Source organism: Zeaxanthinibacter enoshimensis (assembly GCF_004362865.1).
In the GTDB taxonomy this organism is placed as follows: Bacteria; Bacteroidota; Bacteroidia; order Flavobacteriales; family Flavobacteriaceae; genus Zeaxanthinibacter; species Zeaxanthinibacter enoshimensis.
This window is the reverse complement of sequence record NZ_SNYI01000002.1, coordinates 1,113,585-1,171,255: the sequence shown is the minus strand read 5'-3', so window position 1 is coordinate 1,171,255 and position 57,671 is coordinate 1,113,585. Positions and strand designations below refer to the sequence as shown.

At 46.3% G+C, this 57,671-nt stretch carries 53 protein-coding genes and 1 other RNA gene (1 of these 54 only partly in view); 29 read left to right on the top strand and 25 right to left on the bottom strand.

Features of this window, described 5'->3' with window-relative positions; all coding sequences use genetic code 11:
* Both CLV82_RS11345 and fahA read right to left on the bottom strand, forming a co-directional pair.
* Window positions 1-304, bottom strand: partial view of a hypothetical protein gene (locus CLV82_RS11345; protein WP_133644413.1) — the 5' end (the start) only. The gene continues 884 nt to the left of window position 1, outside the view; 304 of the gene's 1,188 nt are visible here — the first part of the coding sequence; it begins with the start codon at window positions 302-304; its stop codon lies off the left edge, out of view.
* A gap of 105 nt (window positions 305-409) precedes the next feature.
* On the bottom strand, window positions 410-1,711 hold the full coding sequence (fahA, locus tag CLV82_RS11340) for a fumarylacetoacetase (protein ID WP_133644412.1): 1,302 nt from the start codon (window positions 1,709-1,711) through the stop codon (window positions 410-412).
* Between the two features lie 112 nt (window positions 1,712-1,823).
* Here fahA and glyA point away from each other — a divergent pair, with 112 nt between their 5' ends.
* Entirely contained in the window at window positions 1,824-3,098 is a 1,275-nt protein-coding gene (gene glyA, locus CLV82_RS11335) for a serine hydroxymethyltransferase (protein WP_133644530.1), read from the top strand.
* Window positions 3,099-3,150: 52 nt separating this feature from the next.
* Here glyA and CLV82_RS11330 read toward each other — a convergent pair whose 3' ends face one another.
* From CLV82_RS11330 to CLV82_RS11300, 7 genes are all read right to left on the bottom strand, one after another.
* On the bottom strand, window positions 3,151-3,834 hold the full coding sequence (locus CLV82_RS11330) for a hypothetical protein (protein ID WP_133644411.1): 684 nt from the start codon (window positions 3,832-3,834) through the stop codon (window positions 3,151-3,153).
* 129 nt (window positions 3,835-3,963) lie between these two features.
* The gene (locus CLV82_RS11325) at window positions 3,964-4,638 is read right to left on the bottom strand and encodes a helix-turn-helix domain-containing protein (RefSeq protein ID WP_133644410.1); all 675 of its coding nucleotides are present in this window, start codon (window positions 4,636-4,638) and stop codon (window positions 3,964-3,966) included.
* Window positions 4,639-4,665: 27 nt separating this feature from the next.
* Window positions 4,666-6,735, bottom strand: coding sequence for a tetratricopeptide repeat-containing sensor histidine kinase (locus tag CLV82_RS11320; RefSeq protein WP_133644409.1), 2,070 nt, complete (start codon window positions 6,733-6,735; stop codon window positions 4,666-4,668).
* Window positions 6,736-6,856: 121 nt separating this feature from the next.
* Complete coding sequence (locus CLV82_RS11315; protein ID WP_133644408.1) at window positions 6,857-7,096, bottom strand: hypothetical protein; 240 nt, start codon at window positions 7,094-7,096, stop codon at window positions 6,857-6,859.
* Between the two features lie 137 nt (window positions 7,097-7,233).
* Window positions 7,234-7,965, bottom strand: coding sequence for a LytR/AlgR family response regulator transcription factor (locus tag CLV82_RS11310; RefSeq protein ID WP_133644407.1), 732 nt, complete (start codon window positions 7,963-7,965; stop codon window positions 7,234-7,236).
* A 160-nt stretch (window positions 7,966-8,125) separates the two neighbouring features.
* Complete coding sequence (locus CLV82_RS11305) at window positions 8,126-8,515, bottom strand: acyl-CoA thioesterase (protein ID WP_133644406.1); 390 nt, start codon at window positions 8,513-8,515, stop codon at window positions 8,126-8,128.
* Window positions 8,515-9,558: a glutaminyl-peptide cyclotransferase gene (locus CLV82_RS11300; RefSeq protein ID WP_133644405.1), complete on the bottom strand. Its 1,044-nt coding sequence runs from the start codon at window positions 9,556-9,558 to the stop codon at window positions 8,515-8,517. Before CLV82_RS11300 ends, CLV82_RS11305 begins: the two co-directional genes overlap by 1 nt.
* A 146-nt stretch (window positions 9,559-9,704) precedes the next feature.
* Here CLV82_RS11300 and ffs point away from each other — a divergent pair.
* From ffs to fsa, 3 genes are all read left to right on the top strand, one after another.
* An RNA gene (gene ffs, locus CLV82_RS11295) (signal recognition particle sRNA small type) lies at window positions 9,705-9,803 on the top strand.
* Between the two features lie 166 nt (window positions 9,804-9,969).
* Window positions 9,970-10,779 carry an SDR family oxidoreductase gene (locus tag CLV82_RS11290; RefSeq protein ID WP_133644404.1) on the top strand — a complete coding sequence of 270 codons (810 nt, stop codon included), beginning with the start codon at window positions 9,970-9,972 and terminating at the stop codon, window positions 10,777-10,779.
* A gap of 66 nt (window positions 10,780-10,845) precedes the next feature.
* On the top strand, window positions 10,846-11,499 hold the full coding sequence (gene fsa, locus CLV82_RS11285) for a fructose-6-phosphate aldolase (protein ID WP_133644403.1): 654 nt from the start codon (window positions 10,846-10,848) through the stop codon (window positions 11,497-11,499).
* A gap of 75 nt (window positions 11,500-11,574) precedes the next feature.
* Here fsa and CLV82_RS11280 read toward each other — a convergent pair whose 3' ends face one another.
* Window positions 11,575-12,957 (bottom strand): TlpA family protein disulfide reductase, encoded by a 1,383-nt coding sequence (locus CLV82_RS11280; protein ID WP_133644402.1) that lies wholly within the window; start codon window positions 12,955-12,957, stop codon window positions 11,575-11,577.
* A 172-nt stretch (window positions 12,958-13,129) separates the two neighbouring features.
* On the opposite strand from CLV82_RS11280, the gene CLV82_RS11275 reads away from it, so the two are divergent.
* On the top strand, window positions 13,130-14,761 hold the full coding sequence (locus tag CLV82_RS11275; protein WP_133644401.1) for an ABC-F family ATP-binding cassette domain-containing protein: 1,632 nt from the start codon (window positions 13,130-13,132) through the stop codon (window positions 14,759-14,761).
* A gap of 70 nt (window positions 14,762-14,831) precedes the next feature.
* Here the strand turns inward: CLV82_RS11275 and CLV82_RS11270 are convergent, their stop codons facing one another.
* The gene (locus tag CLV82_RS11270) at window positions 14,832-15,551 is read right to left on the bottom strand and encodes a hypothetical protein (protein ID WP_133644400.1); all 720 of its coding nucleotides are present in this window, start codon (window positions 15,549-15,551) and stop codon (window positions 14,832-14,834) included.
* A 192-nt stretch (window positions 15,552-15,743) separates the two neighbouring features.
* Between CLV82_RS11270 and CLV82_RS11265 the strand changes: the two genes are divergently transcribed.
* Window positions 15,744-16,289, top strand: coding sequence for a fasciclin domain-containing protein (locus CLV82_RS11265; protein ID WP_133644399.1), 546 nt, complete (start codon window positions 15,744-15,746; stop codon window positions 16,287-16,289).
* Here CLV82_RS11265 and pheT read toward each other — a convergent pair.
* Window positions 16,286-18,709 carry a phenylalanine--tRNA ligase subunit beta gene (gene pheT, locus CLV82_RS11260; protein WP_133644398.1) on the bottom strand — a complete coding sequence of 808 codons (2,424 nt, stop codon included), beginning with the start codon at window positions 18,707-18,709 and terminating at the stop codon, window positions 16,286-16,288. The genes CLV82_RS11265 and pheT overlap by 4 nt on opposite strands.
* A 134-nt stretch (window positions 18,710-18,843) precedes the next feature.
* Here pheT and CLV82_RS11255 point away from each other — a divergent pair, with 134 nt between their 5' ends.
* A complete protein-coding gene (locus CLV82_RS11255; RefSeq protein WP_133644397.1) occupies window positions 18,844-20,064 on the top strand; it encodes a peroxiredoxin family protein in 1,221 nt (406 codons plus the stop codon).
* Window positions 20,065-20,078: 14 nt separating this feature from the next.
* On the opposite strand, the gene leuB is transcribed toward CLV82_RS11255, so the two are convergent.
* Window positions 20,079-21,197, bottom strand: coding sequence for a 3-isopropylmalate dehydrogenase (gene leuB, locus CLV82_RS11250; RefSeq protein ID WP_133644396.1), 1,119 nt, complete (start codon window positions 21,195-21,197; stop codon window positions 20,079-20,081).
* Window positions 21,198-22,370: a 2-isopropylmalate synthase gene (locus CLV82_RS11245; protein WP_133644395.1), complete on the bottom strand. Its 1,173-nt coding sequence runs from the start codon at window positions 22,368-22,370 to the stop codon at window positions 21,198-21,200.
* A gap of 151 nt (window positions 22,371-22,521) precedes the next feature.
* On the opposite strand from CLV82_RS11245, the gene CLV82_RS11240 reads away from it, so the two are divergent.
* Window positions 22,522-24,066: a hypothetical protein gene (locus CLV82_RS11240; protein ID WP_133644394.1), complete on the top strand. Its 1,545-nt coding sequence runs from the start codon at window positions 22,522-22,524 to the stop codon at window positions 24,064-24,066.
* Here the strand turns inward: CLV82_RS11240 and CLV82_RS11235 are convergent.
* The 3 genes from CLV82_RS11235 to panB are packed head-to-tail and all read right to left on the bottom strand — an operon-like array spanning window position 24,056 to window position 26,126.
* Window positions 24,056-24,574 carry a DUF4252 domain-containing protein gene (locus CLV82_RS11235; RefSeq protein WP_133644393.1) on the bottom strand — a complete coding sequence of 173 codons (519 nt, stop codon included), beginning with the start codon at window positions 24,572-24,574 and terminating at the stop codon, window positions 24,056-24,058. The two genes, CLV82_RS11240 and CLV82_RS11235, sit on opposite strands and share 11 nt — an antisense overlap.
* Before the next feature lie 32 nt (window positions 24,575-24,606).
* Window positions 24,607-25,293: an RluA family pseudouridine synthase gene (locus CLV82_RS11230; RefSeq protein ID WP_133644392.1), complete on the bottom strand. Its 687-nt coding sequence runs from the start codon at window positions 25,291-25,293 to the stop codon at window positions 24,607-24,609.
* A 14-nt stretch (window positions 25,294-25,307) separates the two neighbouring features.
* Window positions 25,308-26,126: a 3-methyl-2-oxobutanoate hydroxymethyltransferase gene (panB, locus tag CLV82_RS11225; protein ID WP_133644391.1), complete on the bottom strand. Its 819-nt coding sequence runs from the start codon at window positions 26,124-26,126 to the stop codon at window positions 25,308-25,310.
* A gap of 121 nt (window positions 26,127-26,247) precedes the next feature.
* Between panB and CLV82_RS11220 the strand changes: the two genes are divergently transcribed.
* Complete coding sequence (locus tag CLV82_RS11220; protein ID WP_133644390.1) at window positions 26,248-26,703, top strand: nuclear transport factor 2 family protein; 456 nt, start codon at window positions 26,248-26,250, stop codon at window positions 26,701-26,703.
* 3 nt (window positions 26,704-26,706) lie between these two features.
* On the opposite strand, the gene CLV82_RS11215 is transcribed toward CLV82_RS11220, so the two are convergent.
* Entirely contained in the window at window positions 26,707-28,131 is a 1,425-nt protein-coding gene (locus tag CLV82_RS11215; RefSeq protein ID WP_133644389.1) for an L-serine ammonia-lyase, read from the bottom strand.
* 273 nt (window positions 28,132-28,404) lie between these two features.
* On the opposite strand from CLV82_RS11215, the gene dnaK reads away from it, so the two are divergent.
* Complete coding sequence (dnaK, locus tag CLV82_RS11210) at window positions 28,405-30,315, top strand: molecular chaperone DnaK (RefSeq protein WP_133644388.1); 1,911 nt, start codon at window positions 28,405-28,407, stop codon at window positions 30,313-30,315.
* A gap of 107 nt (window positions 30,316-30,422) precedes the next feature.
* On the top strand, window positions 30,423-31,364 hold the full coding sequence (locus CLV82_RS11205; RefSeq protein ID WP_133644387.1) for a hypothetical protein: 942 nt from the start codon (window positions 30,423-30,425) through the stop codon (window positions 31,362-31,364).
* 3 nt (window positions 31,365-31,367) lie between these two features.
* Here the strand turns inward: CLV82_RS11205 and CLV82_RS11200 are convergent, their stop codons facing one another.
* The 5 genes from CLV82_RS11200 to CLV82_RS11180 all read right to left on the bottom strand — a co-directional run bounded on the left by CLV82_RS11200 (window position 31,368) and on the right by CLV82_RS11180 (window position 35,577).
* The gene (locus CLV82_RS11200) at window positions 31,368-32,030 is read right to left on the bottom strand and encodes a hypothetical protein (RefSeq protein WP_133644386.1); all 663 of its coding nucleotides are present in this window, start codon (window positions 32,028-32,030) and stop codon (window positions 31,368-31,370) included.
* Between the two features lie 211 nt (window positions 32,031-32,241).
* A complete protein-coding gene (locus tag CLV82_RS11195; RefSeq protein ID WP_133644385.1) occupies window positions 32,242-32,778 on the bottom strand; it encodes a hypothetical protein in 537 nt (178 codons plus the stop codon).
* A gap of 286 nt (window positions 32,779-33,064) precedes the next feature.
* A complete protein-coding gene (locus CLV82_RS11190) occupies window positions 33,065-33,769 on the bottom strand; it encodes a Crp/Fnr family transcriptional regulator (RefSeq protein ID WP_133644384.1) in 705 nt (234 codons plus the stop codon).
* A 322-nt stretch (window positions 33,770-34,091) separates the two neighbouring features.
* Entirely contained in the window at window positions 34,092-34,628 is a 537-nt protein-coding gene (locus CLV82_RS11185; RefSeq protein WP_133644383.1) for a hypothetical protein, read from the bottom strand.
* A 235-nt stretch (window positions 34,629-34,863) separates the two neighbouring features.
* Entirely contained in the window at window positions 34,864-35,577 is a 714-nt protein-coding gene (locus CLV82_RS11180) for a Crp/Fnr family transcriptional regulator (RefSeq protein ID WP_133644382.1), read from the bottom strand.
* A 275-nt stretch (window positions 35,578-35,852) separates the two neighbouring features.
* Here CLV82_RS11180 and CLV82_RS11175 point away from each other — a divergent pair, with 275 nt between their 5' ends.
* The 14 genes from CLV82_RS11175 to CLV82_RS11110 all read left to right on the top strand — a co-directional run bounded on the left by CLV82_RS11175 (window position 35,853) and on the right by CLV82_RS11110 (window position 50,778).
* Window positions 35,853-36,275: a PaaI family thioesterase gene (locus tag CLV82_RS11175; protein WP_133644381.1), complete on the top strand. Its 423-nt coding sequence runs from the start codon at window positions 35,853-35,855 to the stop codon at window positions 36,273-36,275.
* Between the two features lie 4 nt (window positions 36,276-36,279).
* Window positions 36,280-37,347, top strand: a complete 1,068-nt coding sequence (locus CLV82_RS11170) for an isochorismate synthase (protein ID WP_133644380.1) — start codon at window positions 36,280-36,282, stop codon at window positions 37,345-37,347.
* Between the two features lie 40 nt (window positions 37,348-37,387).
* Window positions 37,388-39,142 (top strand): 2-succinyl-5-enolpyruvyl-6-hydroxy-3-cyclohexene-1-carboxylic-acid synthase, encoded by a 1,755-nt coding sequence (gene menD, locus CLV82_RS11165; protein ID WP_133644379.1) that lies wholly within the window; start codon window positions 37,388-37,390, stop codon window positions 39,140-39,142.
* A gap of 38 nt (window positions 39,143-39,180) precedes the next feature.
* The gene (locus CLV82_RS11160; protein ID WP_133644378.1) at window positions 39,181-39,525 is read left to right on the top strand and encodes a DUF2853 family protein; all 345 of its coding nucleotides are present in this window, start codon (window positions 39,181-39,183) and stop codon (window positions 39,523-39,525) included.
* 82 nt (window positions 39,526-39,607) lie between these two features.
* Window positions 39,608-40,438: a CvfB family protein gene (locus CLV82_RS11155; protein WP_133644377.1), complete on the top strand. Its 831-nt coding sequence runs from the start codon at window positions 39,608-39,610 to the stop codon at window positions 40,436-40,438.
* Between the two features lie 129 nt (window positions 40,439-40,567).
* Window positions 40,568-41,173, top strand: a complete 606-nt coding sequence (locus CLV82_RS11150) for an SPOR domain-containing protein (protein WP_133644376.1) — start codon at window positions 40,568-40,570, stop codon at window positions 41,171-41,173.
* The gene (gene menA, locus CLV82_RS11145) at window positions 41,170-42,084 is read left to right on the top strand and encodes a 1,4-dihydroxy-2-naphthoate octaprenyltransferase (RefSeq protein ID WP_243744194.1); all 915 of its coding nucleotides are present in this window, start codon (window positions 41,170-41,172) and stop codon (window positions 42,082-42,084) included. The genes CLV82_RS11150 and menA overlap by 4 nt, the downstream gene beginning before the upstream one ends.
* A gap of 36 nt (window positions 42,085-42,120) precedes the next feature.
* On the top strand, window positions 42,121-42,873 hold the full coding sequence (locus tag CLV82_RS11140; RefSeq protein ID WP_133644375.1) for a LytR/AlgR family response regulator transcription factor: 753 nt from the start codon (window positions 42,121-42,123) through the stop codon (window positions 42,871-42,873).
* 652 nt (window positions 42,874-43,525) lie between these two features.
* Window positions 43,526-45,481, top strand: a complete 1,956-nt coding sequence (locus CLV82_RS11135) for a sensor histidine kinase (RefSeq protein ID WP_133644374.1) — start codon at window positions 43,526-43,528, stop codon at window positions 45,479-45,481.
* Between the two features lie 27 nt (window positions 45,482-45,508).
* On the top strand, window positions 45,509-46,189 hold the full coding sequence (locus CLV82_RS11130; protein WP_133644373.1) for a metal-dependent hydrolase: 681 nt from the start codon (window positions 45,509-45,511) through the stop codon (window positions 46,187-46,189).
* Window positions 46,190-46,361: 172 nt separating this feature from the next.
* A complete protein-coding gene (locus CLV82_RS11125; RefSeq protein WP_133644372.1) occupies window positions 46,362-47,414 on the top strand; it encodes an o-succinylbenzoate synthase in 1,053 nt (350 codons plus the stop codon).
* Entirely contained in the window at window positions 47,405-48,337 is a 933-nt protein-coding gene (locus CLV82_RS11120; RefSeq protein ID WP_133644371.1) for a CPBP family intramembrane glutamic endopeptidase, read from the top strand. Before CLV82_RS11125 ends, CLV82_RS11120 begins: the two co-directional genes overlap by 10 nt.
* Window positions 48,327-49,406, top strand: a complete 1,080-nt coding sequence (locus CLV82_RS11115; RefSeq protein WP_133644370.1) for an AMP-binding protein — start codon at window positions 48,327-48,329, stop codon at window positions 49,404-49,406. The genes CLV82_RS11120 and CLV82_RS11115 overlap by 11 nt, the downstream gene beginning before the upstream one ends.
* Before the next feature lie 25 nt (window positions 49,407-49,431).
* A complete protein-coding gene (locus CLV82_RS11110; protein ID WP_133644369.1) occupies window positions 49,432-50,778 on the top strand; it encodes a M24 family metallopeptidase in 1,347 nt (448 codons plus the stop codon).
* A gap of 35 nt (window positions 50,779-50,813) precedes the next feature.
* Here the strand turns inward: CLV82_RS11110 and CLV82_RS11105 are convergent, their stop codons facing one another.
* Window positions 50,814-52,442 (bottom strand): acyl-CoA carboxylase subunit beta, encoded by a 1,629-nt coding sequence (locus CLV82_RS11105; RefSeq protein WP_133644368.1) that lies wholly within the window; start codon window positions 52,440-52,442, stop codon window positions 50,814-50,816.
* 77 nt (window positions 52,443-52,519) lie between these two features.
* On the opposite strand from CLV82_RS11105, the gene CLV82_RS11100 reads away from it, so the two are divergent.
* From CLV82_RS11100 to ettA, 3 genes are all read left to right on the top strand, one after another.
* Window positions 52,520-53,503, top strand: coding sequence for a Gfo/Idh/MocA family protein (locus CLV82_RS11100; protein ID WP_133644367.1), 984 nt, complete (start codon window positions 52,520-52,522; stop codon window positions 53,501-53,503).
* Window positions 53,504-53,571: 68 nt separating this feature from the next.
* Complete coding sequence (locus CLV82_RS14760) at window positions 53,572-53,754, top strand: CAL67264 family membrane protein (protein WP_166636677.1); 183 nt, start codon at window positions 53,572-53,574, stop codon at window positions 53,752-53,754.
* A 76-nt stretch (window positions 53,755-53,830) separates the two neighbouring features.
* Window positions 53,831-55,522 carry an energy-dependent translational throttle protein EttA gene (gene ettA, locus CLV82_RS11095; RefSeq protein ID WP_133644366.1) on the top strand — a complete coding sequence of 564 codons (1,692 nt, stop codon included), beginning with the start codon at window positions 53,831-53,833 and terminating at the stop codon, window positions 55,520-55,522.
* 71 nt (window positions 55,523-55,593) lie between these two features.
* Here the strand turns inward: ettA and CLV82_RS11090 are convergent, their stop codons facing one another.
* Window positions 55,594-56,385: an MBL fold metallo-hydrolase gene (locus CLV82_RS11090; RefSeq protein WP_133644365.1), complete on the bottom strand. Its 792-nt coding sequence runs from the start codon at window positions 56,383-56,385 to the stop codon at window positions 55,594-55,596.
* A gap of 338 nt (window positions 56,386-56,723) precedes the next feature.
* On the opposite strand from CLV82_RS11090, the gene CLV82_RS11085 reads away from it, so the two are divergent.
* Window positions 56,724-57,611, top strand: coding sequence for a hypothetical protein (locus CLV82_RS11085; protein ID WP_133644364.1), 888 nt, complete (start codon window positions 56,724-56,726; stop codon window positions 57,609-57,611).
* The last annotated feature ends 60 nt before the right edge of the window (window positions 57,612-57,671 follow it).

The window sequence follows — 57,671 nt, the reverse complement described above, 5'->3', positions numbered from 1 at the left end:
TCTCCTGGACCTGATTTAATCCCAAGAGTCTTTTGTAGATCGTTTCGTAATTAGCAGGGTTACCATCTTTCTGCAACAGGTTGATCTGCCGCAGTTCACGATCTGCATTCTTACGGAAAGCTTCCTCCAGGAGCAGGATATAATCCTGGTGCCCCTTCTTGGTCTTATTCTCTGCAAGGTTCTGTATCGCACGGTTCATGGCATGGTGGTAGTTACCACTATTCAGAGCCTCCTGGGTCTTTTTGACCCCTCCGCAGGCTACTAAGGCCATGATGGCGATTCCGAAAAGTACTGATTTCTTCATGTCGTTTGGGTATTGGTTGATTTAGCGATTTTCAAAGGCCGTGCCAAAACGACCTATACCCATAACGAATTCCGATAACAGTTCGTATAATTCGGATTAAATGTACTATTTATTCTTTTTTGGAGGGTTCGACTCTATGGCCGGGAGTAATTTGGAAGCCACTTCTCCAAAACCGATCCTCAGACCATTCTTGCTGCAGTAACCCCGCATGGTTATAGTGTCGTTATCGGCTACAGATTTCCGTTCTTCTCCGCCGTTCAACTTCACCGGCTTTGTACCCTGCCAGGCCAGTTCCAGCATAGACCCGAAAGAGTCCGGGGTCGTTCCCGAGATGGTTCCGCTACCCATCATATCCCCGCTGTTCACTTTACAGCCATTTACAGTATGATGTGCCAGTTGCTGGGCCATGGACCAGTACATGTATTTGAAGTTCGACTTACATACCGTGGTGCTTTCCCCGTTTTCCGGCGTAACATCGACCTCCAGGTGGATATCAAAGCTATTGTTCCCTTTATGCCTGAGGTAAGGAAGGGGTTCCGGGTCTTGTTTCGGACTCTGAACCCTGAAAGGTTCCAGGGCATCGAGGGTTACGATCCATGGGGAAATGGACGACGCAAAGTTTTTCCCTAAGAATGGCCCCAGCGGAACGTATTCCCATTTCTGAATATCACGGGCACTCCAGTCGTTGAACAGCACCAGCCCGAAAATATAATCCTCGGCCTCCTGAACATCTATGGGTTCTCCCAAAGCATTGGCATCCGTGGTGATAAAAGCCATCTCCAATTCAAAATCCACTAGTTTTGAAGGGCCGAATACCGGTTTATCTTCTCCTTTGGGAATGGTTTGCCCGTAAGGTCTCCTGATAGGTGTGCCACTGGGAACAATGGTAGAGCTCCTGCCGTGGTAACCCACCGGGATATGAAGCCAGTTGGGCAATAAAGCATTGTCGGGATCACGGAACATTTTACCAATGTTAGTCGCGTGCTCTTTACTGGAGTAGAAATCTGTGTAATCCCCGATCTGCACCGGTAATTGCATTTCTATTTCGTCCATGGTGAAGAGGATAACCTGTTTGTGGTCTTCATTGTGCTGAAGTTCGTCGTTTCGCACATCAAAGAGTTCGGCTATCCTGTTCCTGACCAATCTCCAGGTCTTCTTGCCGTCAGAAATAAAGTCGTTCAGGGTGTCCTGCAGGAAAATATCATCCGTAAGGGGAATATCCTTAAAATAGCCCAATTGATGCAATGAACCCAGGTCGATGGCGTGATCACCTATCCTGGTACCGATGGTAATCACGTCGTCCCGGGTCAGGAACACCCCGAAAGGGATATTCTGAATTGGGAAGTCCGAATTTTCAGGTACTGGAATCCAGGATTTTCTGTTTGGGTCATTAGCTTTAATAGGCATAGTATAATTGTTAATTTTTATTTAATAATTTCCTGATCAAATATATTATTTTCTTCCAATAAGAGATTGTCAATTTGTACTTTTGCAATTCATTTAACAGTAGATTATGGCGATGCAACGTGACCAGCAGGTATTTGACCTGATAGCCGAGGAAAAGGAACGGCAGATCAACGGAATCGAATTAATAGCTAGCGAAAATTTCACCAGTGAGGCTGTAATGGAGGCAGCCGGCTCTGTTCTGACGAACAAATACGCGGAAGGATACCCCGGGAAACGCTATTACGGAGGCTGTGAGGTGGTAGACAAGGTAGAACAACTGGCCATTGATCGGGCGAAAGAGCTTTTTGGAGCAGAATATGCCAACGTACAACCCCATTCGGGTTCACAGGCCAATACGGCGGTTTTTGCGGCATGCCTGAAACCCGGGGATACCATACTTGGGTTCGATCTTTCTCACGGGGGGCACCTGACCCATGGTTCGCCGGTAAATTTCTCAGGGAAATTATATAACCCTGTATTTTACGGGGTAGATAAGGAAACCGGTCTTATCGATTACGACCAGGTCAGGGCACAGGCAGAGAAACATAAGCCAAAAATGATCATTGCAGGAGCCTCGGCGTATTCACGCGATATGAACTTTAAACTCTTCCGTGAGATCGCAGACAGCGTGGATGCCCTGTTACTGGCAGATATAGCTCACCCGGCTGGACTTATAGCCAAAGGTATCCTGAACGACCCGCTTCCACACTGCCACATTGTAACCACCACTACCCATAAAACGCTGAGGGGCCCAAGGGGAGGCCTGATCATGATGGGGAAAGATTTTGAAAACCCCTTCGGGATAAAATTAAAGAACGGAAATCTCAGGAAGATGTCCGCACTCTTAGACCTGGCCGTTTTCCCGGGTAACCAGGGAGGGCCGCTGGAGCACATCATTGCTGCCAAAGCTGTGGCCTTCGGGGAAGCCTTGACCGATGACTTCCTTCATTACATGATACAAGTGAAAAAGAATGCCGCCGCAATGGCCAAGGCCTTTGTGGAGAGGGATTATAAGATTATTTCCGGGGGCACCGACAACCATATGATGCTGATCGACCTCAGGAATAAGAACATCACGGGGAAAGATGCCGAGCAGGTACTGGTAAAGGCGGATATCACCGCGAATAAGAACATGGTTCCTTTTGATGACCAGTCACCTTTTGTCACCTCTGGTATCCGGTTTGGAACTGCTGCCATCACCACTAGAGGTCTTGTTGAAAAGGATATGGAAGTTATTGTCAAACTGATTGACAGGGTTCTGAAGGATCCTGAAGATGAAGATCAGATCGCAGCGGTGAAACAAGAAGTAAACCAGATGATGCGGGGATTACCATTGTTTAAAAGCTAAATAAGGCTGTACTGAATAGTAAGATGGGGCGGGAAGAAATTCTTGCCCTTTTTTATTGGTTCAGCATAAAGAGTTCCCCGGAGATCAGGGATCGACGTTTCAGGTCATAGATATAAGCATCCTCCTCCCTCTCGGAGTACATAGCCCAGAAACTTAAGAAATCCGGACTTTCACCGGCTGTTTTCGGAAGATAAAGGTCTTGTTCTATCTCCTCTTCGAATACGGGAATATAGATCTCGTATGGAACTTCACCTAATTGGGAAGTAATATCCAGGTAGTGGTTGCCGAGAGCTTCCAGGATCAGGTCTAAATTAGAGACTATGCTCTGGGGATAGATGCTTTTGATCACAATGGCGGTATCATTCAGGAAGATTGAAAATTCTTCCACATCTATTAACTCAGAGTTACAGGCATTCAAATCTTGCAGGGCCTGTCGGAATGGAGATTGTTTACTGTTCCTGTTTCCATCGGGAATCTTCGCCCCCCAGCATTCGAGGTCTAAATGATACAGTATATCTGATAGGTACATATTACACTGCATCCCGATCACCAGGTTAAAGTCATCGGCATCCTGTTGGTAATTGCGTACGGAAACCTTGGAAAAGTAATCCTTTTCCAGCTGTCTCTGGAACCCGAGTATCCCGTTAAGACGAGGTATCTCTTTGAACTGGAGCCCTGATTTATTTGAATTTTCGTTGGGGTACATGGGCAAGATTTCCTGATGGTTACGGATCATTCTTACTCAAAATTAATTCTATTAATTAAATAGGGATTATATAAAAACCATAGAATTATTATGGTTTTTGTATAATTCGATGAAGTGCACTCCAAAGAATAATCGCTTGATTTATAAGCGGATAGTGAATCAGATAAATCCCCTCCGACGCGATTCGGTGATCAAGGCCTGGTCATTCTGTTTATCGATTCCGAATATGGATTTAAGATGTCTTTTCCGGTTTTCGATGCTGGGCAGGGAAAGGGAAACGTATTGGGTGATATCCTTTGTCTTGGTTCCGATAGAAAGGTGGTAAAGGATTTTGCGGTCATTTTCATCCAGCGAGATATCATTTGCCATTTTTTTCCGGATGGCAGCCAGCGCTTTCTGGGTGTAATAGGGGGGCTGCTCAAGTACAGTACGCACCATGGCCTGTAAAGATTTCTGGTCGATCTCCGTTTTAACCATGTAGCCGTCCGGGTCAACGGACTGCAGTATACTGTTGATGCGGTAATTGTCACTGAATGATGACATAAATACGATCCTGGTCTTTGGGCATATCTCCCGGGCGTAAATACCGAGGTCTTCTCCCGTGCCAGAGGTTTCATCCATGGGACCGGATAATTGTATGTCTAGTAGCAGTATGTCGTAAGGGCCATATTTAACTGACTCGAGTATGCGCTGTTTGGCAGCATCAAAGTTCTTTTCGGTATCCATCCGAATTGTGTACTTCTCAAAATCGGTGTCTTCCAGGATGAATTTATATCCCAGGGTGGTCATTTCGTGATCATCTACAGCAAGTATCCTAATAGTCTTCTTCTCCATTTCTATCGGTTCTTAGTCCTATCTATCTCATGACAACTCCGAGGCAGCGGCCTTAATTTTCATTTCGTGGCTACTCAGGGGAACAAAGATATGTACTGTTGTGCCTTTCCCTGGATTGCTCTTGATCTTCCAGCTACCATTCAATTTCTTCACTCGTGATTCTATATTCCGGTGACCAATTCCTTTCTTACCCCGGCCAGTTCTGAAACCGATCCCGTTATCGGAATGTTCCAGGTGAAGTTGAGTAGCATTACCTTGCAGTTCCAGTTTAATTTCGGTAGCCTGTCCGTGTTTAATGGCGTTCTGTATGCATTCCTGCAGGCATCGGTATAAATTGATCTTAATCTCCCCGGAAAGGTCATCCCAATGTACATCTTCATCGTACTTGAGTTTATACCGGATTCCGGCGTCCTCTGAATTTTTCTTCAGCAATTCTTCCAGGGACAAAATAAAGTTATGAAATTTCTGGTAGGAAGCGTCGTTCAGCTCGTGAGAGATGGTCCTCACTTCTTCCTGCAGCTCCTGCAGCCGGGTTATTGCTTTGTCCCGCATCTCCATGGAAGCCTTATCAGTTTTGTTATTTAGAGCCAGCAACACCATCCGGATACCATTCATCTCGCCAAGGACAGCATCGTGTAATTCTTCGGATATTCTTTTTTGCTCCGATTGTTTACCTTCTTCCATTTTCTGGTTCTGGGCCAGCATCAGGTTAAAAATTTCAAGGTTAGCTTCCTGTTGCTGTCTTTCAAAGTTCAGTTTCTGGTTCCTGACTCTTTGGGAAATAATAATAAATATGGCCAGGGCAAGCAGGATGATCCCCGCGGCTATACCTATCCACAATTGTCGTTGCCTTTCGAGCAGCTGGTTCTGAGCTTTGAATTCATCCGTTTCGAACCGGATCCGGGCAAATTTGTTCCGGATAGCTCTCTCTTCCACCGCCAGGCTATCGCTCAGGTTTATATATCGCCCGGAATACACCGAGGCATTTTCGGGGTCCAGTACGGCAAGTAAACGGATACTTTCTAATAATCTCTTGTTATTATCGCTTTCCAGGGCAAACCCTTCTGCCTTCCGGATATGGTCCAGTGCCTGTTGATTGTCGTCGTTTTCGTAGAAATATGTCGCCAGGTTATAATGGCTACGGGATAATCCGCTCAGGTCAGCCAAACTGTCCTGCAAGGCGATGGCCCTGCCAAAGGTGTCCATGCCTTCGGTCGTAGCCCCTGTCCGAAGCAGGCTGTAGGCCCGGTTGGCCAGGAGCCTGGCATACTGGCTTGTATAGGGAGCTTCCATTCCTTGATCCGCCAGTACTTTATCAAAATATTCCAGCGCTTCCCTGTCTTTTCCCTGTTCCTGGTACAGCACCCCGATATTATTGAGGATACTTCTTTCCAATGCCTTATTTTCCGGAAGTTGCTGGTAATATTCCATCGCCTGGTTGTAGTAAGCGATGGCCTGGTTGTACTCTTCGAGCTCTTTGGTGATCGATCCCAGGTTATTATAGCAGTGGCCTAAATTTCGTATTTCATTAAGCGGTTTCAGGAGATCTATGGCCTGGAACGTAGAAAGCTCGCTCCCGGTATAATCTTTAACGCTGGCCTGTATTACCGCCATATTATACAATACCCTGGCCTCGTTCAGGGGTTTGTTCATGAGACTATACAATTCTTTAGCCTTATAAAAATGGTAGTAGGCCGAATCCGGTACAGATTTGATATTGAAGAAAACGGCCAGGTCCCAGTGCAAACCGGCCAGGGAGGCGGAATCTTTAATCTGCCGGGCCATCTTCATTGCATCGGCATTGGTCTTGCGGAACCAAAGTGAATCGTTCAGGTCAAGGAAGGCCAGGGATAAGCGAGACATCGATTGGTTAGCCAGGGAATCAACATCTAATAAGCTGTTAGCCTCGTAAGCTTTTAACAGGTATTCTTTCCTGGTTACAGGCGATAATTCATCGTTTCTGCCCTGGACAATCCAGGTAGTAATGCTGTCCTTAGCGGGAGGGGCTGTTACGTGTTTATTTGTGTTTTGGTTACATCCGGCCATTGTGCAGAGCATTCCCAGGAGTAACCAAAATAATTTATACCTGCAATTCATCAGGGGTTGTTTGTTCTGCTGTAAATATACTCCAAAAAAAAAGCCTTAAACAATCCGTCTAAGGCCATTCTGTATTACCTGGTATAGTACCAGTATTTTATACTAAGGTGCAGGTGTAGGCTTAATTCCCGCCCGTGATATCATCGTCTGTTCTTCTGTCAATGATCACGATATCTCCATCTGTTCCTTCCTCATCATCATCATCCGGATCATCTCTCCTGATTATCGGAACAATATCCCCGTCAGTAGCTTTCACGCTTTCATATAGTGCAGAGGTTTCGTCCATGTTACTGTCTGCAGTACAGGAAAAGAATTCCAGGGTTAATAATACCATTGCCAAAATGCTGAATACCTGTTTCATCGTATTTGTTTTTTAAATTGGTTACTTCTTGATTTTTCTAAACTACTGCCTCACCCGGAAAGACTGAAGTTTTCAGGCTTTCATTTAGTGTACGCACTGTTTTCGTGAGAATTACTCTCATTTCTGAGAGAATTCTGTCAATTGAGGGTGGTGATCGAATTTTTGGAGAGGACCTTCTTCAGGCTATCGATATTTTCCCGATAGGTTTTTGAAAAAGGCAATTGCATTTTACTTGTTTTCAGTGTGCAAAGACCTTTGCCATAGTTAATGCGCGAGACAAAATTCATGTTAAGGATATAGCTCTGGTGTACCCGGATAAAATTCTTCGGTAATTGGCTTTCAAAAGTTTTCAGGGTCTTAAAAGCGCTGATCGTACTACCGTCTTTCATGAAAAAGTCGGTCGAATTATTATCTGCTTTCAGGTATAATATTTCATCTGTATCCAGGTAGTGGAAATCCTTGTAGGATTTTAAGCAGAGGGTGGTACCGGTATGCTCTTTGGGTAACTGTTTTTTAAGCCGTAACAGGGTCTTGCGCATATCAAATTCATTGAACGGCAAAAGCCAGTAATCAAAGAAATCATTCTTGATAGCGTCATATGCGTGTTCTTTCCCACTGGAGATACCGATCAATACCGGGAACTCGGTGATGTACAGGTGCAGTTCTTTTACCATCTGGAAATACAGGGAAGCCCCGTGATCCAAATTCAGGAAAACTATATCCGGGTGATGTTTAAGGATAGTGTTCAAGCCGTCTTCGTGATCTGTGGCCTGGGCGACACATTGGAAATCGCCGTAATCCTCCAGGTAGTGCTGCAATTGCAGGCTGGAAGTCGCGTCCTGATCAATTATGGTATAGGTATAATCCATGCCCAAGATAACTAGGTTAAAATTAGTCATGTTATTTCATTGGGGGTTATATAAAAACCATAGAATTTCTATGGTTTATATACCTAAAGTACTGATAATGACCTTTATCTCGGAATTTACTCGATGAATGGTGCGTTAAATATTCTACAGGAAAGCGGGTTCAGAGGAATAAATTCTGCACATCAATGCCAATCCTCGCAGGTTTCAGGCTTGCCGGGTCGAGCATGCACCATTTGGTAAGCGATTCCACCAACAATTCGTTATCTTCTTCCAGGTACATTTCCACGACCCTTTCAGAGATGGCGCCCCGTGCAGATTTTATATAGGTTTCCATCCGGATACGGTCGCCCAGTTTTGCGGCGCTCTTATATGTAATATTGTGGTTAACCACCACCCAGATAATGCGGTCGAGCAGGGCAGGGGGGGCTACTGAAAGCCAGTGGTTCTTGGAAATATCCTGTATCCATTGTACATAACGTACATTATTTACGTGCTGCAAATCGTCAAGATCGTCCTCTGTTACGGTATGGCTCTGAGTGAATCGCTGCATTATTCCCTTGGTTTAATCCTGACTTCGAAGATCTTGTCCCAGTATTTACCGGTGACAAACAATGTCTTCCTCCCGGGATGGTAAGCTACCCCATTAAGAACATCCAGTTGCGGGTGTTTACCTACTTTTTCCTCGAGCCCTCCAAAATTGATGACTCCTTCTATAGCCCCGGATACCGGATCGATGATCATCATACTCTCTTTTTGCCATACGTTGGCGTAGATCTTACCCTCTGCATATTCCAACTCGTTGGCCTTATTAAAGACTGACTTATTGGTAACGATCTGTATATAATCCTCTTCAGCCAGGGTTGCCGGATCCAGGATCCAGATCTTTTCTGTCCCATCACTCTTGTAGATTTTTTCCCCATCATTGCAAAGACCCCAGCCCTCCTTGCTTTTGCCATATTTAAAACTCCCTGTTTTTTCAAATTTATTTAGGTCGTAGGTGAAACCTATCCCACTCTGCCAGGTCAGCTGGTAGATGGTATTATCCAGTATGGTGATACCTTCCCCGAAATAGGCGTTGTCCAGGTTGATCTGCTCCAGGATCTCCCCGGTGGTATAATTGACTTTCATTAAAGCGGATTTCCCCTTTTTTCCCGTCCCTTCATAAAGCGTATCGTTATGAAATTCCAGCCCCTGGGTAAATGAACTCTTCTTGTGGGGATAAGTATTCACTATTTCATAGGTGTAGATCTCCGGGGCATCTTTGGCCAGGACCAGGATATCTTTGTTTATTTCTGCTTCTCCACCTTCAAAGGTGATCTTGGCTTGCAGGGTCCTGTTTCCCAGTTTTTCAATATCCAGCCTTATCCTGTTATCTTCCAGGGGGAGCTTTCTGCCATCCATGGAATATTCTATGTCCCGGATCTCTTTATCTTTCTTATTCGCTACCCGTACCTGTATCTCATCCTGCAGATGATATACTCCTTTCTCCTCCTCGATTTCAATTTCGAAAAGGGAAGATGGCTTATCGTTTCCTCCGCAGGCGAGGAATAATAATAAAAAGCTGCTGCAGCTGATCAGTTTTAAAAAACTCATGAGTTTCTGGTTTATAGGCAATTGCGGTATTATGCAATGGCGGGCCCCGTGATCAAGGCAATATTAACATTTTAAGAACACCACGCAAAGATAAAATAAGAGGGGAATTTGATTGCCTCAAATATAAAAGATTGTATCTTTGCACGAGGCAAGTCCTACACGACCAGCTCCTGCAGAATCCCCCAGGGCGGGAACGCAGCAAGGGTATGTGGTCGTAGCGGTGCGATGTAGGTAGCTTGCCTTTTTTTTATGCCCAAAAGTCAGATCTGCAGGGCATTTCCTTTTATTTCCAGCGACCCGAAAAGGGCGTTCATTTCTTCCACAGCCGGTAACTTTCAGCCAAACCCCAATTTGTTTTTATTTAGACTGGCCACTTGTCACCCGGGGTATTAATTTGTTAATTTGCAGGCTATGAAAAACAAGGTTGTCTTGATTACAGGCGGGAGCTCGGGGATCGGCCTGGCCATTGGAACATTTCTTTCCCAGAAAGGCTATACCGTATACGGAACCAGCAGGAACCCTGAAAAGAACAAAGATTTTTCGGCTTTTAAACTACTGGAACTCGACGTTTGTGACCGGCAGTCTATAGTGTCGGCCACTGCGCAGCTGCAACAGTTGGAAGGGAGAATAGATATCCTGATCAACAACGCCGGGGTAGGAATTACAGGTCCCATAGAAGAAACTCCGGAGGAGGAGGTGCAGAAGGCGTTTGATACTAACCTGCACGGCCCGCTGGCAATGATACAGGCGGTGCTGCCCATTATGCGACAGCAGGGAAGCGGACTGATCATCAATATCACTTCTATAGCCGGTTATATGGGGTTACCGTACCGGGCTTATTACTCCGCAAGCAAAGGAGCTCTGGAATTGATGACGGAAGCCTTACGGATGGAATTAAAAGATTTCAATATTCAGTGCACCTCGGTGGCTCCGGGAGATTTTGCTACCAACATTGCTGCAGGTCGTTACCACGCACCTGTATCGGAACAGTCACCATACCGCGATGCCTATTCCAACACGCTCAGGCTCATGGACCAGCATGTGGATGCGGGGCAGGATCCGGTCCGGGTAGCGGAAAAGGTATACCGGGTCATACAGACCAAACGGCCAAAAGTACATTACAGGGTGGGCAGCCCCTTGCAGAAATTCTCCCTGGTATTAAAGAGTATCCTTCCGGATAAACTGTACGAGAGGTTATTGATCAATCATTATAAATTGTAGCTAAGTATCCCTATCTTAGGGGACTTATATTCCATAGAGGAACAGAATTGAACAAAATACACAATTATGAAATTTTTTATAGACACAGCTAATCTCGACCAGATCAGGGAAGCCCAGGAATTAGGGGTTCTTGACGGGGTCACCACCAATCCTTCACTGATGGCCAAAGAGGGCATCACGGGAAAAGACAATATTCTTAAGCACTACGTTACTATTTGTAATATCGTTGATGGGGATGTTTCTGCCGAAGTGATCTCGACCGAGTTTGACCAGATCGTTAAAGAAGGAGAAGAACTGGCAGAATTACACGAGCAGATCGTGGTGAAAGTTCCGATGATCAAAGACGGTGTCAAGGCGCTGAAATATTTTTCAGATAAAGGGATCAGGACCAACTGTACCCTGGTGTTTTCCGCAGGGCAGGCTTTACTTGCCGCTAAAGCAGGGGCTACTTATGTTTCTCCTTTCCTGGGCAGACTGGATGATATTTCTACAGACGGACTCAACCTGATCTCGGAAATCCGGCTGATCTACGATAATTACGGCTTTGAAACTGAGATCCTGGCGGCATCGATCCGCCATACCATGCATGTGATCGACTGTGCCAAGCTGGGAGCCGATGTTATGACTGGCCCGCTTTCTTCCATTACAGGTCTTCTCAACCATCCGCTGACGGATATTGGGTTGAAAAAATTCCTGGAAGATTACAAGAAGGGAAACTAAGAATCGGTATTAAGAAGTAACAGCCCGGGAATTTTCCCGGGCTTTTTTTGTTATGGCCCTGACGCTTTCCCGGTCTTAAAATGAAGTGTACAGGTTGGCGAAGGCATCTACGATCAGGCTGTCTTTTGCAATAATAACCTTGTTCATAGGATAGATCACCAGGGTGTTGGTCAGCTCTTCAAAATTCCGTGAACGGTACTGGTTTTCCGGATCCAGGCCTTTGCTGGCTACAAGGTTCTGCCAGGTGTCATCTTCCGTATTGAAATTAAGACCGATAAAATGATAGTCGGGATATTTCTTTTCTAGTTCCCTTATCCGGCTTACCATATTATCAAAGTGCCCCTTCTGGTTCGCAGACCAGAAATAGAATACCACGTCCTTACCTCGGGCAATATCCTTTAACTCGACCATATTACCGCTGTGGTCTGCAACCCGGATGGCAGGCAGCTCTTTATTTGGCTGAATGTTCCTTATGCCTTCGTAAAGGTTATTGATCTCCTTGATATGCTTATTATTCCCCGACAGCTGGTGGAACTTCTCTATGAACTGTTGATTGTTCTCTTCGTTGTCCTGTACTTTGAGCAGGTAATCAATGGCTACATAGCGAAATACGTTGTCTCTGAGGTCTTTCTGCGTAATGAGACTATCGATCAGGCCAAGTTTGTGAGCGTTAAAATGTAAATAACTCTTGATAGCCGGGTTCGCCATATCGCAGTTCTTGACACACTGCATATACGTACGGTTAGAAAGGTGGTAATTGATGTATTTGTAATAAGGCCGGAAATAGGTCAGCTCCTCGTTGTTCAGGTCAAGGTCATCCCTGTAATCATAAAAATCCTCAGGCAGATCGGGAACCTGGCTCATGCCCTGTCTTTTCTTGTGGAAGAAGGGGTAAAGCTCTTTGTAGATATAGTAATCGAAATCGATACTGGCCTGTGCGATCTCCCTGGTCTTATCTGTGAATTCATGCTCTTGCATTAAACGCTGCAGGTACTCTAATTTTACACTGCGAAGAGAATCTATCTCGCGGCTGAATTCATCCGGAGACAAGGAATACAGGGTATTGATATACTCTTCTTCATCCTCGTGCGCTAGGAACATTTCTATAAGAAAATTATTGATCTTTTCGCCCGTTCCGGAGAATACGAGCGACTCATCGAAGTCGGTGGTATTTAATCGCAGCGCCAGGCTGTCACCTTCCTGCAGGTATACATACTGGTATTCCGGGTTGTGTTTAAAATTGTGAAGTCCTTCGCTGATAGAATCCAACCTGAAGCTGAAACGGTTGTTCTCATCGAGCCTGGCAGAATCTATTTCAATATCGTTCTTAAAAAGATAAACGTAATCCCCTGTGGGATTTACGATCTCACCAGTGAATACGACTGAAGGGGATTGACGGTGGTCATCCCTGCACGAAAAACTCAATAAAATAAAGAGACAAAATAGAATTTTGTTCATATATACATTTCTGCCAAACTCAAACAAATCTAATAAAACCGCTAGGTCAAGGCTGTTAATACGCCGTTAAAATAAAGAACGGTCTCTTTCCCTGGAAATTAAATGCGCTCCCGGTTTCTTGCTGAAGCAGGTTTATTTTGACTATTTTTGCAAAAATTTTAAAAGCAGCAATATGTTATCGGTCTCTAATCTATCTGTTCAATTTGGCAAAAGGGTCCTTTTTGACGAGGTCTCTGTGACCTTCGCCCAGGGCAACTGCTATGGGGTTATAGGCGCCAATGGTGCGGGTAAATCTACCTTTCTCAAGATATTAAGTGGCAAGCAGGACCCCACTTCAGGACATGTACACCTGGAACCCGGAAAACGTATGTCTGTTCTTGAGCAGGACCACAATGCTTACGATGATAATACTGTTCTGGAAACCGTGGTCATGGGCAACAAGCCCCTGTACAAGATCAAGAACGAGATCGACAAGCTTTACGCTGATTACAGTGATGAGAATGCAGACAGGATTGGTGAACTGCAGGTGGCTTTCGAGGAGATGAACGGATGGAATGCAGACAGCGATGCGGCGGCTTTATTGTCTCACCTGGGGATTCCCGCAGGGATGCACGACACCAAGATGTCTGATATGGATTCCAAGTTAAAGGTACGTGTGCTGCTGGCACAGGCACTCTTTGGAAGCCCGGACGTACTGGTCATGGATGAGCCGACCAACGACCTGGATTATGAAACCATCAGCTGGTTAGAGAACTTCCTCGCGGATTACGAGAATACAGTGATCGTGGTATCGCATGACAGGCACTTCCTGGATGCTGTATGTACCCATATAGCAGATATCGATTTTGGGAAGATCAATCTCTATTCCGGAAATTACTCTTTCTGGTATGAGAGCAGTCAGCTGGCCTTGAGACAGCGGGCCCAGCAAAATAAGAAAGCTGAAGAGAAGGCAAAGGAACTCCAGATGTTCATCCAGCGTTTCAGCGCTAATGTCGCCAAGAGTAAACAGGCGACCTCGCGAAAAAAGATGCTGGAGAAGCTGAAAGTGGAGGATATAAAACCTTCGAGCAGGAGATACCCGGCCATTATTTTTGATCGTGAGCGGGAGGCCGGAGACCAGATCCTGAATGTTGAGAAATTACAGGCTACCAGTGAGGACGGAGACCTGCTGTTCCAGAACGTCAGTTTTAACCTGGCAAAAGGTGATAAGGTCGTGGTACTGTCCAGGGATTCAAGGGCTACTACTGCTTTTTACGAGATCGTGAATGGCAAACAAAAAGCTGATAAGGGAGAGTTTCAATGGGGGGTTACCACCAACCAGAGTTACCTGCCGGCAGACAACTCGGCTTACTTCGAGGAAAATATCAACCTGGTAGACTGGTTGAGACAATACGCAAAAACCGAGGAAGAAAGAGAAGAGGTGTATTTGAGAGGTTTCCTCGGGAAAATGTTGTTCAGTGGAGAGGAAGCCCTGAAGAAATGTACCGTGCTCTCCGGAGGTGAGAAAGTGCGTTGTATGCTGAGCCGGATGATGCTGATGCGGGCAAACGTACTTATGCTTGACGAACCGACAAACCACCTGGACCTGGAGAGTATTACCGCTTTCAATAATTCCCTGAAAACCTTTAAGGGAACGGTGCTGCTAACCACCCATGACCATGAATTTGCCCAGACCGTGGCAAACCGGGTGATCGAACTTACTCCTAAAGGAGTGATCGATCGTTACCTGAGTTTTGATGACTATATGTCTGATGCCTCGATCCGGGAACAACGGGATAAGATGTACGCCGTTCCTGTAGGGTAAACCGGAGTATTGATGATATAAGAAAGGGATGATTTAATGTCATCCCTTTTTTTATGTATCCTGTTTGTTTCTAGGCATTGAAGTATTTACTGTTCCAGATCGCAGGGTTAAAATTTTTGCCCAAAGCAAAACCGTAAAAAATCACTACTGCCGCAATGGACTTGAACATGAAGAAGAAGATGATCCAGAATTCTGCGGCGGTCCCTGATTTGGAAAAGAGGCCTGATGGGACCATAAGGGTAGCCAACATGCTGACCAACACTACAATTGCAGCCAGGTTGATCACGTTTTTAAACGGCCATACAAGCATTTTGCGAAGCGGGTGAAGGTCATTACCCCAGGTATGTATCAGGTAGTAGTATCCATTACCGATGGGGGCAAATAAAAGGGGATCATCCTTGTCTTCCAACTTGAATAACCTGGAAGGTGCCATCAATTTAAAGCCCTTGATCTCTATCCCATGGTCTTTTTCCAGGGCCTTGATCTTTGAGATGCCTTCCCTGGGCACCTCTCCTTTAAAATACCTGATGTCCAGGAAGCGCAGCCGGTAATTGATACAGGTTTTTCTGATCTGGTCCAGGTGGTAGATTTTCGAGGTGTCCAACAGTTCAAAATCAAAAGCATTTCCCCCGGGATTTTTACCTCCTTTCAGGTTTTCCGAGATACGCTGTTCCTGTGCCTCATCTTTCCTGAGGATCTCGTAAACTTCTTCAAGTAATCGGGTTTCGTCAACCGAAGCTGTCCTGGCACCGGATAAGCGCGACTCGATATTAGTTCTCTTCAACTTCATTCTTTTTCATTTTTTAGCAATTACCTCAAAATTAAGCAAATGAAGGTTCGATTCCAATAAAGGCCAAATAGCCTAAATTGTTAATTTTTTGTTAAAACAATTTTGAAGGATGCCCGGCATTGTATTCAATTCCCTCAGAATTGTATATTGTCGATGAAATCGCACCTTTGGTCGATAAAACACCACGCCCCGATGAACACTATGAAAGCCATGCTGGCAGGCTCTGCCTTGCTCTGTACCCTGCTGACCAGCGCCCAATATGACCCTTCTACCTATGGGGAAATCGGCCCGGCTTATTCTATAGTGGAAACCACCGTGGAATCTGATAAACATAAGACTTTAATGGCGGCTGTCATGGCTGCAGGCTTGGCGGACCGCTTACATAGCGGGGGGCCTTATACCGTATTCGCCCCTTCTGATGAGGCGTTTGAAACGCTTACCGAGGATCGCCTTAAAACGCTGCTTCGCCCTGAAAACAAGAAAGAATTAAAAGCCCTGTTAACTTACCACATGATCGCTGGGAAAATTACGGCTTCGGATATACTGAAAGCGATGTGCAGGGGAGAGGGAAGTGCTTCTTTTACCACCTTACAGGGCAATAAACTAAGGGCTACCATGGACGGGATAGATATTGTACTGACCGATTGTCTCGGTAACTCTGCACGGATCACGAATGCTGATTCCGACCAGTGTAACGGGGTTATTCACGTCATAGACCGGGTGATCGCCCCGCGTTAACGCAGTTCTGCTCCAAGTTCCGTCTCGAACCTGGACTGTAACTTCTGCATGATCTTATCAATCTGTTTATCCGTCAAAGTCTTCTTTTCGTCCTGCAGGGTAAAGCTCACCGCGTACGATTTTTTGCCGTCCGGCAGGTTTTTACCGGTATAGACGTCAAAAAGGTTAACCTGCTTCAGTAATTTCTTTTCCGTGTTATAAGCCAGTTCGTATACTTGCTTAAAGCTCACCTCATCATTGAGTAAAAGTGCAAAATCGCGCTTAACCTCTGGGTATTTAGATACTTCCTGATACACCACCTTGTTCTTCGATGCAAGTTTGATAATGGCTTCCCAGTTCAGGTCGGCATAGAGCACCTCGTTTTTAATATCAAAGGCTTTTGTGATATTCTTTGATACTAATCCCAGCCTGGCAATTGTGGCTTTCCTGGTGTCCAGGGAAAGTCCCTCAGAAAATATCTCATCTTCTACCGGGACGGCTTTATAATCATTTACCCCGAGTCGTTGTAAAACGTGCTCTACAACAGCCTTAAGGAAGAAGAAATCGGATTTCTTTTTTTCAGAGATCCAGCTGTCTTCGCTACGGTTTCCCGTGACCCAAAGGCATAAGTGTTGTTGTTCGTTATATTCTGAACCATCCTTCTGGTAGGTAGCCCCGAACTCAAATAATTTGAGGTTGGGTTTCTGGCGGTTGATATTGTGCGAAATAGATTCGAGCCCAGAAAAAAGCATCGACCTGCGAAGCGCTGACAATTCAGTGCTCAGGGGATTCAGGATGGCCACGGTGCGCCCGTCATCTTCCTGGAGTAGTTCCTGGTATTTAGGATTTGTAAGGCTGTTGGAAAGGGTTTCGAAGAATCCTTTGGAAGCCAGCAGGTCGCCGGCGATATTCTGGAGCCGGTAATCCTCGAATTTTCCACTGGGTGCCACAGAAGCATTCAGCTTGGAGTCGAACTGTATATTGTTGTAACCGTATACCCTGAGGATCTCTTCAATAACATCTACTTCCCGTTCCACGTCTATCCGGTAAAATGGGATCAGCAGTCCCAGTCCGGATTCGGTGACACTCTTTACCTGAATATCCAGCGATGCCAGTATAGATTTGATGGTATCTTTCGGAATTTCCTGCCCGATCAGATTATTGATCTTTTCAAAAGTTAAGAATACCTGCCGGTCTTCTTTTTTCTTGGGATACAGGTCTACGATCTCGGAACTGATCTCACCACCGGCCAGTTCCCTGATCAGCAGTGCTGCCCTCATCAGGCAGTATTCTACATTGTTGATGTCTATTCCCCTTTCAAACCTGAAGGAAGCATCGGTATTCAGGCCGTGCCTTTTTGCAGTTTTCCTAACAGCAACGGGATTAAAATAAGCACTTTCCAGGAATATGGACCTGGTATTTTCTGTCACCCCGGTATTGATCCCTCCGAAAACCCCGGCAATACACATGGGCTTTTCCGCATCACAGATCATCAGGTCATCTCCGTGAAGGGTACGTTCTTCTCCATCAAGGGTCACAAATTTAGTACCTTCCTTGACCGTACGGACCCGGATCTTTTTTCCGTGGATGCGATCGGCATCAAAAGCGTGCAGCGGTTGTCCCAATTCGTGCAAGACGTAATTGGTGGCATCCACTACATTGTTGATAGGTTTTACCCCTATAGCCCGTAACCTGTTCTGTAGCCAGTCCGGGGATGGCTGCACGATCAGGTTGCTCATACTCACCCCACAATAACGGGGCGCAAGTTGCGCATCCTCTACTTCTACCTCGAACTTCAGGGAACGGTTATCTATATGGAAATTACTGACACTCGGTGTATTCAGTGGAATCTGTATCTCTTTTTGCAGTAGTCCTGCTTTCAGGTCCCTGGCCACCCCGTAATGGCTCATTGCATCCGCCCGGTTCGGAGTAAGACCGATCTCGAAAACCTCGTCTTTTTCTATACTGAAGATCTCTGAGCAGGGGGTGCCTGGTTTCAGACTGTCGTCCAGGACCATAATACCGTCATGACTTTCTCCAAGTCCAAGCTCGTCCTCGGCGCAGATCATACCCTGGCTTTCTTCCCCACGGATCTTTCCTTTTTTAATGGTCCATGGCTCTCCCTCGGCATCGTAAAGCGTAGTTCCTATAGTAGCCACAGGTACTTTTTGTCCTTTGGCGACATTTGGTGCACCACAGACGATCTGCAGTATGGTATCATCTCCTACATCTACTTTGGTAAGCTGCAATTTATCTGCGTTCGGGTGCTTTTCGCATTCAAGTACATGACCCACAACGATACCTTCGAGCCCTCCTTTGACCGATTCAAATGCCGTTACCCCTTCTACCTCCAGCCCGAGGTCGGTTAAAAGTTCTGCAGTTTTATGGGATTCCCAGTTGATCTGGAGGAATTGTTTAAGCCAGTTATAGGAGATGTTCATCGTTGAAATTTAAACGCCCAAAGATAAGATAATGCATGAAAGGATTCAAAATCCCGGGGATTCAATTGGTTTATTTTTTATTTTGAATATTCTGATAGATATTTGATGGTTTAATCCCTTAAAATCCCCCCGATATGCGAACACTTCTCATACTTATCCTGGCGACAGTTTTATCTACCTCCTGTAACGACAAAAAGACTGCTGAACTTCGCCCGGGCCCATGGCATGCTACCCTGGAGGTACAGGACGGCAAAGAGCTGCCATTCTCTTTTGAACTGGCCGCACAGGATGATTCTTATAACCTTACGGTATTCAATGCCGGGGAAGAGATTGCTGTAGACGAGATCCGGACCATAGGGGATTCTATCATTATCAGGATGCCTGCATTTGACGGGTACATTGCCGGTCGCTACACCTCGGAAGAGATCACCGGAAATTTTATCAAGGAAGAACTGGACCGGTCCCAGCCCTTTAGCGCCATTTTCGGGGAGAGACCTAGGTTTACCGTGGAGCAGGAACCGGGATTTGATGTCAGTGGAATTTGGGAGGCTACCTTTGGGAATGATTCGACGGATTTCTACCCCGCCAAGGGAATTTTCAGCCAGGAAGGGTACAAGGTTAAAGGTACCTTCAGGACCACTACGGGAGATTACCGCTACCTGGATGGGGTAGTCAGGGGAGACAGCCTTTTATTGTCAACCTTTGATGGTGCCCATGCCTTTCTTTTTGCCGCCGCTTACAAAGATTCTGTCCTGCAGGGTACCTTCTATTCCGGGAACCATTTCCAGGAGCCTTTCAGCGCGAAGCGTAACGAAGGTTTTGAGCTGCAGGATGAAGAGAATATCACTTACCTGAAAGAGGGTTACGACAGTTTTCAATTCGCTTTTCCCAACAGCTCCGGGGATACTGTTTCCCTGGAGGACGATCGTTATAAGAACAAAGCGGTAATTGTACAACTGATGGGAAGCTGGTGCCCGAACTGCTTGGATGAAACCAGGTTCCTGGTAGACTACCTGGAAAATAACCCGACCGAAGGGTTAGAGATCGTGGCCCTGGCCTTTGAATACGCAAAGACAGAGGAGAAGGCTTTTAATAGTATAAAGAGGCTGGAGGAAAGAGTAGGAATTACCTACCCGGTGCTATTAGCCCAGTACGGAAGCAGCAGCAAGACCAAGGCCCAGGAGAAATTACCTATGCTTAATCACGTGTGGTCTTATCCCACTACTATTTTTATTGATAAGAAAGGAGAGGTGCGAAAGATCCATACCGGGTTCAACGGCCCGGCTACGGGGGAGAAATACACCGAATTCAAAGCAGAATTTGATACCCTGGTTAAAGAATTACTGTCGGAATGATTGATTGATCCCCATCAGATGATGGTCGATTTCCCCAACCCGATATTTTCCTTGTTCATACTAAGGTGATCATCAGCATCCACTATATTGTTGGCTATATATTCTCCTACATGGTCCGTCCCGTATTTGCCTTTGGCATTGAGGTCCGGGGTAACAATATTCTGTTTCATGGACTGGTAGATCGCGTTGACTATGGCCTGCGTCTCTTCCTTTAGTCCAAAGTGTTCCATCATCATGGCTGCGGAAAGGATAGAAGCGATAGGATTGGCTATGTTCTTACCCTTGGCTTGCGGGAAAGACCCGTGTATCGGCTCAAACATCGCGTGTTTTTCTCCCACTGAAGCAGAAGGAAGAAGCCCTATGGAGCCGCCGATCACACTTCCTGCATCAGAGAGTATATCCCCAAAAAGGTTTTCGGTCAGGATCACATCAAAAATACCCGGATTAAGGATCAGTTGCATAGCGGCATTATCGACGAACATAAAATCGAGTTCCACTTCGGGGTAACTTTCACCGATCTTCCGGACAACCCTACGCCAAAGGCGAGAGGTTTCCAGTACATTGGCCTTGTCAACCAGGGTAAGTTTGTTGCGACGTACCTTGGCAGCTTTAAAAGCTAGGTGGGCTATGCGGCTGATTTCCTTTTCAGAATATTCGCAAATATCAGAGGCGATTGTACCGGCTTCATTAAGCTTTTTCTCACCAAAGTAAATTCCCCCGGTCAGCTCACGGTAGATCACAAAATCTGCCTTCGCAATAATATTTTTTTTCAGGGGTGATTTATCCAGGATGGTCGGGAAGGCTTTTACAGGCCTGATATTGCCGAAAAGTCCCAATTCCTGGCGCAGCCTTAAAAGCCCTTGCTCAGGCCTGGTCTTGGCATCAGGGTCGTTATCGTATTTGGGATCCCCGATAGCCCCGAAAAGGATGGCGTCAGAATTTTTACAAATTTCCAGGGTTTCCTCAGGCAATGGATCACCTCCTTTTTCCATGGCGACAGCACCAACCGCGGCCTGGGTAAAAGTAAAACTGTGACCAAATGCTTCTTCTACTGCCTGCAGGCATTTCACTGCCTGAGCTGTCACCTCCGGACCAATCCCGTCCCCCGGTAACAATGCTATATTCAACTTCATTTAAGCTAAGCTTTCTAATTTAACCTTACAGCCTTCAATAATTTCGTGGATATCTTCATCCATTATTTCTTTCTTGCGATCTGCATACTGTAGAAACTCCTGGTATACTTCGTCTAGTTGAACCTTGGTTAATTCGTATCCTACTTTCTTGGCCCTCCATGCTAAAGCAGCTCTTCCGCTGCGGGCGGTAAGTACGATAGAGGACTCGGTGACTCCCACCTCTGCAGGATCGATTATTTCGTAAGTCTCACGTTTTTTGATCACCCCGTCCTGGTGGATCCCGGAACTGTGGGCGAAGGCGTTAGATCCCACGATAGCCTTATTAGGCTGAACAGGCATGCCCATTTTATTCGAAACCATCTGGCTGGTTTCATATAACATTTCGCTTTTAATATTGGTATCGAGATTCAGGTAAGGGTGTTGTCTCAGGATCATCACCACTTCTTCCAGCGAGGTATTCCCGGCCCGTTCTCCTATCCCGTTGATAGTACATTCTATCTGGCGTGCTCCATTGATAACCCCTGCGATCGAATTGGCGGTCGCAAGTCCAAGGTCGTTATGGCAGTGACAAGAGAGAATGGCCTTCTCAATACCTTTTACGTTTTCCTTCAGGTATTTCATTTTAGCGCCGTACTCTTCGGGCAGGCAGTAGCCTGTGGTGTCAGGAATATTCAGGACCGTGGCCCCGGCTTTAATGGCAGCCTCACATATCCTGGCCAGGTATTCGTTATCTGTACGCCCGGCATCCTCAGCGTAAAATTCAACATCTTCCACAAATGTTTTTGCATAGGCCACGGCCTCGTAAGCCCGTTCAAGGATCTTATCCTGAGTAGAGTTGAATTTATATTTTATGTGCGATGCCGAGGTGCCAATACCGGTGTGAATCCTGGGCCTTACGGCTCCCCTGAGTGCTTCGGCAGCAACTTCGATATCCTTCTTTACGGCCCGGGTTAAACCACAGACAGTGGCGTTTTTTACCAATTTCGCGATCTCATGTACGGATTGGAAATCACCTGGACTAGAGATCGGGAAACCGGCTTCTATCACGTCAACACCCAGCTGATCCAGTTGTTTCGCAATCACCAGTTTCTGTTTGGTGTCCAGTTTACAACCGGGCACTTGTTCGCCATCCCTTAACGTAGTATCAAAAATTTGTACCTTATCTTTACTCATGATAATTTCCTAATTTAGAAAGATCCTTAAGCACGAAGTTAGAATTAGCTTTAAGAAACAGGGTAGCAGGGAATTGTCATTTACAACGTTTAGATACTTTGTGCTTTACACAAATACCTGACAATCAACTAATTAAATAGTGTATTTTACGATGACAAGTGCCCAAAAAGATGCATTGTTCGTACTGGTTAAATCCCTTTCCAAATCTGAAAAAAGACAATTTAAACTCTATGTTGGCAGGTTGGGAGTGAACACGGATGCCAAGTTCCTGGCTCTTTTTAATCTTCTCGATAAAATGAGGTCCTACGATGAACAGGTTATCCTGGAGAGTGGTATTGTAAAAAAATCCCAGCTTTCTAATCTCAAAGCCCATTTGTACAAGCAAATACTGGTAAGCCTGCGACTAAACCCGGTAAACCAGAATATCAGGGTGCAGATCCGTGAACAATTGGATTTTGCCACCATCCTTTACCAAAAGGGACTTTATAAGCAGAGCCTTAAGATCCTGGACAAGGTAAAAGCAATAGCCATTGAAAACGAGGAGAAGAATATTGCTTATGAAATAGTTGAACTGGAAAAGGTTATAGAAACCCAGTATATAACCAGGAGTATCCCTGACCGGGCCGATGAACTTGCTATGCAGGCAAAAGAATTGTCTGCCCATAACGTGATGACCAGCAAACTTTCTAACCTTTCATTACAGCTTTACGGCATGATGTTAAAAGTGGGTTACGTCAGGAGTGATGAGGATTACCAACGGGTGAAAAGGTATTTTGATTCCCACTTGCCTGAATACCGCCTGGAAGACCTGGGATTCCGGGAAAAGTTATGGTTGTATAAAGCCCATCTCTGGTATAGTTTCCTGGTGCAGGATTTTCTCTCCTGTTATAAATATTCGAGTAAATGGGTAGACCTCTTTGATGAACATAAAGACATGATCTCCCTGCACCCGGTATTTTACCTGAAAGGGAATCATTACCTGCTGGAATCTCTCTTTTACGTGAAATACAGTTCCCAGTTCAGGTATGTACTGGAGAAACTGGAGAAAAAGACCCGGTCCCCAGAATTTCCGCAGAACGACAACATCCGTTCCCTTTCTTTCCTCTACATTAACCTGAACAGGCTGAACCTGCACTTTATGGAAGGTACCTTTGAACAGGGTCTGCAATGGGTTAGGCCTATAGAAGCCGGAATAATGGAACACCGGGAACGTATCGATGAGCATCATGTCATGATCTTCTATTACAAGATCGCGTGTCTTTATTTCGGGGTTGGGAAGAACAAAGAATGTATTACTTACCTGAAAAAGATCATCAATAATAAGAACCTCAAAATGCGTGAAGACCTCATGTGTTTTGCGAGGGTTTTGAGCCTGGTGGCACACTACGAAGCAGGAATGGATTATCACCTGGAGGTGCAGCTTAAGAGCACCTATAAATTCTTACTGAAGATGAATGACCTGCACGCTGTGCAAAAAGAGATGATCAAATTTCTGAGGGGATTAGGAGATATTTACCCGCAGGATCTAAAAAATGAATTCCGGAAACTGCACGCCGAATTAAAGAAATATGAAGACCATCCTTACGAGAAGCGAGCTTTCCTGTACCTGGATATTATCTCCTGGTTAGAAAGTCACCTGGAAAACAAACCCGTGGGTCAGATCATTAAAGAGAAGGCCAGCGTTCTTATTCGCTGACAGGTGTCATTGGCTTGAATTCGAGCAGGAGGCTCGAGGCAAATTTATCAAATCCCTGGGTATTGGCCATCTCCCGGATCTTTTCCGGGGCAAAATCGCCGCTGAAATAAAGAATGGATCCCGTGTTCAGGTCGCTGGTATATACCAGGACCTCCTTTACACTCCGGCCATTTTCCCGGATAGAGACAACGTTCTTACCCATCTCGCTATTTCTCCTGTAGATCTCGATATAGGAACCGCTGTCCAGGTTATCGACCCAACTATTGATCTCCTTTTCTCTTTCCTCTGCCCCCAGTGGAAGTTTCATATAACGAATATCACGAGCATTACCAACTAATTCGCGCATCTCCGGGGAAGCGGTCCGCAGAAAAGAAAGCATGACTTCGGGTACTCTGACCGCCATGACCTCAGGATCATTCTTATGAGCTTTATAAAAGGAATCTATACCTTTTGACCCGGAGCAACCCCCCAGGGTTACGGCAAGCAGAACTAACAAGAGACGGTTCATATCGTTGGCTGTTTTGAATTAAAGATAATCATTTAGAGACACGCATCCCACAATGGATCCCGGGGTGGGGGTGCGGTGATCGACACCTCTTCGTTACGCACGGGATGGGTAAAAGACAGTTTCCGGGCGTGCAGGCTGATGCTTGCATCCGGGTTGCTGCGATCAAAGCCGTATTTAAGATCACCTTTGATCGGGCAGCCGACAGCGGCTAACTGTGCCCTGATCTGGTGATGCCTGCCTGTCTCCAGGCTGATTTCAAGCAGGTAATAATTATCAAGTTTCTTCAGGAGGGTATAATGAAGAATGGCCTTTTTACTGTTAGGCTTTTCTTCCTTGTGGGCGTAAGATTTATTTTGCTTATTATTCCTGACCAGCCAGTGGGTTAAGGTTGCGCTGGATTCCGGGGGAGGATTCTTCACCAGGGCCCAGTACGTTTTATCTGTTTCCTTCTCGGCGAACAATTTGTTCATCCTTGGCAAGGCTTTGGAGGTCTTGGCAAAAACCACCACTCCACTGGTGGGTCTGTCCAGGCGATGGGTCACTCCCAGGTAAACATTTCCCGGCTTATCATATTTATCTTTTAAATATAATTTGACGACTTCGCTGAGTGGAAGGTCTCCCGTTTTGTCGCCCTGTACAATATCACCGGGTTGCTTATTGACCGCGATCAGGTGATTGTCTTCAAAAAGGACGGCTAAGTTGGTAGCGTTAGAGGCCATAGGGAACAGGCAGACTAATATTGTTCGTCTTCATTCGGGAAGTCCTGGTTCTTGACATCGGAAACGTATTTGGAGATCGCGTTCCCCATTTCTTCGTACAGGTTCATGTACCTGCGGAGGAAGCGGGGGTTGAACTCGTGGGTCATTCCCAGCAAATCGTGTATGACCAGTACCTGCCCGTCTGCATGGGGTCCGCCCCCGATGCCTATAGTGGGAATAGAGATTTGCTCCGACACTCTTTTAGTCAGCTCGGCAGGGATCTTTTCAAGAACGATGGCAAAGCATCCCAGTTTTTCCAGCATTTTGGCATCTTCGATCAGCTTTTCTGCCTCATCTTCTTCTTTTGCCCGTACTGAATAAGTACCGAATTTATAAATAGACTGGGGAGTGAGACCAAGATGTCCCATTACGGGTATCCCGGCATTGAGGATCCGTTTTACGGATTCTTTGATTTCACAACCGCCTTCCAGTTTAACCGCATGGGCGCCACTTTCTTTCATGATCCTGATCGCCGACCGCAATGCCTCCTTTGGGTCACTCTGGTAACTGCCAAAGGGAATATCGACCACCACCAGCGCGCGGTTTACTGCCCTGATCACAGAGGTGGCATGGTAGATCATTTGATCGAGGGTGATCGGCAGGGTGGTCTCGTGACCGGCCATGACATTACTGGCCGAATCGCCGACCAGGATCACATCGACCATGGCAGCATCCACGATCTTTGCCATGGAGTAATCGTAGGAAGTAAGCATAGAGATTTTCTCTCCCTTCTGCTTCATATCGACCAGGGATTTCACCGTGACACGTTTATACTCAGATTTTGCGGTTGACATAAGCTGTTCTTTAGCGGCCTTAAAGGTAAGGAGTTTTATTGTAAACCCCTACCCGGTACTTCCCGGCATCATAGTATAATATCCGGCTTAATTCCTATCTTTCTGCAACAAAATCGATCCTATGCGAACTCTCCTTCTCACCCTCAGTTGTTTCCTCCTCGGTTGTGCTGTTTACAGCCAACCGGCTGCTGATGATCCCAGGAACACCATCAAAGAATTTTTTAAGGCTTTTCACGCCCGGGATACTTCCGGGATGGGGGCGCTGATGGCTGAAGGAATGAAGCTTCAGACCATGAAAGTATCGGATTCTGCACAGTTCGAAGTGGCAGAGCAGACCCGTCGAAATTTCCTCGCTGGCATGAAGCAGCTTCCGGATACCCTGCGGATCGAAGAACGTATAAAAAGTTACGACCTCAAGGTAGACGGTCCAATGGCACAGGTCTGGACACCTTATGAATTCTATGTGAACGGGAAGTTCTCGCACTGTGGTGTCAATGCTTTCCAGCTCGGTAAGGTAAAGGGAAGATGGAAGATACTATACCTGATCGATACCCGTCGGAAAACGGATTGCCCTTAGGCATCAGCAGTCGCTCAGGAAAACGCCAACAGCCAGCCCGCCCTCGGAGGTCTCCTTATATTTGGAGCTCATATCCTTTGCTGTCTCCCACATGGTATTGACGACCTTGTCCAGGGGCACCTTGGTATTCTTAGGGTCGGCGTCCAGTGCCAGTTCTGCAGCATTGATCGCTTTAATGGCACCCATGGAATTCCGTTCTATGCAGGGCACCTGTACAAGTCCACCAATGGGATCACAGGTCAGACCGAGGTGATGCTCCATTGCAATTTCGGCAGCGATCAGCACCTGTTCAGGGGTTCCGCCCAGCAATTCTGTCAGGGCTCCTGCAGCCATAGCCGACGAGACCCCGATCTCTGCCTGGCAGCCTCCCATGGCTGCAGAAATGGTTGCACCTTTCTTAAAGATACTTCCAATCTCCCCAGCCACGAGTAAGAATCGTTTAATATGCTCAAAACCCGCGTTATGATTTTCGATCACCAGGTAGTACATGAGTACCGCCGGGATGACACCCGCACTCCCGTTGGTTGGCGCAGTCACCACTCTTCCAAGGGATGCATTAACTTCGTTAACGCTCAGCGCAAAACAACTGACCCATTTCAGGATCTGTCTGAATTTTACTTCTGTATGCCGGATGCCTTCCAGCCACTCCTGGGGAGTTTCATAGGGAACATCGGATTTCAGTTTCTGGTAGGTGTCAAAAGCACGCCGCCTGACATTGAGTCCGCCCGGCAGGTTTCCTTCCGTATGACAGCCGATATACATGCATTCTAACATGGTGTCCCAGATGCGCTTTATCTCTTTGTCTATGGTCTCATCATCCCGCAGGGAGCGTTCATTCTCCAGGACTATGTCCGAAATCGGCTTTTGTTCCTGTTTACAGTATTCCAGGAGTTCTGTCCCTTTCTCTACCGGGAATGGGAAGGTCCTGAAGACTGCTATCTTCTTTTTGGCATTTACCCGCTCTTCTTTAACGACAAAGCCACCCCCGATAGAATAATATCGTTCCATTTCCGAAGTCCCATCTTCCAGTATGGCTTCAAATTCCATCCCGTTGGCATGTACCGGCAAAAATTCCCTTTTAAATTCGATGGCTGTGGCAGGATCAAACGGAACTTCTCTTTTCCCATCCAGCATGATCTTTTTACGGTCGCGGATTTCCTGTACGGTTGGAGCGATATTTTCTATAGGCACGTATTCAGGATCTGCACCTGTTAATCCCATCATAATGGCCAGGTCAGTGGCATGTCCCTTCCCGGTAAGGGAAAGAGATCCGTAAATGCGTACCCTGACACTGCTGACCCTGTCAAAGAGCTCGTCCTCCTGGAGTTCCTTCAACCATCTTTCAGCGGCACGCCATGGTCCAAGGGTATGCGAGCTGGAAGGCCCGATCCCGATCTTTAACATGTCAAAAACACTGATGCATTCCATAATTCAGCGATCCTTAGGTTTCAAAGGTTTTCGTAAGTACAAAACTGTGTTTTCCTGTGGCATTATCCAAGAGAATTCGGTCAAATCTTTAAACAGTTTACCGCGAGCACGCGAAGGCAATCCACAAACAGGAGGCAGGTCCGGGGAAAGGTGGTAGAGGAGTACTTTGCAGTACTTAAAATGACATCCTGTCATGTTTGACCGGTTGGCATGTTGTTTGACATTCAGTAAGCGATCATAAATTTTGGATACACTAATTTAAAGTAAGATATAATGAGCAAAATTATCGGAATTGACTTGGGTACTACCAACTCGTGCGTTTCTGTTATGGAAGGGAACGAACCGGTTGTAATCCCCAACGCAGAAGGGAAAAGAACTACTCCGTCTGTGATCGCTTTTGTTGAAGGCGGCGAGATTAAGGTCGGTGACCCGGCTAAGAGACAGGCGGTGACCAATCCCAATAAAACAATTTATTCTATCAAGCGCTTCATGGGAAACAAGTTTTCCGAAGTGAAGGACGAAGTAGAACGCGTACCTTATAAGGTTGTTAAAGGAGATAACAACACCCCTCGTGTTGATATCGACGGCAGGCTTTATACGCCACAGGAACTTTCGGCCATGATTCTTCAGAAGATGAAGAAGACTGCGGAGGATTACCTGGGGCAGAGCGTGAGCCAGGCTGTGATTACAGTACCGGCCTACTTTAACGATGCGCAGCGCCAGGCTACAAAAGAGGCCGGTGAGATCGCGGGTCTGAAAGTGGAGCGTATCATCAACGAGCCGACAGCCGCATCTTTGGCATACGGACTGGATAAAAAAGATAAAGACCAGAAGATCGTAGTATTCGATTTCGGTGGAGGAACACATGATGTTTCTATCCTGGAACTCGGGGATGGCGTTTTTGAAGTGCTTTCTACAGATGGGGATACCCACCTTGGAGGGGATGATGTGGATCAGAAGATCATCGACTGGTTGGCTGAAGAATTCAAAAAAGAAGAGGATATAGACCTGCGTAAGGATGCCATGGCATTGCAACGTCTCAGGGAAGCTGCTGAAAAGGCGAAGATCGAACTTTCTTCTTCAAACCAGACAGAGATCAACCTGCCTTATGTAACGGCTACCGCATCTGGACCTAAGCACTTGGTAAGGACCTTGTCCCGCTCTAAGTTCGAGCAGCTGATCAGTGACCTGGTAAAACGAACTATTGCACCATGTGAGGCAGCACTTAAGTCTGCCGGACTCTCAAAAAGCGACATCGATGAGATCATCCTGGTAGGTGGATCAACAAGGATCCCTGCAGTACAGGAAGCAGTTGAGAAGTTTTTCGGAAAGAAACCATCTAAAGGAGTCAACCCGGATGAGGTAGTAGCTATCGGGGCTGCGATCCAGGGTGGTGTACTTACCGGTGATGTAAAAGACGTATTACTGTTAGATGTTACCCCGCTTTCACTTGGTATCGAGACCATGGGTGGTGTAATGACGAAGCTGATCGAAGCTAATACGACCATCCCAACTAAGAAATCACAGGTCTTTTCAACGGCAGCTGATAACCAGCCTTCTGTTGAGATCCACGTGTTACAGGGAGAGCGTCCAATGGCAAACGATAATAAGACCATCGGAAGGTTCCACCTGGATGGTATCCCGCCAGCACCAAGAGGAACACCTCAGATCGAGGTAACCTTTGATATTGATGCTAACGGTATTATCAAAGTATCTGCTACAGATAAAGCGACAGGAAAATCTCAGGATATCAGGATCGAGGCCTCATCAGGTCTGACAGAAGAAGAGATCCAGAGAATGAAATCTGAAGCTGAAGCAAATGCCGAAGCAGATAAGAAAGCCAAGGAAACTGCTGATAAGCTGAATGAAGCGGACAGCATGATCTTCCAGACGGAAAAACAGCTCAGCGAATTTGGTGATAAGTTGTCTGATGACAAGAAGAAGCCAATAGAAAGCGCCCTGGAAGAATTGAAGAAGGCTTATGAAAGTAAGGATGTAGCGGTGATCACTCCTGCACTTGAAAAGATCAACGAAGCCTGGAAAGTAGCATCTGAAGAGATGTATAAGGCCCAGGCCGAAGCCCAGCAGGGCGGAGCTGCTGCAGGCGGTGAGCAAGCCAGTGCAGAAGGATCTTCTAAGGAAGGTGATAACGTTGAAGACGTAGATTTTGAAGAAGTGAAATAACTTTGATCAAATATCAGTAATAAGAAAGGGCGGATTTAATCCGCCCTTTTTTTATTTCGGCATGTAAATTGTTGTTTCTAAGTATTATTATGCAGTAATTTTGCACTATGTTAAAACCAAACCATCCACTTTTTATCATACTTGCCTTCATAAGCCTCTTCACCGGGCTTGCTGCTGCCAGTGCCCAGGCGCCGGAAGTACTGACGCTGGCCGACTTTGATCTTCGTGGCCCAGTTCAGCAGTGCATCGTGACCACTGATTACGGGCGTGAAGAATATACATTTGACAGGAAGGGCAGGTTGGTTAAAGCGGTTACCCGTTACAGTGATACCGATTACGACGTGACCTACTATAAATTGAAGGATACCCTGCTGGTAGAACAACGGGACGAGGTATACCGGGACGAAATATTTGACGAGCAGACTTCCATAGCCCGTTTTTTCAGTCGTGATACGACCAGGGGTATCCGGATCACGGAAAAGATATTTTCCTATGACAAGGAGTTCAGGGAGCAGAATGAATACCATTATGATCTGAAACAGCGACTGACCAGGATCATCAGTGCCGACCAGGATGGGGTTGATGAAACCATACTGACCTACGAACAAAACGGGGGAGGGCAGACGGTGATCTATACGCTGAATGATAATCTTCAGAAAACCACCAGGACCTATAAGCGCCCTTCGGTACAAGGCGATACCGTAAAAGTGGTGTACACCAAAGAGTACCAGGACAGCATTCCACGGCAGGCCACAGAAAACATCTATAACCTGAAGGGTCAGAAACTGGTAGAAAATCAATTCGGTTTCAGGAAATCAGACAGTACCCTGGTGCCTGTTAAAAAAACCAGGTATCAGTATGGGGATCAGGGTTTATTATCTGCGGTGATCACCCAGCAGGGCAAATCCGAAAAGAAAGTTTCCTATATCTACCAGCTGGATGGCAGCAGCTATCATAACTGGATCCGGGAGATTATAACTCCGGCCAACACCTACACCAGCAGGAAACTAACCTATTTCAAGGCATCTCCATCACCGAAAAAGGAATAAAGATCACGGGCTGGGTGTGCACCTACTGAGTGACGAAGCAGATTCTTTTTGTAAGCGCTGAAGTAAATTCTTATAGAAGTTCAGTGTTTCCTCAACAGATTCGGACTCGAGCTCCTCCAGGCTCCGGGAGGTCCTTTTCTGGAATACCTCCAGGGCGCTTTCACAACCTAGTAAACCGGAAATATCTTCAATAGACCGCTGCATGGAATCCAGGCTCTTTTCGGCCTGGTCACGGATGGCCAGTTGCTGATCCAGTTCTTCTTTACTTTTCTGGGTTACAGGTTTTTGTTCCGGAGTTCCCGTATTTTCACTGCTGCAGATATCAAGGGCGGTCAGTAAAATCTCTATGTCGGCGATGGCTTTTTGTGTATAATGCCTGCCCATGTCCCAATCTTTAGGCTCGGCCGCTTTAAGTAAGCTCTCTATCCCGTTATAGACAGGGTCTTCGGCCTGGGTACAGCCGCAAGCCGAATTCAGTTCCCGGGTCTTCTTCAAGGCTTTTAATGCCCGCTCGGCATAGTAGACCTGGTGGTCGGCATTATCTGCTTTCAGGGCTCGTTTGCTGTGAGAGAGGCCATAGGTGGCCGATGCGTATACATCTGTACATTGAGCCTGGAGGTTCGCTATGGCAAACAGGCTTGATAATAGTAATAGGAAATATTTCATGATCAGGGATTTGGGGGTTCCTTGCTGGGTGGAAAGATGGGGCCTCTGCTTAGTATGGACAAAAATATGTTGTAAAAAGCTGTTTTGATGTAGTGTGGTAGGAAGATTATGGCCAGCTAAAAAGGTGAATTGAGGCAAAAATAAAGCGGGGAAAGTATTCCCCGCTTTACATGTGTCTGATGGAGTTTTTCACATTCCATACATGCTATTTTCATAACATGTTGCCCTCAGAATCACACTTCAGAGTCTTCTTCTGCTTACCTTTCTTAAGTTGCAGTTTGTAAATCTTCTGAACTTCTTCAAGATCTTCATAATAAGAAACGATATAGGCATCTTTCGTGATCGTCCATCCTGGATGTTTCAGGTAGACCATTTCCCGGATGTGTACGGGGAGAGCTACATTTTTAAAACGCTCCAAAGAGCTGGTAATTTTGCCTTCCCGGTCATAAGTGGCTACAATACCACCATCCGTTTGTTCAAAAATTACTTCATAAGCTTCAAAACTCCCGTCAAAGACGTCGGATCGCTTAATATCATACCGGGCCGCAGTATTCTCTAACTGTACGACTTCTTCAGGAGTATGAGGATCCTGTACCTTATTGAGGTAAGAAAGATTAAGCGGGGAAATGGTTACCCCTGTTAATTGCACTTCTTCTACATCGCTGTCATTACCATTCTGAGGTGTGGTTTGCGCGAACGCCAGGCTGGTCAGACCTAAAAGGCAAAGACCTAACATTACATTTTTCATGATGATATGGTTTTGAGATTAATAATTCTAAAAGGGCACTACACGATATGACCCCGGTTTAACCGGGAGTTCATCTTATTAGCATTAGGGAGGGAGAGAACAGTTTGTTTGCTAATGGCTCTGATCTTACCTTGAAATTAGAATACAATCCCGGCAATAAATGTGACCTGGGTCGCATTTCCAGAGATTCTGACTCATCTTAACATAGTTTAACAATGGGTTATATAGGGTATGTCCTAAAAATGGAGAAAACAATTTGTAATAATGGTGAAATTCCGGGGTAGGGTCAGGGGTTCAGGGAGATCTTCTGTTGCAGTAGTTCCAGGTTGGTGATCTCTATTTCGCGGCGTTCTGTTTTCAGGATGCCTTCCTCCTTGAAGGACTGGATGTGTCTCCCCACCATTGTCCTGGTAGTGCCGATCAGGGCGCCAAGTTCGTCATGGGTCAGCCCGTTAAGGATCTCTACCTGGTTAGAAGCGGGATCCACATGGTTATAGAGTAGCCGTGCTAAGCGGATAGAGGTATCTTCCATAATGAGGTTAGAGATGTAATTTTCCATCCGCATCATTTTATCCGTAGTATATTTCAAAAGCGCTTTATAGACATCCTGGTTATCCTGTATCCACTCTTTAAGTTTGTACATAGGAATCCTCAGTACCTCGGTGTCGCACAGGGTCTCGTACCTGATGTCGTGAACCTTACCATTGATCAGGGTAAAAACATCAAAAACGTCGTTCTGGGTCAGCAGGAATAAAGTGAGCGGGCGGTCGTGTTTGTCATCAAACACATAGCCCTTCACCTTTCCGGAAAGAATTATATAGAAAGTGTAAAGTGTGTGTGTGGGATCGAGGATGCAGGTTTTCTTGGGCCAGTACTGTGCCGAAGCAATTTCCAGGAGTTGGTCTAAGGCGTCGTGTGATATATCACTGAATAAATCATTTTCCCTCATGAGCTCTGTATAATACCTGTATTTTTCTAGGCCTATATTCATGATTCTGAATGATTTAACGGGGCACTTTAGAATATTACGTAAAGCGTGCCATAATCATTCTATCACAATCGATAAGCTTTGGGTCTGGATGAAGGAGCTCATTCATCTTCATCTCTTTTTAAGATAGATATTATCCGGCTCCTTTCAAAAGAATAGACTGGATACCTTGAATAATGTTACATAATTTAACATTTAATTAGTGATAAATTTAACATTAGTGTTAAATGATTGATATTATTAAATAATTGTTAAACAAGAAGTTAGAGATCATCAAAAAAAAAGCGAGACCAGTGGTCTCGCCCGTGAATATTCAATAAGTAGTTCAGAACAGTTTGCCGTCTGTATCACAACGGATATTCATCTTCTTTTTCCCATTCTTTAACTGCAGCCGGTAACTTTTTTTGATTACAGGTTCATCTTCATAATACGAGACCAGGTATACATCCTTTTCAATGCTCCACTCCGGGTACTTGGTGTAAACCGCATTCCTGATATGGAATGGGAGGGAGACATTCTTGAATCGCTCCAGGGAACTTATGATCTTCCCTTTCTGATCATAGGTTGCTATGATAGAGCCATGGGTCTGTTCAAATACCACCTCGTAAGCTTCAAAATCATGTTTAAAAACTTCCGATTCCCTGATATTATACCGCGCTACTTCGTTCTCCAGGGTTCTCACAGATTCCGGAGTATGTTCGTCCTGTACAGCGTTAATGTAGGTGAGATTAAGTGGTCTCACGGTGACACCGGCCAATTCAACGGCCCCGATCGGCAGTTTGGTTCCGTTACCCGGAACCTCCTGCGCGTACATTAGGTTGGTCAGACCCAGGAAAAAAAGACCATACAAGGTTGTTTTCATATAGTTGTAGATTAGGATTTCGGGTGCTCACCATGGGCTTTTACCCCAGGGGGAAAACAGACAATGTTGTCATAAACCAGACAGTACTAAGGGGGGTTTTTAAGGACCTGCGTTTTAGGGTAGTGTTGTGTAAGCAAAATTAGCAGCAGAAGTCTTCCCGGGTTAATACCACGGTCACATTTTATGAATTAATGGACATAATTTAACAGGATTCTATTCAAAAAGGTCGACGCCTTTATGAATTTAATTCCTTTGATGGAAATTTCCGGCGGAGGAGATCGGGAGCTTTGATCACGGTTTCAAACTTGGAATGTGTTAGTATTCCTTCTTCCCGCCATTGGAACAGGTGTCTTCCTATAATGGTCCTGGTCGTCCCGATCAGGGCCCCGAGTTCGTCATAATTTAAGTCGTTCAGTACAGGAACACACCTGGAAACCGGATCCATATGGTTAAGCAGGAACCTGGCAAACCTGGCCGAGGTGTCATCGATCACAAGTTCGGAAATATAGTTCTCCAGGGCACACATTTTCTCCGTGGTGTACTTTAGTAAGGCAGTATTGACAGCGGGATTGGCCAGGATCCATTGTCTCAATTTATGCAAGGGAATACTCAGTACGGTAGTATGGCTCAGGGTTTCATAGCGGATGTTATGTATGCGGCCATGGACCAAGGTGAAGATATCAAAGACGTCATGCGTTGAAAGCAGGAAAAGTGTAATGGTCCTTCCCCTTACATCATCGAATACAAAACCTTTGATCTTTCCGGACAAAAGGATATAAAAGGTATACAGGGTGTGTGAGGGATCGGGAATACAGGTTTTTCTCGGCCAGTACTGCAGGGAGGAGTAACCCAGTAATTTTTGAACAGCATCTGCTGGTACATCAATGAACAGGGCATTTCTGCTGAGAAGGTCCTTATAATGCGCATAATTTTCCAGATCTGTATTCATAGATTACAATATTTTATTGGTCACTAATCATTGCAGGATCTTGCTCTTACGCTTCCACGGCAATTGCGCTCTGGTATGGCTGACAGAATCAGTATTCGTGCATAGTGAAGGTATCAAATTTCCCAATGATTTAAGAAGGAACAGGTCGGATAAAATGCTCCCTTTCAAATATTTAACATATTTTGATTCTCCGACCTCTTCCCGAGTGGATTTAAAAGGCGGGGGAGGATGGCCTGGAAATAATCGCGAATCCTTAATTTTACAAAAAGCAATTCATGAATCAGCATAAAGAAGAGATCCTCCGGGTGTGTAATGAGAGTTCCAAAGGAACGCTAATGGAAACCCTGGGTATAGAATATATAGATGTGGGTGAGGATTACGTAGTGGCGAGAATGCCGGTAAATTCGCGCGTCCACCAACCCGACGGAGTTTTGCACGGGGGAGCTACCGTAGCACTGGCAGAAAGTGTAGGCAGTATAGCTTCTTATATTTTTATCGACGCAAATAAATATTTTGTTCGGGGGATTGAAATTTCAGCTAACCACGTAAAAAGTATTAAGGAGGGGGATGTATTTGCTAAAGCAACCGTGATCCACAAAGGGCGTACTACCCAGCTCTGGGATATCAGGGTCACCGATGCCGGGGATAATCTTATTTCCCGTTGTAAGCTGACCACCCTGGCCCTCGAAAAAAAATAAGCTGATGGATTCCCTGCTTAAAATCCTGGAAGACCGCCTCGGGAATGATCTCCCTTTCGTTGTTTACCGCCTTCCCGGGGAGGATACCCTGGTGTACATGGCGGGAATGGTAGAACAGCTGACGTCTCATCAAGCGGTTATTCCGCCGGGGTTCCTGATGGCGCCATTTGATAGCAATGAAACTTCCTGGTTTATGCACGCCGAGGAGTACAGGTGGGAGAACCTGGCTGCCCCGGTTACGCCGGAAGTTTCGGCAGAAATGATTCCCCGGTTGTTGCGGCCAGACGACAGGCAGCAGCACGAGCAGAAGGTTTCTGCCGCTGTGACAGCGATCCGGCAGGGTCTGTTAAAAAAAGTGGTTTTATCCAGGAAAGAGCTAACAGTATTTGAACAACCCCTGAGCGAGGTCCTCAGGACTTTGCTGAACCTTTATCCGTCTGCTTTCTGTTACTGGTGGTTTCACCCGGAAACAAAATCCTGGATGGGGGCCAGTCCTGAATTGTTATTGGAAACCAGGGGTTCTTCCTTTAAGAGTGTTTCCCTGGCAGGAACCCAGGAATACCTGGGCAACCTGGATGTAAAATGGGGAGATAAGGAAAGGGAAGAACAGCAGATCGTTACGGAATACATCATGGATCAATTGCAACCCGTAACCCGGGCTGTCTCCAGGGAAACAGCTTCAACGGTCAGGGCAGGGCGATTACTGCACCTGAAAACTAAAATAAAGGGGGAAATGCGCACGGAAGGATGGCAGCCCCTGGTAGCTAAACTACACCCAACCCCCGCCGTATGTGGCTATCCAACGGAGGTTGCAAGGAAGTACATCCTGGAGCACGAAGGTTATGAACGGGAGTTCTATACCGGTTACCTCGGTCCTGTTGGCTTCGAAATGAATCCATTGGATCATCTTGCTCTTTTTGTCAACCTAAGATGCATGAAGATAGACGGGGAGCAGGCTACTGTTTTCGTAGGTGGGGGAATTACGGCTGACTCGGTTCCCGAGAAGGAATGGGAGGAAATTGAAGCGAAGAGCAGTACTATGATGAAGGTGCTGGCGAATTCCGTGATATGATTCGCAATTGTTCCGCTTCCGTCGTATTTTTGCACTGTCTATGAAATATTCAAGCATACCATTGGCCCAGACAGTAGTATTATATTGTAAGGCCTGGGGCATTAGAAATATCGTGATCTCACCCGGTTCCAGGAACGCCCCCCTGACCATCGGATTTACAGAAGACCCATTCTTTAAATGTTTCAGCATTGTGGACGAGCGCAGTGCAGCTTTCTTCGCCATGGGATTGTCGCAGCAAAGTAAGGAAGGTGCTGTCCTGGTATGTACTTCCGGCAGTGCTTTGCTGAATTATTACCCCGGGGTTGCGGAAGCATTTTATAGTGACATTCCCATGGTAGTGATCTCCGCAGACAGACCTGGCTATAAAATTGATATTGGGGACGGGCAGACGATAAGGCAGCCAAAGGTGCTCGAGTCTCATGTAAATTACAGTGCAGTCCTGAAACAGGATGTTGCACACGCAACTACAACTATTGAAAAATTACAACCCAGCATGATCACCGGTGCTGGGATAAAGCGTCAACAGGAGGGAATACAGCGATATAATGAAGAATGTATACAGGAAGCCCTCAGGATCGCTTTCAACGAACAGGCCCCTGTACATTTAAATTGCCCCTTTGAAGAACCCTTGTACCAGACGCAGGCATCTCCGGATGTTTGGGAGCCCTCAGGACCCTTCTCTGTGTATCGCCCACAGGTACCGGAAGAACTGCAGGCCTATGCTGACCAATGGAACAGTTCCGCTAAAAAGATGGTCCTGGTAGGTTCGCTGTCCGCGGGCGCAGTATCCCAGCTGCTTTTAGACAAACTTGCAGAAGATCCTTCAGTGATAGTTTTGACAGAAACCACATCTAACCTTTCACATCCCAACTTTTTCCCCAGTATTGACAGTATAGTTGCGCCCATTGAGAAATCAGAGAGGAAAGATGAACTCTTCAGGCAGCTGCAGCCCGATATACTGCTGACCTTCGGGGGAATGATCGTCTCCAAGAAGATCAAGGCATTCCTGCGGGAGTACCGTCCCCAGCACCACTGGCACCTGGATCAGAAAAAAGCCTATGATACTTTTTTCTGCCTGGAACATCATTTTAAACAAGACCCTGCAGATTTCCTGCGTTCCTTCCTCCCTAAGACTAAAAAAACTGAGAGCGGGTACCAGCCTTACTGGGCGGCTGTTAAAAGGAGGTATGAAGAGAAAAGACAGGACTATCTATCGCAGATCCCATTTTCTGATTTTAAGGCGTTTCACAGTGTTGTAAGAAATATTCCCACAAATATCAGTTTACAGCTGGCTAACAGCTCCACGGTCCGTTACTCCCAGTTATTTGATCTTCCTCCATCGGTCCGGGTCTACTGCAACCGCGGAACCAGTGGGATCGAAGGAAGTACCAGTACTGCGGTAGGAGCTGCCTTCAATGCTGATACACCTACCGTGCTGATCACCGGTGATCTAAGTTTCCTTTATGATACCAACGGGCTTTGGAATAATTATTTAAGAAGCGATTTCAGGATCATTGTAATGAACAACGGGGGTGGGGGTATCTTCCGTATCCTGCCCGGCGCAGAAGAGACGCGGAATTTTAAAACCTATTTTGAAACAACCCAGGAATTAAACCTGGAGCACAGTTGCGAGATGTACGGGTTGCAGCATGACCGCGCGACGAATGAATCTGAACTGGACAGCCTGCTGCAGGATTTTTTTACTATCTCTGAAAAACCCCGGTTGTTGGAAATTTGTACGCCCAGGACGCTGAATAATAAAATTTTGCTAGCGTACTTCGATTTCATATCTTAGAAACATCATTAACGTTTTAATCCTAAGTAAACAACGCCATGAGTAGTAAAAGAGATGAATTAGTACAGAAGTACGCAGCCCATGTAAAAGAAAAATTTGGAGCTTCCCCGGACATGAACTTATTAGAAGACGTAGCGAAAGGTCTGGGACCTGCAATTTATAACCGGGATGCATCTACGGTTTCCGGAACTGATGAAAAAGAACTGGAAACGGTTAAAAAGAATTTCCTGATGAAGAAACTGGGAATGAAAGACAGTCCTGAACTGATGGCAGGGATTAAAAAAGTAATGGACAAATATGGTTCCTCTGAAAGGACAAAGTACCGTGCAGTGGTCTATTATATGCTGGCTAAGCACTTTAATAAAGAATCTGTTTACAGGTAATCACTAACCTGATAATCTTAAAAGCTGTTTTCTTCCGGAAACAGCTTTTTTTATCACTGTAATTTAGACGTACCTTTGCGGCATGATAGAAATAGGAAACTACAATAAACTCACCATACTCAGGAGTACCAGCGTTGGATTGTTCCTGGGGGATGAAGACGTGGACGATCTTCTTTTACCCAATAAATATGTTCCGGAAGATTATGAAATAGGGGATGAGATCGAGGTGTTCTGTTACCTGGACCACGAAGAGCGGCCTGTGGCCACTACCCTGAAACCACGGATCAAACGGAACGATTTTGGTTTCCTGAGGGCTGAAGAAGTGAATAATATCGGCGCCTTTATGGACTGGGGGCTCGAAAAACATCTATTGGTACCCTTTAAACAGCAGCGCAGCAGGATCGAAGCGGGGCAATGGTACGTGGTGTACTGTTTCCTCGACGACAAAACCTTTCGCCTGGTGGGATCCACCAAACTGGATGGATTTCTCAGCAATGATGAATTAACAGTGGCCGAAGGAGACGAGGTATCTTTACTGGTCAGCAGAAAAGCAGACCTGGGCTGGGATGTGATCGTGAATAAAAAACACAAGGGGCTGGTATACAGCAGTGATGTCTTTAAGCAGATCAGGGTAGGTGACGAACTTAAAGGATATGTAAAAACAGTTCGGCCGGACAATAAACTGGATATCTCCCTGGCACCCCTGGGTGACAGAAACAGGGAAGAGTCTGCAGATAAGATCTATCGTATCCTCCAGGAGTCTGATGGTGTACTCTGGTTACACGATAAATCGGACCCGGAACAGATCAAGGCCCAGTTACAGATGAGCAAGAAAACGTTTAAGAAGGCTATTGGAACGCTCTACCGTGAACGGAAGATAGAAATCCGTGAAGACGGTATATATAAGGTCTGATCGATGAAATGCATCTTTCTGTTGCCAAACTTGGAACAAAACATTTATATTTGTTTACAACCTTGATTATTTTGTTGAAAGTTAGCTTTTTAGTTAACTTTAGACTGAACTCCAACTAAAGAACAACATATGCCATTCATTGAGGAAAGCGATCTGCTGGAATTGCACAAGGATATTGACAAGGCCCAGATCATCAACGAACGCCTGCTGGATCAGATCAAGTTCAAGAATAAAGAACTGAAGCGGAGTAAGATCCAGAGGAATATTCTTGCCGGGATCACCGGGGTCTTCCTGATTGGAGCGCTGGCATTTACTTCATTTTCTGCCGGGTACAGCAGCAGTAAGCAACAGCAGAGTTATAGTTCTAATAATATGGTAATGTCCCTGGATAGCCTTGAAGCTGTGAAGACAAGGATCGATAACCTGAGGAGACAGAACGAAGAATTGAGCCTGGTAAAGGAGTTCTACCTGGCAAAAAAATTCCTCGAAAAAGACCTTATCTATTCCGTGCAGATCAAATCCTTTGTCGATAACAATGTCACCCTGGCTTCCGAGGCCCTGACCAATACCATGTTTGTTAAGACCAACCCGTTCTATTCTTATTCTCTTGGAAATTTTGAGACTCTAGACGAGGCACAGAAATTCAGGAAACAATTGGTGGATATGGGATTCCAGGACGCTTTTGTCGCTTCTTATAAGGACGGAAAACGAATCAAAATCGAAAATCCGTATTGATTCCAGGCAAAACCAGATCCTGGTTCTACGCAGCCAGGTTACGAACCCTCCCGCTTTCCCTTTCCGGCATCTTGATGGGTACGGCGCTCGCGGCATTTTACCATCAAACAAATACGGCTGTATTTATATTAGCCCTGCTGACCACCGTCGGACTGCAGGTGACCTCTAACTTTGCCAATGATTACGGGGACGGGGTAAGGGGGACGGATAACGAAGACAGGATAGGTCCCAAACGGGCCCTGCAGGCTGGGATGCTCAGCCGGGCAGAGCTGAAGAAAGGAATCATCATTTCTGTGGTTATCAACATTGTCCTCATCACACTTTTACTGTCCACCGCCTTTACTTCTTCTGAATTCTGGACCTTTGCGGTATTCCTGGGCCTTGGCCTGGCAAGTATTTGGGCTGCCATCCGGTATACGGTCGGCGCTTCTGCTTATGGTTATAGGGGACTGGGCGACCTGTTTGTTTTCCTGTTCTTTGGACTTCTGAGTGTACTGGGAACCCTTTACCTGTATACACAGGAACTCACTATGCTGGCATTACTACCGGCGGTCACTATAGGTGCATTGAGCACAGCTGTACTGAACCTGAACAACATGAGAGATTTTCATTCTGATAAAAAAGCAGGCAAAAATACCCTGGTGGTGAAACTCGGTTTGAATCGTGGTAAAATTTACCACTTCCTCTTGCTGGGTACCGCTTTACTGTGTATGGTTATCTTTGCGGCGCTGACCACAGGTGTAAGCTGGACTAGTTTTTACATGCTGGCATTTATTCCGCTGGCATTGCATACACGTACTGTTTCCCGGGTCACGGACCCACTCTTATTTGATCCGGAACTCAAAAAATTAGCCCTCAGTACATTTTTGCTGGCTTTTCTTTGTTTTATCGCGTTCAATTATTTTTTGTAATTTTGATATGAGGACAACCCACTAAACCTTACAAATTTGGAACAACCTATTAAGATTCTTATCGTCGAGGACAACGTAATTATTGCCGACGATATGCAGTCAATGCTAGAGGAGATCGGTTACGAGATCGTCGATAACGTGATCGTTTATGAACAGGCTGAAGAGGTGCTGAAGACCAAACAAGTAGACCTGGTACTGATCGATATCATCCTGGCGTCTGACAAAACCGGTATTGATCTCGGGAAGCATATCCGGGAAAACTATAATATCCCCTTTATTTTTGTTACCTCTAACTCCGACAGGGCAACTGTGGAGAATGCTAAGACCGTTAAGCCAAATGGCTACCTGGTAAAGCCTTTTGAGCAGCAAGACCTTTATACCTCTATAGAAATTGCACTCTCAAATTTCAGCTACAGCGATAAAGGAACAGATAATGCACCCCAAAGTGAAGACGACGAGGTGGTTTCTAACTCCGTCCTGAAGGATTCTATTTTTGTAAAGAAACAGCACCTGTATTACCGGATCCAGTTTGGAGATATCCAATTCATCAAAGCAGATAATGTTTACCTGGAAGTTAATACTATCGACAAGAAATTCCTGGTGCGTTCACCTCTGAAGGATTACCTGGAGAAATTACCTAAGAATAAGTTTTACAGGGCCCATAAGTCCTATATCGTAAATGTAGACCATATAGATGCTATCAATTCTAAGGATATCATGATCAACAATACCCTGATCCCTATTTCTAAAGAATTTAAAGAGTTCATAATTTCGTCCATGAACTCCTGAACATCTCTTTATAACAATTTACTACGGCCCTTGAAAGGGTCGTTTTTTTTGGATATATATCCACTGCGGCAATTACACCACAGTTTTGCCCAGGTACACAACATTCATTTGGCAAGGCCTGATTCACGGCTTATTTTCGGACTGTAATTATTCAGAAAGTTTTTTTCATTTTCATATAGTGTTCTCGTAAAAGGGTCTCGTCTTACCAGATGAGGCTCTTTTTTTTGTACACCCCGGGAGCTAAACCGGGTCTGTGAAATGTCTGAAATTTCCGTTGAAATACAACATCCTTATAATGGTGATTCATTTGACAACAACATTCCGGGGATTGACAACAATTTCAGATTGTACATCTTATCTATAATTACCTTTGAGATGTTGTTCGCAACGTCCCAAATTTTACCTTAATAACCAAAACCTGCTTAAGGCTGTGCAATCATTGCATAGCCTTTTTTTGCATGTGGCAGGAGATGGTAATTGTGCATACCCCACACCAGGAAGTGCACTCGCCACATACTGTAACCCCGTCAACAACAATCACGGCTAATAATCGTTAGGAGTTAACGGGTATGGAACAAAAAAAAGTTGTTTTTTTGCCTGCTCATCCGGGAAAGGAGTATTCCCGGGAGTATTTAAAGTTGTCAAGTAACCCATGCTAAAGTACGCTGCTTTCATATTTTTTTCCCTGCTTATTGTCCTCCAGGCCACGGCTGCACAGGATTATAGTGGAGATAATAATATGCTGAAACGCTTTAAGGAAACCGAGGATCCGACAGAGAAATTCAATTTCTTTTTTGATTCTCCTAACCGCTATAATGACAATTCGGCCTATGACTGGCTGGATGTGGTTAATTCTTACCTGAACATTACGGAAAAGGTAGGGGACTCCCTCGCATCGCGGCAGTTCCGACTCATGCAGGCCCAGATCTATTACGATATGGGGGATTATGACAAAAGTATTGCGATCGCCAATGTCCTCTATGCCAGTAAGGATACGATGCAGCCGGAGACCAGGGAGGTCTTGCTTGACCTGATGGATGAGACCTATGCACAGTTGCAGTTCTTTGACAAGCAGATCGACATCAGGAAAGAAAAGCGTGAACTCGGGCTAACCGAGAATATCGCTTTTTATGATATTTATTCTAACCTCGGTTTGCACCGCAAAGCCATGAACGATTACATCATGGAGGTCAAGAAAACGATTGCTGAAGACGATTTTTACGGCCTGGCCGCTTACCATAATAATGTGGGGAATTACCTGAGGCTGGATAAATCCCCGTCCACCGCAATTACCAACCTTTCCAAAGCCAAGGGGTTTATAGAGGTATACCTGAACGATCTCAGCCGGGTTAAGACCGAAAAAGAGATTGTCAAAGGAAAAATATTAAGAGGGGTAATAGAAGGGAATATCGGCAAGTGTTACGTGCAGCTCGGTCAGTATAAAGAAGCCATACCTTACCTGGAAAACGGGATTGCAACAATTGATGAAAACCTGATTGGGCAGTATTCCTCTGATGTTGTAGAAAACTCGCTGGCCTTGGCAGAAGCCCATCTGCAACTGGAGAATTACGAAACTGCAAAGCGCTACCTGGATAAGGATTTCCAGTTTAAGAAGGTTGAGAATATCCTGAAAAGGAACAGGCTGCTGGCAGCTTACTACAATAAAACGCAGGATTTCAGGAACGAGAGTTTTTACCTGAGGAAGAATTTCCGCTTACTGGATTCGATTGATTTTAACGAGTCCTCTATAAAAAAACAGCAACTTGTTGCCGTGGTTGCCCAGGAAGACCTGGCTAATTCCAGGCGGATGATCGATGCCCAGAAACTGGAGATGGAGCGGGCGAGAAGTGAAATGCAGGCCAAGGACGAACGGATAAACCTCGTATTTATCAGCCTTATCTTTACCTTGCTGGGCTTTGCCGGCCTGGTCTATGCTTACCTGAAGAGTATCAAGAACCAGCGCCTGATCGCGGAACAGAAGCACATTATTGAAAATTCCCTGGTTGAGAAAGACTCCCTGCTGAAAGAGATCCACCACCGGGTCAAGAATAACCTGCAGATGGTTTCCAGCCTGCTGAGCCTGCAAACCAAGAACACCAGGAGCAAGGCTGCCATCGAGGCCCTGGAAGAGGGCAAGAGCCGGGTAAAGGCAATGGCACTCATCCACCAGAAACTTTACCAGAACGACGATCTGTCGGTTATTGAAATGCAGGGGTATATAGAAAGCCTGGTCAACAGTGTACAATCTGTCTTTAAAAAAGGTGGCCATAATATAAACATCACTATTGATGCCGAAGGGGTTGAGCTGGATATAGACCGTGCAATTCCTTTTGGACTGATCCTTAATGAGCTGGTCTCCAATTCCTTCAAATATGCCTTCCCGGAAAATATGGAGAATGGTAAGATCTATATCCATCTCAGAAAGAACGGGGAGCAGGGATTCTTTGAATATACGGATAACGGGGTGGGGCTTTCTGAAGACTCTGATGAACGTGCAAGTTCTTCGATGGGGATACGCCTGATGAACCGCCTGGTTAACCAGCTGCAATCTACCCTTAACATAGATAACACTACTGAAGGTGTTCGTTTTTGGTTTAACTTTAAATAGTTAAATTAAGCCAGAAAACGACGACTTATGAAGATTACCTTTCTAGGCCACGCCTGCCTTTTGATCCATTTAAAGAATTCTACAATCCTGGTAGACCCTTTTATAACAGGGAACGATAAAGCCAAAGACCAGGTCGATATTTCGGAACTGCAGCCTGATTTTATCCTGCTCACCCACGCACACCAGGATCATATCCTCGATGCGGAAACCATTGCCCGACAAAGTGATGCTACGATCGTCAGCAATTATGAGATTGCCAGCCATTACGAGGCAAAAGGGTTAAAAGCACATCCTATGAACCATGGGGGGAACTGGGAGTTCAGTTTCGGAAAGCTTAAATACGTCAATGCCATTCATACCTCTTCTTTTCCTGATGGGAGTTACGGGGGACAACCCGGGGGATTCGTGTTATGTGCCGATGGAAAACAGGTATACATAGCCGGGGATACGGCCTTGTGTACTGATATGAAACTGATCCCGCTTCAATTCCAGTTAGACCTTGCGATCCTCCCCATAGGCGATAACTTTACCATGGGGATAGATGATGCCGTGATCGCCGCTGATTTTGTGGATTGCGACCGGGTTCTTGGGTATCATTACGACACTTTTGGATATATAGAAATAGACCACGAGCAGGCCCTGCAAGCCTTTACAAAGGCAGGAAAAGAACTGTATCTTATGGATATCGGGGCCTCCCTGGAGTTATAGAGATACTTTTTAACTAAGGCCGTGGATTAGGATGTGGTGTCCATTTGCATCCCCAATCCCTATGGAAGTTGGCAGGTGGCCTGCTTTTCATCCGGAGCTCTGCATTTCTCCCCGGGGATACCTTTATGCCTTTAGTACAGTAGGGAAAATTACTTAAATTTGGCCGTATTGAATGAAAGCCACTTACTATAAATACATTCTCGATTTTAAAACTCCGGGTGGAACTTCCAGGGGTGTACTCAGGCAGAAAGAAACCTGGTTTCTTCTGCTGGAAGAAGATTCGCGGGTGGGTATAGGGGAGTGTGGTTTGTTCAGGGGATTGAGTGCCGATGACCTCCCGGATTATGAAACCCGGCTTGGCTGGCTCTGCGCTAATATTCACAGGTCGCCGGAAGAGATACGATCCGTATTGATCAATTACCCCAGTATACTGTTTGGCTGGGAACAGGCGACAAGATCCCTTGCAGCCGAACATCCTTTCCGCTTATTCCCCTCTGCATTTACTGATGAAGGGTCCCCGATCCCTATTAACGGGCTCATCTGGATGGGTGATCCCGGGTATATGCAGCAGCAGATAGAACAGAAGATAAAGCAGGGTTTTAAATGCCTTAAAATGAAGATCGGGGCCATAGACTTTGATTCAGAACTGGCCTTGCTCCGGGGAATACGTAATGTGTTCCCGGAATCCGAACTTGAGATCAGGGTGGATGCCAACGGGGCTTTCGCGGCGGATGAAGCTTTGGATAAACTGGACAAGCTCGCACCCATTGGGATACACTCCATAGAGCAACCTATTAAGCAGGGGCAGCATGAACAGATGCACCAGCTTTGTGCAAATACCCCTATCCCTATTGCCCTGGATGAAGAGCTCATCGGGGTGGTGAGAGCGGAAGAGAAAGAAGAACTGTTGGCCAGGGTTAAACCGCAGTACATTATACTTAAACCCAGCCTGGTGGGAGGCATACAGGGAAGCGAGGCATGGATCCGCTTTGCGGAGGAACAGGGCATCGGGTGGTGGGTCACCAGTGCACTGGAGAGCAATGTGGGACTAAATGCTATTGCGCAATGGACCTATATACTGGGCAACGATATGCCACAGGGGCTGGGGACAGGCAGCCTCTTTTCAAACAATTTTCAAAGTCCGCTCACGGTTCAGAACGGATGTTTATCTTACAGTCCCAATAAAGAATGGGATCCTTTAATTATTAGTAAAATATGTACATAGAACAAGGTTACCGGGGCGATCTCGGACTCTGGAAATACTGGGTTCTCCCGGTGGGCTTTATCACCTTTATGATCTTTAATTACATTTCCATGCTGTATTCCCCGGTAAGTGTGGATGTAATGATGGCCGATATCATAGATAAGTTCGGATCAAATACCGTGCTGGTTATGTTACTCGCTCCTCTCGCGGTTGGACTCTTTGTAGTACTCGGCTGGACCAAACTGGTGCACCCGCAGTCGGTCACTTCCCTGACCACCTCCAGGAAGAAGATAGACTGGAAAAGGATAATTTTCGCATTCCTGCTCTGGGGAGGGTTGACGGCCCTGCTTACAGGGGTGGATATTCTGATGTCTCCCGAAGATTATGTATTTAACCTGGAATGGGGACCTTTCCTGACCTTGCTGGTGATAGCTGTATTATTGATCCCGCTGCAAACGAGCTTCGAAGAATATATGTTCCGCGGTCATATGATGCAAGGCCTGGGGATCATGGCCGGAAATCGCTGGGTGCCTTTGCTGGTTACTTCCCTGCTTTTTGGCCTGATGCATTTAGGGAACCCTGAAGTAGGTAAACTCGGTTATGGCATCCTGGTATTTTATATCGGCACCGGCCTTTTTCTTGGTGTCATTACCCTGATGGATGAAGGCCTGGAACTGGCCCTTGGTTTTCATGCCGCGAATAACCTGATCACGGCGCTGATGGTGACAGCAGACTGGACAGCGTTCCAGACCCATTCTGTTTTCAAGGACGTTTCTGTACCCGGTCTTGGCTGGGATGTCTTTATCCCTGTCTTTGTCGTATACCCGATCCTGTTGTTTATAATGTCCAGGAAATACGGGTGGAGGAATTGGAAAGAACGTTTGACCGGGCGGGTTATGAGCAAAGAGGAGTTCAAAGAAGTAAGCAGTACAGATGCAAAATAATGAACTTCTTCACCCATTATTCTCATTTATGGGACGTCCTTGCGACGAATCCGTAACTAAGGACCTGGCTTACGAACTCATCAAAGAAGGGACAGAGGAAGAAAAAGCAATTGGAGATTTTTTGCTCGACTGGCTTTCGGGGTCAGACTACGTGGAGCTCACTACCTCGGGCTCTACCGGGAAGCCAAAAAAGATCCGGGTGGCAAAACAGAAGATGGCAGCGTCTGCAAGGGCGACCGGTCAATTTTTTGAACTGCAACCAGGTCAAAAAATCCTGCTGTGCCTGCCTGTCGCCTATATTGCCGGTAAAATGATGCTGGTAAGGGGGATGGTTCTGGGACTGGATGTCTGCTACACCGAACCCACCTCTGAACCTTTGACAGGTTTTGACCGTACCTTCGATTTTGTTGCCATGGTCCCTAAACAGTTACAAAAGTCCCTGCGGGAGCTGCATAAGGCAAAGACAGTGATCGTTGGGGGTGCCCCGGTACCCCAGGAGCTAGCTGCAGCCTTAAACGGAGAAAAGACGCATGTCTATGAAACCTTCGGGATGACAGAGACCCTGACCCATATCGCGGTACGAAAACTGGATACTGGCGGTGATCCCCGGGAAGCGGGACCCTTCAAAGCCCTGCCGGGGGTGGAGCTGGGGAAGGATGACAGGGGTTGCCTGCTGATCAAAGCTCCCTTTCTCCTTACAGATGAGCTGCAGACCAATGACGTGGTAGAACTCCTGGATGATAATTCTTTTTACTGGGTGGGAAGATATGACCATATAGTGAATTCAGGAGGGGTGAAGCTTTTTCCCGAGACGATCGAATCCAAGATCCGGCAAGTGTTAGACCAACCTTTCTTTGTCGCTGGGATGCCTCACCAGGAGCTGGGAGAACAACTTGTGCTGGTGGTCGAGTCCCGTCAGCCAGAACAAGAAATACAGGAACTACTTGATTCCGTAACTGATTTTTCGCGATACGAGAAACCTAGAAAAGTTTTTACCCTGGCCCGTTTTCAGCGTACTCAATCGGGGAAGATCCGCAGGAAGGCCATACTCGATGAGCTTTTAAATTGATAATGAACCAACCAAATACGAGAAAATGAATAAAGTATTACTACTCCTTTTTACCTTTTGTTGCATTCAGATGGCTGCCCAGCAGGTTCTCAGTGAGGCAGAGAGGGCAAGGGTCCGGGATGAGATCCTGGAAGACCGCTTTACCAACCTTCTTCCCGGAATCATGGATGAGACGGGTATAGACATGTGGATCGTAATTGCCCGGGAATACAATGAAGACCCTGTGATCCGAACCATGTTGCCAGCTACCTGGCTTAATGCAAGGCGGCGGACCATGCTGTTATTCTACAGGGATAAACAAAAGGATACCGTGGAAAGACTGGCTGTAGCCCGGTACGATGTGGGGCGTTCTATCAGGTCTGCCTGGGATAAGGAAAAGGAACCGGACCAGTGGAAACGTCTTGTGTCCCTTATCACAGAGCGTAACCCACAAAAAATTGGGCTCAATTTTTCTGACGATCATAATATTGCAGATGGGCTCGTGAAAACAGACTATGAAGCGTTTATGCAATACCTGCCTGAAAAAATGCATTCACGAGTGGTTTCAGCCGAAGAACTTGCAGTTCGCTGGATAGAGACCCGGACCGATAGGGAAATGGTCTTGTTTAGTCAACTGGTCAGTATTACTCATAACATTATTGCCGAGGCATTTTCGGAAGACGTTATCACTCCCGGGGTTACAACCACGACAGAAGTAGAGTGGTGGATGCGGCAGAAGGTGACCGATATGGGGCTGGACACCTGGTTTCACCCGACAGTAGATGTTCAGCGCTCCCAGGAAGAACTGGTGGGGCACCTGTACTCGTTTTCCGGCAGGCCCGATGATATGGTGATCCTCCCCGGGGATCTGCTGCACTGCGATTTTGGGATTACCTACCTCGGTTTAAATACCGATTGCCAGGAACTGGCCTATGTCCTTAAGCCGGGAGAAACCGAGGCGCCTGCCTTCCTGGTCAGTGCCCTGGCTGACGGCAACCGTGTACAGGATGCACTGACTTCCAATATGAAAACCGGTCTCAGCGGTAACCAGATCCTCGCGAATTCTTTAAAAGAAGCCCGGGATGCCGGGCTCCGCCCTGCCATTTATACGCACCCATTAGGAACGTACGGGCATTCGGCAGGAACTACCATCGGGATGTGGGATTCACAGGAGGGGGTGATGAAAGACGACGGGGAAAATTATCCTCTACGCCCCCGGACGGTCTATGCTATTGAGCTGAACACCACGGTCAATATTCCCGAGTGGAAGCGCGATATCCGTATCATGCTGGAAGAGGCGGGCTATTACGGGCCGGAAGGATTTCGTTATGTGAATGGCCGACAAAAAGAATTACTGCTCATTCCCAGGGTTAATCCTTCCCAGGGAAACTGAAAAGGCAGTGAACCCGATTAAGAAGTGCTCCCGGTCTATACCTGGAGCACTCCCATATTAAAGGGTTTTTCGATGGGCGCATGATCTGCAGCCTCTATTCCCATACTGATCCATTTCCTTGTATCCATGGGGTCTATGATCGCATCGGTCCAGAGATGGGCGGCGGCATAATAGGGCGATATCTGCTCGTCATACCTCGCCTTGATCTTATCATACATCGCTTTCTCGTTAGCCTCGGTGATCTTCTCACCTTTTTTCTTCAGGGAAGCTTTTTCTATCTGCAGCAGAACCTTGGCAGCCGAATTCCCGCTCATCACCGCTAATTCTGAACTGGGCCAGGCAAAGATCAGCCTGGGGTCATAAGCCTTTCCGCACATGGCGTAATTACCTGCCCCGTAGCTGTTGCCGATTATCACGGTGAACTTGGGGACTACCGAATTACTGACCGCGTTCACCATCTTGGCCCCGTCCTTGATGATACCACCGTGTTCACTTTTGCTGCCTACCATAAATCCGGTCACATCCTGCAGGAAGACCAACGGAATTTTCTTCTGGTTGCAGTTGGCAATAAAACGGGTAGCTTTATCCGCACTGTCAGAATAGATGACACCTCCAAACTGCATTTCGCCCTTCTTGGTTTTAACCACTTTCCGCTGGTTGGCGACAATCCCCACGGACCAGCCTTCAATTCGGGCATAACCTGTAAGGATAGATTTGCCGTATCCCTCTTTGTACTGTTCAAACTCAGAATCGTCAACCAGGCGTTTAATGACTTCCAGCATGTCATAGGAATCTGTCCTGGATGCCGGGATAATTCCATAGATATCCTGCGGGTCCAGGCTTGGTTTTTTGGCAGCTATCCTGTTAAAACCGGCCCGGGCAGGATGTCCCATCTTCCCGATCAGGTTCTTGATGGTATCCAGCGCGTGTTTATCATCTTTTGCTTTATAATCCGTTACCCCGCTGATCTCGCAATGCGTTGTGGCGCCCCCGAGGGTTTCGTTATCGATGTTTTCACCTATGGCTGCTTTAACCAGGTAACTCCCTGCCAGGAATATACTGCCTGTCTTTTCCACGATAAGGGCTTCGTCGCTCATGATAGGCAGGTAAGCTCCTCCGGCTACGCAACTTCCCATAACCGCGGAGATCTGGGGTATGCCCATACTGCTCATCACCGCATTGTTCCTGAAAATGCGACCAAAATGTTCTTTGTCCGGAAAGATCTCGTCCTGCATTGGCAAATATACTCCTGCGCTATCGACAAGGTATATGATGGGCAGGCGGTTCTCGATGGCGATTTCCTGTGCCCTTAAGTTTTTCTTAGCCGTGATGGGGAACCAGGCGCCGGCTTTTACGGTGGCGTCGTTAGCGACCACGATACATTGCCGCTTCTGGATGTACCCAATTTTAACCACCACACCGGCAGAAGGGCATCCTCCGTGTTCTTCGTACATTCCCTCCCCGGCAAAGGCGCCGATCTCTATACTGCGCTCTTTGGGATCTAAGAGGTAATCTATCCGCTCCCGGGCGGTCATCTTTCCCTGGGAATGATGCTTTTCGATACGGCTTTTCCCGCCTCCCAAGGCAATTTTAGATAGTTTATTTTTCAGCTCGGACACTTTGAGCTTGTTGTGGTCTTCGTTCTTATTGAAGTTCAAATCCATGCGTAATAATCGGTTTGTGAAGTGATGCTAAAGATAAGGAGTTATATTGATTAACTTTGGTCAAAATCAAACTTAGGATGAAACAGAAGATACGGTGGGGGATCATCGGCCTGGGAAAAATTGCCCATAGTTTTGCCAAAGACCTGCAATTGGTAAAAGATGCGGAATTATACGCAGTTGCATCACGGAGCAAAGAAAAGGCGGAAGATTTCGGAAGCGCTTACGCAGTCTCCAGGACCTTTGGAAGTTACGAGGAATTGTTTGCCTGTCAGGAGGTAGATGTGGTATATATCGCTACCCCTCATACAGCCCACTGCAACTGGAGTATCATGGCGATGGAAGCAGGTAAGGCAGTGCTCTGTGAAAAACCCCTTGGAGTGAATACCCGGGAAGTAGAAGCGATGATTGCAGCTTCGGAGAAGAATAATGTATTCCTTATGGAGGCATTATGGAGCAGGTTTAACCCCAGTATTTCCAAGGTAAAGGAAATAGTGGATTCCAGGGAACTGGGTCCGGTGCAGTATCTCCATGCTGATTTTGCTTTTTATGCCCTTGACCGGAGTGAAGAAGGCCGGCTTTTAAATCCTTCCCTCGCAGGGGGATCCCTGCTCGATATCGGGATATACCCCATCTTCCTGGCCTACCTGATGCTGGGAGTCCCCGACAGCATACTGTCTACCACAAAGAGTCATGCTACAGGCGTGGAAGTACAGGCGGCTATGATCCTGGAATACCCGGGATGTATGGCACTGCTGTACAGCGGGCTTACATCAAGATCCGAGATGAAGGCCGAGATATCATCTACCCGGGGAAGTATTTACCTCCACTCGAGATGGCATGAAAGCCAGGGATATACCATCGATCGTTCAGGGGAGCAGGAGTACCACGAATTACCCACCCTGGGCAAAGGGTATTCTCACGAGATAGAGGAAGTTCACCGTTGTATCGGGGCCGGGAAACGGGAATCAGAGCTCTGGTCCCATACAAACAGCCTGGAATTAATGAGTATACTGGACCAGGTACGACAGGAAAATAACCTTTTGTTTCCTTTTGAAGCATAAAGTTATGGCTTCGGACCTGTAAATATGGGATATTTTACGATATTTGAGCCCTTCCAAAACTAACTAATATGGGAATGAACAAGAACACAGTACTGGCCTGGGCTACCTTTATTATGATTATTGTCGGCTTATTAATGATAGGGCTTGGCGCATTTATCTACGATGAAGTAGCAGGCTGGGGATTCGCAGCTATTGGCGTCGGTTTCTTCGCCGTGGCCTGGGTTTTTAACGCCCTCAAAGGACGCGTCTGAAGCAGCAGGATACCTGACTTTCAGCTGTTAGATTATATTAAACTATCACTTTAATTGATACAATTTATTTACTTCTATGTCAGACGATAAAAAAGTAATTTTTTCCATGTCCGGGGTCACCAAGACCTACAAGAATGCCAATACCCCGGTACTGAAGAACATCTACCTGAGTTTCTTCTACGGAGCCAAGATCGGAATCCTCGGGCTTAACGGTTCAGGAAAATCGACCCTGCTCAGGATCATCGCCGGGGAGGATAAGAATTTCCAGGGTGATATGGTATTTTCACCGGGTTACCGGGTGGGATACCTGGCCCAGGAGCCGGAGCTGGACGAGTCTAAAACGGTACTCGAAGTTGTCAAGGAGGGCGTTGCGGAAACGGTCGCCATCCTGGATGAATACAACAAGATAAATGATATGTTTGGCCTGCCGGAGGTCTACGAGGATCCCGATAAGATGCAGAAGCTTATGGATAAGCAGGCTGCCTTACAGGACCAGATAGACGCGGCCAATGCCTGGGAGTTGGATACCAAGCTGGAAATTGCCATGGATGCGCTCCGCACTCCGGAGGCTGATAAGAAAATATCCGTACTCTCCGGGGGTGAAAGACGCCGGGTCGCCCTATGTCGCTTATTGTTACAGGAGCCGGAGATCCTTCTCCTGGATGAGCCTACCAACCACCTGGATGCCGAATCCGTGCATTGGTTAGAGCATCACCTGGCAGGGTATAAGGGAACGGTGATCGCGGTAACGCACGACCGTTATTTCCTCGATAATGTGGCGGGATGGATCCTGGAACTGGACAGGGGTGAAGGTATCCCATGGAAAGGAAACTACAGCAGCTGGCTGGACCAGAAATCAAAACGTCTTGCCCAGGAGAATAAGCAGGCGTCTAAGAGACAGAAAACCCTGGAGCGAGAGCTGGAGTGGGTAAGACAGGGAGCCAAAGGCCGGCAGACCAAGCAAAAAGCCCGTCTGAAGAACTATGACAAGCTTCTGAGCCAGGACCAGAAACAGCTGGATGAGAAACTGGAGATCTACATCCCGAACGGGCCAAGGTTAGGTACCAATGTTATCGAGGCCAAGGGTGTGAGCAAAGCATACGGGGACAAATTACTCTACGAAGATCTTAATTTCACCTTGCCACAGGCAGGGATCGTAGGTATCATCGGTCCTAACGGGGCTGGTAAGACCACAATCTTCCGAATGATCATGGGAGAGGAAACCCCTGATAAAGGCGAATTCAAGGTAGGGGAGACCGCTAAGATCGCCTACGTGGATCAGAGCCATTCCAATATTGATCCTGAAAAGACGATCTGGCAGAACTTCAGTGACGGGCAGGAGCTGGTCATGATGGGGGGAAGGCAGGTCAATTCCAGGGCTTACTTAAGCCGTTTTAATTTTTCCGGTAGTGAACAGAACAAGAAAGTAAGTATGTTATCCGGGGGAGAACGCAACAGGCTGCACCTGGCAATGACACTGAAAGAAGAGGGGAACGTACTCCTTTTGGATGAGCCGACGAACGACCTGGATGTAAATACCCTGAGGGCTTTAGAAGAAGGCCTGGAGAATTTTGCCGGTTGCGCAGCCATCATTTCGCACGACCGTTGGTTCCTGGATCGTATCTGTACCCACATCCTCGCATTTGAAGGGGATTCGCAGGTATATTTCTTTGAAGGATCTTTCTCTGATTACGAGGAGAACAGGAAGAAAAGACTTGGCGCAGATATCATGCCTAAACGGATCAAGTACAAGAAGCTGATTCGCTGATACTGCAGCAGAAATAAAAAGAAAGGACGGTTCTGTAACCGTCCTTTTTTATTTTATCCGGCAACCAATGGTTAATAGGGTTCTGCGGGGTACCAGTCTAATTGTATCACTTCTATCCCGGAATCACCTTTATTCACCAGTTCTTTAAACCTGGAGACATCACTAACATCGGGCCGCCCCCTGTAATGGTAAGGATAAACCTTGGCCGGTTTAAAATCGACCACTGCATCTGCCGCCTTTTCAACCGTCATGGTATAGGGCAGGTTCATGCAGACAAAAGCCTTATCGATGTTTTTTAGGCTTCTCATCTCTGATATATCTTCTGTATCCCCGGAAAAATACACCCGCTCTCCCTGGTAGTTGAGCACATAACCATTGCCCCGTCCTTTCACATGGAAATCTTTAGCCTCCTCGCGAAGGTTATACATGGGAATGGCTTCTACGGTAATTCCATAGTGTTCTTTGCTCTCCCCGTTGGCGAGCACATCTACCTGGGATGTAAATTCTTCCGGCAGTTTCTCAGCAACTGCAGCCGGGGCAATGATCTTCGCCTTGCTGGTGTCCAGCCCTTCCAGGGTGGCCACATCCAGGTGGTCTCCGTGGATATCCGTAATAAGGATCAGGTCTGCCGGTTTATAGACTTTGTAAGCCTCGGCCCCGCCTACCGGGTCTATATATATAGTGTTATCATTCCAGTAGATCACCGCGGAGGCGTGAGACACCGGGTTGATCTCGAAAGAGGATTCAGTCCTGGTTTCTGTAACCTCCGTGGCAACAGCTTTCTCGGTGACCGATCCCTTTTTTTCTTCTTTACAAGCTGTAAAAAGCAGACAGCTGATGGCAAGCGGTAAGATGATTTTCATATCGTTTTAATTTTTTTTTGGATTAGGATATTTTTTTTTGATCTCGTCAGGGCCTTGTCTCACTATTACAACTTGCTGTGAGATCCTGGCGCCGGATACCCCGGACCCCTCGTAAAATATACGCTCCCGGGGGTTGTCACCCGTTCCGGGCACGCGGTATCACCTTTAAAGTTACCATATTAAAGGGATAAGGAATGAAATCCGGATCGAAATTCCGGCCGTCCGAATTGAAAAATTTTATTGAAAAAAATCTAAAAGGATAGTTAACTCGTATATAGACTGATACAAACAAATACTTTTCTTTGAAAAGGTAAATACTAAAGTTAATTTTTTACACTATGACTGAAACTAAAAGTAACAACGGATTAAAGGTGATAGCAGGTCTGCTTGGGGTGGTATTATTAGGTACCATTATCTATACAGTTACCCTGTACCAGGACAAGAAAAAGACTACCGAGATCCTTACACAGGAGAAAGAACTGGTAGTTGATGACCTGACCAGCTTGAAGTCTGAATATGACAAAGCAATCCTTGAGAGCAATGCCACGAATGAAGAGTTGGTAGCTGCCAGGGACAGGATCGCTAAATACATCGATTCTGTACAAACCATGAAGGCTGATATTTCTGCTCTTTCCCGTTACAGGAGACAAGTAAATGTTCTGAAGGAAGAGCGCGAGCAATTACTGCGCCAGGTAGATTCCCTGAAGCAGTCTAACGCTCTTATCGCTATGCAGAGAGACAGTACTTTCGTAGAACTGGAAAAACAAACCGTATTCAACGATTCTCTGGTAGTACAGAATACTCAACTGGCTGATGCTGTTGAGAGAGGTTCTGCACTTAACCTGAACAAGTTCAATGTTGATGCCGTTAAAGAAAGAAACAACGGGAAACTGGTTTCTACTTCCAGGGCTAACAGGACTGATAAGTTTAAAGTATGTTTTACAGTTGCGGATAACGTGATCGCCGAAGCCGGTGACCGTGAGTTCCTGATCGAAGTATTGGATCCTCAGGGGAATGTCCTTGGCGGAGCCCAGACTAAGAGCAACGAGGAAGGCAATACCGTAACTTTCAGCAAGAGCACTAATTTTTACTATGAGAACAAGAACCTGGATGTATGTGATTATATCAACAAACCTTCAGGAGATTTCAAAGAAGGTAATTATATGGTAAACGTTTATGACGATAACCTGAAATTACTGGGAACTTCCAAGTTCACCTTGAAGTAAATCATAGTTGACCAAGCATAAAAAAAGGGATGATCATTCGATCATCCCTTTTTCATTTTA

Excerpts from the sequence above, each read along its gene's own strand:
- fahA (WP_133644412.1), bottom strand. The coding sequence starts at position 1,711 with ATGCCTATTAAAGCTAATGACCCAAACAGAAAATCCTGGATTCCAGTA.
- glyA (WP_133644530.1), top strand. The coding sequence starts at position 1,824 with ATGCAACGTGACCAGCAGGTATTTGACCTGATAGCCGAGGAAAAGGAA.
- CLV82_RS11330 (WP_133644411.1), bottom strand. The coding sequence starts at position 3,834 with ATGATCCGTAACCATCAGGAAATCTTGCCCATGTACCCCAACGAAAAT.
- CLV82_RS11325 (WP_133644410.1), bottom strand. The coding sequence starts at position 4,638 with ATGGAGAAGAAGACTATTAGGATACTTGCTGTAGATGATCACGAAATG.
- CLV82_RS11320 (WP_133644409.1), bottom strand. The coding sequence starts at position 6,735 with ATGAATTGCAGGTATAAATTATTTTGGTTACTCCTGGGAATGCTCTGC.
- CLV82_RS11315 (WP_133644408.1), bottom strand. The coding sequence starts at position 7,096 with ATGAAACAGGTATTCAGCATTTTGGCAATGGTATTATTAACCCTGGAA.
- CLV82_RS11310 (WP_133644407.1), bottom strand. The coding sequence starts at position 7,965 with ATGGATTATACCTATACCATAATTGATCAGGACGCGACTTCCAGCCTG.
- CLV82_RS11305 (WP_133644406.1), bottom strand. The coding sequence starts at position 8,515 with ATGCAGCGATTCACTCAGAGCCATACCGTAACAGAGGACGATCTTGAC.
- CLV82_RS11300 (WP_133644405.1), bottom strand. The coding sequence starts at position 9,558 with ATGAGTTTTTTAAAACTGATCAGCTGCAGCAGCTTTTTATTATTATTC.
- CLV82_RS11290 (WP_133644404.1), top strand. The coding sequence starts at position 9,970 with ATGAAAAACAAGGTTGTCTTGATTACAGGCGGGAGCTCGGGGATCGGC.
- fsa (WP_133644403.1), top strand. The coding sequence starts at position 10,846 with ATGAAATTTTTTATAGACACAGCTAATCTCGACCAGATCAGGGAAGCC.
- CLV82_RS11280 (WP_133644402.1), bottom strand. The coding sequence starts at position 12,957 with ATGAACAAAATTCTATTTTGTCTCTTTATTTTATTGAGTTTTTCGTGC.
- CLV82_RS11275 (WP_133644401.1), top strand. The coding sequence starts at position 13,130 with ATGTTATCGGTCTCTAATCTATCTGTTCAATTTGGCAAAAGGGTCCTT.
- CLV82_RS11270 (WP_133644400.1), bottom strand. The coding sequence starts at position 15,551 with ATGAAGTTGAAGAGAACTAATATCGAGTCGCGCTTATCCGGTGCCAGG.
- CLV82_RS11265 (WP_133644399.1), top strand. The coding sequence starts at position 15,744 with ATGAACACTATGAAAGCCATGCTGGCAGGCTCTGCCTTGCTCTGTACC.
- pheT (WP_133644398.1), bottom strand. The coding sequence starts at position 18,709 with ATGAACATCTCCTATAACTGGCTTAAACAATTCCTCCAGATCAACTGG.
- CLV82_RS11255 (WP_133644397.1), top strand. The coding sequence starts at position 18,844 with ATGCGAACACTTCTCATACTTATCCTGGCGACAGTTTTATCTACCTCC.
- leuB (WP_133644396.1), bottom strand. The coding sequence starts at position 21,197 with ATGAAGTTGAATATAGCATTGTTACCGGGGGACGGGATTGGTCCGGAG.
- CLV82_RS11245 (WP_133644395.1), bottom strand. The coding sequence starts at position 22,370 with ATGAGTAAAGATAAGGTACAAATTTTTGATACTACGTTAAGGGATGGC.
- CLV82_RS11240 (WP_133644394.1), top strand. The coding sequence starts at position 22,522 with ATGACAAGTGCCCAAAAAGATGCATTGTTCGTACTGGTTAAATCCCTT.
- CLV82_RS11235 (WP_133644393.1), bottom strand. The coding sequence starts at position 24,574 with ATGAACCGTCTCTTGTTAGTTCTGCTTGCCGTAACCCTGGGGGGTTGC.
- CLV82_RS11230 (WP_133644392.1), bottom strand. The coding sequence starts at position 25,293 with ATGGCCTCTAACGCTACCAACTTAGCCGTCCTTTTTGAAGACAATCAC.
- panB (WP_133644391.1), bottom strand. The coding sequence starts at position 26,126 with ATGTCAACCGCAAAATCTGAGTATAAACGTGTCACGGTGAAATCCCTG.
- CLV82_RS11220 (WP_133644390.1), top strand. The coding sequence starts at position 26,248 with ATGCGAACTCTCCTTCTCACCCTCAGTTGTTTCCTCCTCGGTTGTGCT.
- CLV82_RS11215 (WP_133644389.1), bottom strand. The coding sequence starts at position 28,131 with ATGGAATGCATCAGTGTTTTTGACATGTTAAAGATCGGGATCGGGCCT.
- dnaK (WP_133644388.1), top strand. The coding sequence starts at position 28,405 with ATGAGCAAAATTATCGGAATTGACTTGGGTACTACCAACTCGTGCGTT.
- CLV82_RS11205 (WP_133644387.1), top strand. The coding sequence starts at position 30,423 with ATGTTAAAACCAAACCATCCACTTTTTATCATACTTGCCTTCATAAGC.
- CLV82_RS11200 (WP_133644386.1), bottom strand. The coding sequence starts at position 32,030 with ATGAAATATTTCCTATTACTATTATCAAGCCTGTTTGCCATAGCGAAC.
- CLV82_RS11195 (WP_133644385.1), bottom strand. The coding sequence starts at position 32,778 with ATGAAAAATGTAATGTTAGGTCTTTGCCTTTTAGGTCTGACCAGCCTG.
- CLV82_RS11190 (WP_133644384.1), bottom strand. The coding sequence starts at position 33,769 with ATGAATATAGGCCTAGAAAAATACAGGTATTATACAGAGCTCATGAGG.
- CLV82_RS11185 (WP_133644383.1), bottom strand. The coding sequence starts at position 34,628 with ATGAAAACAACCTTGTATGGTCTTTTTTTCCTGGGTCTGACCAACCTA.
- CLV82_RS11180 (WP_133644382.1), bottom strand. The coding sequence starts at position 35,577 with ATGAATACAGATCTGGAAAATTATGCGCATTATAAGGACCTTCTCAGC.
- CLV82_RS11175 (WP_133644381.1), top strand. The coding sequence starts at position 35,853 with ATGAATCAGCATAAAGAAGAGATCCTCCGGGTGTGTAATGAGAGTTCC.
- CLV82_RS11170 (WP_133644380.1), top strand. The coding sequence starts at position 36,280 with ATGGATTCCCTGCTTAAAATCCTGGAAGACCGCCTCGGGAATGATCTC.
- menD (WP_133644379.1), top strand. The coding sequence starts at position 37,388 with ATGAAATATTCAAGCATACCATTGGCCCAGACAGTAGTATTATATTGT.
- CLV82_RS11160 (WP_133644378.1), top strand. The coding sequence starts at position 39,181 with ATGAGTAGTAAAAGAGATGAATTAGTACAGAAGTACGCAGCCCATGTA.
- CLV82_RS11155 (WP_133644377.1), top strand. The coding sequence starts at position 39,608 with ATGATAGAAATAGGAAACTACAATAAACTCACCATACTCAGGAGTACC.
- CLV82_RS11150 (WP_133644376.1), top strand. The coding sequence starts at position 40,568 with ATGCCATTCATTGAGGAAAGCGATCTGCTGGAATTGCACAAGGATATT.
- CLV82_RS11135 (WP_133644374.1), top strand. The coding sequence starts at position 43,526 with ATGCTAAAGTACGCTGCTTTCATATTTTTTTCCCTGCTTATTGTCCTC.
- CLV82_RS11130 (WP_133644373.1), top strand. The coding sequence starts at position 45,509 with ATGAAGATTACCTTTCTAGGCCACGCCTGCCTTTTGATCCATTTAAAG.
- CLV82_RS11125 (WP_133644372.1), top strand. The coding sequence starts at position 46,362 with ATGAAAGCCACTTACTATAAATACATTCTCGATTTTAAAACTCCGGGT.
- CLV82_RS11120 (WP_133644371.1), top strand. The coding sequence starts at position 47,405 with ATGTACATAGAACAAGGTTACCGGGGCGATCTCGGACTCTGGAAATAC.
- CLV82_RS11115 (WP_133644370.1), top strand. The coding sequence starts at position 48,327 with ATGCAAAATAATGAACTTCTTCACCCATTATTCTCATTTATGGGACGT.
- CLV82_RS11110 (WP_133644369.1), top strand. The coding sequence starts at position 49,432 with ATGAATAAAGTATTACTACTCCTTTTTACCTTTTGTTGCATTCAGATG.
- CLV82_RS11105 (WP_133644368.1), bottom strand. The coding sequence starts at position 52,442 with ATGGATTTGAACTTCAATAAGAACGAAGACCACAACAAGCTCAAAGTG.
- CLV82_RS11100 (WP_133644367.1), top strand. The coding sequence starts at position 52,520 with ATGAAACAGAAGATACGGTGGGGGATCATCGGCCTGGGAAAAATTGCC.
- CLV82_RS14760 (WP_166636677.1), top strand. The coding sequence starts at position 53,572 with ATGGGAATGAACAAGAACACAGTACTGGCCTGGGCTACCTTTATTATG.
- ettA (WP_133644366.1), top strand. The coding sequence starts at position 53,831 with ATGTCAGACGATAAAAAAGTAATTTTTTCCATGTCCGGGGTCACCAAG.
- CLV82_RS11090 (WP_133644365.1), bottom strand. The coding sequence starts at position 56,385 with ATGAAAATCATCTTACCGCTTGCCATCAGCTGTCTGCTTTTTACAGCT.
- CLV82_RS11085 (WP_133644364.1), top strand. The coding sequence starts at position 56,724 with ATGACTGAAACTAAAAGTAACAACGGATTAAAGGTGATAGCAGGTCTG.